General features: G+C 65.9%; 50 protein-coding genes, 1 tRNA gene and 1 pseudogene (1 of these 52 only partly in view). 22 read left to right on the top strand and 30 right to left on the bottom strand.

Features of this window, described 5'->3' with window-relative positions; translation table 11 throughout:
* The 3 genes from AB0J29_RS07340 to AB0J29_RS07350 form a co-directional block, all read right to left on the bottom strand.
* Positions 1-954, bottom strand: partial view of a protein phosphatase 2C domain-containing protein gene (locus AB0J29_RS07340; protein ID WP_364780747.1) — the 5' portion only. The gene continues 537 nt to the left of window position 1, outside the view; the window shows 954 of its 1,491 coding nt (coding positions 1-954); it begins with the start codon at positions 952-954; the stop codon falls past the left edge of the window.
* Positions 951-1,418, bottom strand: coding sequence for an FHA domain-containing protein (locus AB0J29_RS07345; RefSeq protein WP_364780750.1), 468 nt, complete (start codon positions 1,416-1,418; stop codon positions 951-953). Before AB0J29_RS07345 ends, AB0J29_RS07340 begins: the two co-directional genes overlap by 4 nt.
* Positions 1,419-1,620: 202 nt before the next feature.
* Positions 1,621-3,009, bottom strand: a complete 1,389-nt coding sequence (locus tag AB0J29_RS07350; protein WP_364780753.1) for a DUF3662 and FHA domain-containing protein — start codon at positions 3,007-3,009, stop codon at positions 1,621-1,623.
* Positions 3,010-3,234: 225 nt separating this feature from the next.
* Here AB0J29_RS07350 and AB0J29_RS07355 point away from each other — a divergent pair.
* Both AB0J29_RS07355 and AB0J29_RS07360 read left to right on the top strand, forming a co-directional pair.
* Positions 3,235-3,317: transfer RNA gene (locus tag AB0J29_RS07355), tRNA-Leu, on the top strand.
* Between the two features lie 738 nt (positions 3,318-4,055).
* A pseudogene (locus AB0J29_RS07360) lies at positions 4,056-4,649 on the top strand (isochorismatase family cysteine hydrolase).
* 66 nt (positions 4,650-4,715) lie between these two features.
* Here AB0J29_RS07360 and AB0J29_RS07365 read toward each other — a convergent pair.
* Positions 4,716-5,609, bottom strand: coding sequence for an NADP-dependent oxidoreductase (locus tag AB0J29_RS07365; protein ID WP_364780756.1), 894 nt, complete (start codon positions 5,607-5,609; stop codon positions 4,716-4,718).
* Positions 5,610-5,695: 86 nt separating this feature from the next.
* Here AB0J29_RS07365 and AB0J29_RS07370 point away from each other — a divergent pair, with 86 nt between their 5' ends.
* Complete coding sequence (locus AB0J29_RS07370; protein ID WP_364780760.1) at positions 5,696-6,280, top strand: helix-turn-helix domain-containing protein; 585 nt, start codon at positions 5,696-5,698, stop codon at positions 6,278-6,280.
* Positions 6,281-6,482: 202 nt separating this feature from the next.
* The gene (locus AB0J29_RS07375) at positions 6,483-7,370 is read left to right on the top strand and encodes a CPBP family intramembrane glutamic endopeptidase (protein ID WP_364780764.1); all 888 of its coding nucleotides are present in this window, start codon (positions 6,483-6,485) and stop codon (positions 7,368-7,370) included.
* 68 nt (positions 7,371-7,438) lie between these two features.
* On the opposite strand, the gene AB0J29_RS07380 is transcribed toward AB0J29_RS07375, so the two are convergent.
* Positions 7,439-8,311, bottom strand: a complete 873-nt coding sequence (locus AB0J29_RS07380) for a LysR family transcriptional regulator (RefSeq protein WP_364780767.1) — start codon at positions 8,309-8,311, stop codon at positions 7,439-7,441.
* 113 nt (positions 8,312-8,424) lie between these two features.
* On the opposite strand from AB0J29_RS07380, the gene AB0J29_RS07385 reads away from it, so the two are divergent.
* Entirely contained in the window at positions 8,425-9,276 is an 852-nt protein-coding gene (locus AB0J29_RS07385) for an alpha/beta hydrolase (RefSeq protein ID WP_364780770.1), read from the top strand.
* A 186-nt stretch (positions 9,277-9,462) separates the two neighbouring features.
* Here the strand turns inward: AB0J29_RS07385 and AB0J29_RS07390 are convergent, their stop codons facing one another.
* Entirely contained in the window at positions 9,463-10,317 is an 855-nt protein-coding gene (locus tag AB0J29_RS07390) for a polysaccharide deacetylase family protein (RefSeq protein ID WP_364780773.1), read from the bottom strand.
* A 51-nt stretch (positions 10,318-10,368) separates the two neighbouring features.
* On the opposite strand from AB0J29_RS07390, the gene AB0J29_RS07395 reads away from it, so the two are divergent.
* A complete protein-coding gene (locus AB0J29_RS07395) occupies positions 10,369-10,731 on the top strand; it encodes a MerR family transcriptional regulator (RefSeq protein WP_364780776.1) in 363 nt (120 codons plus the stop codon).
* Between the two features lie 114 nt (positions 10,732-10,845).
* A complete protein-coding gene (locus tag AB0J29_RS07400) occupies positions 10,846-11,613 on the top strand; it encodes an SDR family NAD(P)-dependent oxidoreductase (RefSeq protein ID WP_364780779.1) in 768 nt (255 codons plus the stop codon).
* Here AB0J29_RS07400 and AB0J29_RS07405 read toward each other — a convergent pair whose 3' ends face one another.
* Both AB0J29_RS07405 and AB0J29_RS07410 read right to left on the bottom strand, forming a co-directional pair.
* Complete coding sequence (locus AB0J29_RS07405; protein ID WP_364780782.1) at positions 11,614-12,219, bottom strand: class I SAM-dependent methyltransferase; 606 nt, start codon at positions 12,217-12,219, stop codon at positions 11,614-11,616.
* Positions 12,220-12,554: 335 nt separating this feature from the next.
* Positions 12,555-13,184: a TetR/AcrR family transcriptional regulator gene (locus tag AB0J29_RS07410; protein ID WP_364780785.1), complete on the bottom strand. Its 630-nt coding sequence runs from the start codon at positions 13,182-13,184 to the stop codon at positions 12,555-12,557.
* Between the two features lie 89 nt (positions 13,185-13,273).
* Between AB0J29_RS07410 and AB0J29_RS07415 the strand changes: the two genes are divergently transcribed.
* Positions 13,274-15,439, top strand: a complete 2,166-nt coding sequence (locus AB0J29_RS07415; RefSeq protein WP_364780788.1) for an MMPL family transporter — start codon at positions 13,274-13,276, stop codon at positions 15,437-15,439.
* Between the two features lie 722 nt (positions 15,440-16,161).
* Here the strand turns inward: AB0J29_RS07415 and AB0J29_RS07420 are convergent.
* On the bottom strand, positions 16,162-17,196 hold the full coding sequence (locus tag AB0J29_RS07420) for a stage II sporulation protein M (protein ID WP_364780791.1): 1,035 nt from the start codon (positions 17,194-17,196) through the stop codon (positions 16,162-16,164).
* Positions 17,197-17,237: 41 nt separating this feature from the next.
* On the opposite strand from AB0J29_RS07420, the gene AB0J29_RS07425 reads away from it, so the two are divergent.
* The gene (locus AB0J29_RS07425; RefSeq protein ID WP_364780794.1) at positions 17,238-18,044 is read left to right on the top strand and encodes an RDD family protein; all 807 of its coding nucleotides are present in this window, start codon (positions 17,238-17,240) and stop codon (positions 18,042-18,044) included.
* Between the two features lie 54 nt (positions 18,045-18,098).
* Here AB0J29_RS07425 and AB0J29_RS07430 read toward each other — a convergent pair whose 3' ends face one another.
* The 5 genes from AB0J29_RS07430 to AB0J29_RS07450 form a co-directional block, all read right to left on the bottom strand.
* On the bottom strand, positions 18,099-19,394 hold the full coding sequence (locus tag AB0J29_RS07430) for a DUF58 domain-containing protein (protein WP_364780797.1): 1,296 nt from the start codon (positions 19,392-19,394) through the stop codon (positions 18,099-18,101).
* 3 nt (positions 19,395-19,397) lie between these two features.
* The gene (locus AB0J29_RS07435; protein ID WP_364780800.1) at positions 19,398-20,381 is read right to left on the bottom strand and encodes a MoxR family ATPase; all 984 of its coding nucleotides are present in this window, start codon (positions 20,379-20,381) and stop codon (positions 19,398-19,400) included.
* Positions 20,378-21,433, bottom strand: a complete 1,056-nt coding sequence (locus tag AB0J29_RS07440; protein WP_364780803.1) for a DUF4129 domain-containing protein — start codon at positions 21,431-21,433, stop codon at positions 20,378-20,380. The genes AB0J29_RS07435 and AB0J29_RS07440 overlap by 4 nt, the downstream gene beginning before the upstream one ends.
* On the bottom strand, positions 21,430-22,302 hold the full coding sequence (locus AB0J29_RS07445) for a hypothetical protein (protein WP_364780806.1): 873 nt from the start codon (positions 22,300-22,302) through the stop codon (positions 21,430-21,432). The genes AB0J29_RS07440 and AB0J29_RS07445 overlap by 4 nt, the downstream gene beginning before the upstream one ends.
* Before the next feature lie 64 nt (positions 22,303-22,366).
* Positions 22,367-22,912, bottom strand: a complete 546-nt coding sequence (locus AB0J29_RS07450; protein WP_364780809.1) for a TetR/AcrR family transcriptional regulator — start codon at positions 22,910-22,912, stop codon at positions 22,367-22,369.
* Between the two features lie 87 nt (positions 22,913-22,999).
* Here AB0J29_RS07450 and AB0J29_RS07455 point away from each other — a divergent pair, with 87 nt between their 5' ends.
* Positions 23,000-24,529 (top strand): MFS transporter, encoded by a 1,530-nt coding sequence (locus AB0J29_RS07455; protein ID WP_364780812.1) that lies wholly within the window; start codon positions 23,000-23,002, stop codon positions 24,527-24,529.
* Between the two features lie 343 nt (positions 24,530-24,872).
* Here AB0J29_RS07455 and AB0J29_RS07460 read toward each other — a convergent pair whose 3' ends face one another.
* Positions 24,873-26,576 (bottom strand): DUF4407 domain-containing protein, encoded by a 1,704-nt coding sequence (locus AB0J29_RS07460; RefSeq protein ID WP_364780815.1) that lies wholly within the window; start codon positions 26,574-26,576, stop codon positions 24,873-24,875.
* 259 nt (positions 26,577-26,835) lie between these two features.
* Here AB0J29_RS07460 and aroQ point away from each other — a divergent pair, with 259 nt between their 5' ends.
* From aroQ to AB0J29_RS07480, 4 genes are all read left to right on the top strand, one after another.
* Positions 26,836-27,426, top strand: coding sequence for a gamma subclass chorismate mutase AroQ (gene aroQ / locus AB0J29_RS07465; RefSeq protein WP_364780818.1), 591 nt, complete (start codon positions 26,836-26,838; stop codon positions 27,424-27,426).
* 757 nt (positions 27,427-28,183) lie between these two features.
* Positions 28,184-32,836 (top strand): glutamate synthase large subunit, encoded by a 4,653-nt coding sequence (gene gltB / locus AB0J29_RS07470; protein ID WP_364780821.1) that lies wholly within the window; start codon positions 28,184-28,186, stop codon positions 32,834-32,836.
* Positions 32,829-34,298 carry a glutamate synthase subunit beta gene (locus tag AB0J29_RS07475; RefSeq protein ID WP_364780824.1) on the top strand — a complete coding sequence of 490 codons (1,470 nt, stop codon included), beginning with the start codon at positions 32,829-32,831 and terminating at the stop codon, positions 34,296-34,298. The genes gltB and AB0J29_RS07475 overlap by 8 nt, the downstream gene beginning before the upstream one ends.
* A 386-nt stretch (positions 34,299-34,684) precedes the next feature.
* A complete protein-coding gene (locus AB0J29_RS07480) occupies positions 34,685-35,584 on the top strand; it encodes a cutinase family protein (RefSeq protein ID WP_364780827.1) in 900 nt (299 codons plus the stop codon).
* Positions 35,585-36,132: 548 nt separating this feature from the next.
* On the opposite strand, the gene AB0J29_RS07485 is transcribed toward AB0J29_RS07480, so the two are convergent.
* From AB0J29_RS07485 to lysX, 3 genes are all read right to left on the bottom strand, one after another.
* Positions 36,133-36,750 (bottom strand): histidine phosphatase family protein, encoded by a 618-nt coding sequence (locus AB0J29_RS07485; RefSeq protein WP_364780830.1) that lies wholly within the window; start codon positions 36,748-36,750, stop codon positions 36,133-36,135.
* An 80-nt stretch (positions 36,751-36,830) separates the two neighbouring features.
* Positions 36,831-37,067, bottom strand: coding sequence for a hypothetical protein (locus AB0J29_RS07490; protein WP_364497196.1), 237 nt, complete (start codon positions 37,065-37,067; stop codon positions 36,831-36,833).
* A 124-nt stretch (positions 37,068-37,191) separates the two neighbouring features.
* The gene (lysX, locus tag AB0J29_RS07495) at positions 37,192-40,515 is read right to left on the bottom strand and encodes a bifunctional lysylphosphatidylglycerol synthetase/lysine--tRNA ligase LysX (protein WP_364780833.1); all 3,324 of its coding nucleotides are present in this window, start codon (positions 40,513-40,515) and stop codon (positions 37,192-37,194) included.
* A 211-nt stretch (positions 40,516-40,726) separates the two neighbouring features.
* Between lysX and AB0J29_RS07500 the strand changes: the two genes are divergently transcribed.
* Positions 40,727-40,948 carry an RNA-binding S4 domain-containing protein gene (locus AB0J29_RS07500; RefSeq protein ID WP_364780836.1) on the top strand — a complete coding sequence of 74 codons (222 nt, stop codon included), beginning with the start codon at positions 40,727-40,729 and terminating at the stop codon, positions 40,946-40,948.
* 4 nt (positions 40,949-40,952) lie between these two features.
* On the opposite strand, the gene rraA is transcribed toward AB0J29_RS07500, so the two are convergent.
* The 8 genes from rraA to AB0J29_RS07540 all read right to left on the bottom strand — a co-directional run bounded on the left by rraA (position 40,953) and on the right by AB0J29_RS07540 (position 45,965).
* On the bottom strand, positions 40,953-41,441 hold the full coding sequence (gene rraA, locus AB0J29_RS07505; RefSeq protein ID WP_364780839.1) for a ribonuclease E activity regulator RraA: 489 nt from the start codon (positions 41,439-41,441) through the stop codon (positions 40,953-40,955).
* A gap of 78 nt (positions 41,442-41,519) precedes the next feature.
* Positions 41,520-41,885 (bottom strand): DUF5313 family protein, encoded by a 366-nt coding sequence (locus AB0J29_RS07510; protein WP_364497204.1) that lies wholly within the window; start codon positions 41,883-41,885, stop codon positions 41,520-41,522.
* A gap of 157 nt (positions 41,886-42,042) precedes the next feature.
* The gene (locus AB0J29_RS07515; protein ID WP_364780842.1) at positions 42,043-42,501 is read right to left on the bottom strand and encodes an SRPBCC family protein; all 459 of its coding nucleotides are present in this window, start codon (positions 42,499-42,501) and stop codon (positions 42,043-42,045) included.
* A 57-nt stretch (positions 42,502-42,558) separates the two neighbouring features.
* Complete coding sequence (locus AB0J29_RS07520; RefSeq protein WP_364781195.1) at positions 42,559-43,488, bottom strand: CopD family protein; 930 nt, start codon at positions 43,486-43,488, stop codon at positions 42,559-42,561.
* A gap of 22 nt (positions 43,489-43,510) precedes the next feature.
* Complete coding sequence (locus AB0J29_RS07525) at positions 43,511-44,065, bottom strand: copper resistance CopC family protein (RefSeq protein WP_364780845.1); 555 nt, start codon at positions 44,063-44,065, stop codon at positions 43,511-43,513.
* Positions 44,062-44,721, bottom strand: coding sequence for a YcnI family protein (locus AB0J29_RS07530; protein WP_364780848.1), 660 nt, complete (start codon positions 44,719-44,721; stop codon positions 44,062-44,064). Before AB0J29_RS07530 ends, AB0J29_RS07525 begins: the two co-directional genes overlap by 4 nt.
* A gap of 42 nt (positions 44,722-44,763) precedes the next feature.
* Positions 44,764-45,306, bottom strand: a complete 543-nt coding sequence (locus tag AB0J29_RS07535; protein WP_364780851.1) for a hypothetical protein — start codon at positions 45,304-45,306, stop codon at positions 44,764-44,766.
* 8 nt (positions 45,307-45,314) lie between these two features.
* A complete protein-coding gene (locus AB0J29_RS07540; RefSeq protein WP_364780854.1) occupies positions 45,315-45,965 on the bottom strand; it encodes a DUF6474 family protein in 651 nt (216 codons plus the stop codon).
* Positions 45,966-46,503: 538 nt separating this feature from the next.
* On the opposite strand from AB0J29_RS07540, the gene AB0J29_RS07545 reads away from it, so the two are divergent.
* The 4 genes from AB0J29_RS07545 (at position 46,504) to AB0J29_RS07560 (ending at position 51,656) form a co-directional block, all read left to right on the top strand.
* The gene (locus AB0J29_RS07545; RefSeq protein ID WP_364781198.1) at positions 46,504-48,177 is read left to right on the top strand and encodes a TM0106 family RecB-like putative nuclease; all 1,674 of its coding nucleotides are present in this window, start codon (positions 46,504-46,506) and stop codon (positions 48,175-48,177) included.
* 21 nt (positions 48,178-48,198) lie between these two features.
* Positions 48,199-50,154, top strand: a complete 1,956-nt coding sequence (gene htpG / locus AB0J29_RS07550) for a molecular chaperone HtpG (RefSeq protein WP_364780857.1) — start codon at positions 48,199-48,201, stop codon at positions 50,152-50,154.
* Between the two features lie 109 nt (positions 50,155-50,263).
* Complete coding sequence (locus AB0J29_RS07555) at positions 50,264-50,746, top strand: GNAT family N-acetyltransferase (RefSeq protein WP_364780860.1); 483 nt, start codon at positions 50,264-50,266, stop codon at positions 50,744-50,746.
* Positions 50,747-50,837: 91 nt separating this feature from the next.
* A complete protein-coding gene (locus AB0J29_RS07560; RefSeq protein WP_364780863.1) occupies positions 50,838-51,656 on the top strand; it encodes a class I SAM-dependent methyltransferase in 819 nt (272 codons plus the stop codon).
* Positions 51,657-51,811: 155 nt separating this feature from the next.
* Here AB0J29_RS07560 and AB0J29_RS07565 read toward each other — a convergent pair whose 3' ends face one another.
* Positions 51,812-52,579, bottom strand: a complete 768-nt coding sequence (locus AB0J29_RS07565; RefSeq protein ID WP_364497228.1) for an SDR family NAD(P)-dependent oxidoreductase — start codon at positions 52,577-52,579, stop codon at positions 51,812-51,814.
* Between the two features lie 176 nt (positions 52,580-52,755).
* Here AB0J29_RS07565 and AB0J29_RS07570 point away from each other — a divergent pair, with 176 nt between their 5' ends.
* The 3 genes from AB0J29_RS07570 to AB0J29_RS07580 all read left to right on the top strand — a co-directional run bounded on the left by AB0J29_RS07570 (position 52,756) and on the right by AB0J29_RS07580 (position 54,606).
* Positions 52,756-53,634 (top strand): SDR family NAD(P)-dependent oxidoreductase, encoded by an 879-nt coding sequence (locus AB0J29_RS07570; RefSeq protein WP_364780866.1) that lies wholly within the window; start codon positions 52,756-52,758, stop codon positions 53,632-53,634.
* A gap of 34 nt (positions 53,635-53,668) precedes the next feature.
* Entirely contained in the window at positions 53,669-54,343 is a 675-nt protein-coding gene (locus AB0J29_RS07575) for a TetR/AcrR family transcriptional regulator (protein WP_364780869.1), read from the top strand.
* Between the two features lie 140 nt (positions 54,344-54,483).
* Positions 54,484-54,606, top strand: coding sequence for a hypothetical protein (locus AB0J29_RS07580; RefSeq protein ID WP_364780872.1), 123 nt, complete (start codon positions 54,484-54,486; stop codon positions 54,604-54,606).
* Between the two features lie 129 nt (positions 54,607-54,735).
* Here AB0J29_RS07580 and AB0J29_RS07585 read toward each other — a convergent pair whose 3' ends face one another.
* The 3 genes from AB0J29_RS07585 to AB0J29_RS07595 form a co-directional block, all read right to left on the bottom strand.
* Complete coding sequence (locus AB0J29_RS07585; protein ID WP_364780875.1) at positions 54,736-55,458, bottom strand: TMEM165/GDT1 family protein; 723 nt, start codon at positions 55,456-55,458, stop codon at positions 54,736-54,738.
* A 584-nt stretch (positions 55,459-56,042) separates the two neighbouring features.
* Positions 56,043-56,570, bottom strand: a complete 528-nt coding sequence (locus AB0J29_RS07590) for a peptidase (protein ID WP_364497240.1) — start codon at positions 56,568-56,570, stop codon at positions 56,043-56,045.
* A 364-nt stretch (positions 56,571-56,934) separates the two neighbouring features.
* Positions 56,935-57,558, bottom strand: a complete 624-nt coding sequence (locus AB0J29_RS07595) for a superoxide dismutase (protein WP_364780878.1) — start codon at positions 57,556-57,558, stop codon at positions 56,935-56,937.
* Positions 57,559-57,671: the final 113 nt, after the last annotated feature.

Consider the following 57,671-nt stretch of genomic DNA (forward strand, 5'->3'; position numbering starts at 1 on the left):
CTTGTAGCCGACCAGCAATCCGACAGCCGCGGCCAACACCAGGGCGACCGCGAGCAGGATCCAGCGCAACCTATGTGATTTCTGCGGCGGCGGCGTCTCCGGTGCGGCGGCGGCTCGGCGCGGTTCGGCGCGCGGCGGACGCATCGCGGCGGCCCGGCCGGCGGCGGTATTCGGCGGCGGGGTGTCCTCGTCCTGGCCCGAGGCCGCACCGGCCACGATCGGATGGCTCTGTCCGTAGTCCAGATCGATGACATCGGCGACGACCACCGTGACGTTGTCCGGACCGCCGCTGCGCAAGGCGAGTTCGATGAGCCGGTCGGCGCATTCGTCGGTGCTGCCCTCGCGCATGGTGTTGGCGATGGTCTCATCGCTGACCACGTCGGAGAGTCCGTCGGAGCACAGCAGATAGCGATCGCCGGCGCGGGCCTCGCGCATGATCAGCGTCGGCTCGATCTCGTTGCCGGTGAGTGCGCGCATGATCAGCGAACGCTGCGGATGGGTATGCGCCTGCTCGGGAGTGATCCGGCCCTCGTCCACCAGCGACTGGACGAAGGTGTCGTCGCGGGTGATCTGGGCCAGCTCGCCACCGCGCAGCAGATATGCGCGCGAGTCACCGATGTGGACCAGGCCGAGTTTTTTGCCCGCGAACAGGATCGCCGTGAGCGTGGTGCCCATGCCGTCGAGTTCGGGCTCTTCCTCGACGTGATCGGCAATGGCGGCATTGCCCTCGTGGACGGCGGTATTGAGCTTGCCGAGCAGATCGTCACCGGGCTCGTCGTCGTCGAGATGGGCGAGTGCGGCAATCATCAACTGCGATGCCACCTCGCCGGCGGCGTGGCCGCCCATACCGTCAGCTAGTGCGAGCAGCCGTGCGCCCGCATAGACGGAGTCCTCGTTGTTGCCTCGGACAAGACCGCGGTCGCTGCGCGCTGCGTAGCGGAGAACAAGTGTCACGATCGGAGCTCGATCACTGTTTTGCCGACACGGACAGGGGTGCCGAGTGGAACTCGGACTGCGGTGGTGACTTTCGCGCGGTCGAGGTAGGTGCCGTTCGTCGAGCCGAGGTCTTCGACGTACCAGTCGTCACCGCGCGGTGAGAGCCGCGCATGTCTGGTAGAGGCGTAATCATCGGTGAGTACCAGCGTTGAGTCGTCCGCACGTCCGATCAGCACCGGTTGGGTGCCGAGCGAGATGCGAGTGCCGGCGAGTGAACCTTGAGTCACCACAAGAAATTTGGCGCCCTTCTGGCCTCGGCTGAAAGAAGGCAGCACCGCGGAGCCGCGTGTGCCCCTGGGCTGGATCCGGATGCCGGATGCCGCGTAGATGTCGCTGCGCAGGGTGCGCAACACCGCCCACACGAATAACCACAACAGCAGCAGGAACCCCGTACGGGTCAATTGCAGGATGAGTCCCTGCACGGCGCTCCACCTCCTGTTCGACCGTGTACGTCGGTGCCCGTAGGTGCGAGTTCGCCCCCACCGGCTTGCTGGTTTCGCGAGCCCCGGTCCTGGCGACGCGCGTGTATTCGCAGCATCATAGGGCCGTGGGTCGAGTTCGATCACGATACGGCCGCAAAATCCCTGTACGCCATGTCGTGACCTGCATCGCGAGCTTACGGGATCAGACGATACGGATCAGGATCTCGGAGTGCCCGGCGCGGATAACATCGCCGTCGGCCAGCTGCCAGTCCTGAACCGGCGAGCCGTTGACGAGCGTGCCGTTGGTCGAACCCAGATCCGAGAGCATCGCCGTCTGCCCATCCCAGCGGACTTCGATGTGCCTGCGCGAAACTCCGGTATCCGGCAGCCGGAAGTGCGCGTCCTGACCGCGGCCGATGATGTTGCTGCCCTCGCGGAGCTGGTAGGTGCGGCCGCTGCCGTCGTCGAGCTGCAGCGTCGCCGAATAGCTAGAACCGGCTTGTGCGCCACCGCCATACGCGGGGGCCTGGTGGCCGCCCTGGGCGCCGTAGCCGGGCTGTTGCGAGTAGGCCTGCCCATAGCCGCCCTGCTCCTCGGGCGCGGCGTAGCCCTGCTCGCCGTAACCCGGTTCCGCGTAGCCCTGTTCGCCGTAGCCGGACTGTCCGTAGCCTTGCTGACCGTAGCCCGGCTGACCATAACCGCCCTGGTCAGCGTAGCCCTGTTCGCCGTAGCCGGACTGTCCGTAGCCTTGCTGACCGTAGCCCGGCTGGCCGTAGCCGGGCTCCTGGTAAGCCTGCTGTCCGTAGTCCCGGTCGGCGTAGCCACCCTGCTGCTGGCCGTAGCCGCCGCGATCGCCGTAGCCCTGGCCGTAACCCGGATCCTGGTAGGCCTGCTGCCCGTAGCCCTGACCGCCCTGCTGGTAGTCGTAGCCGCTCTGGTAGTCGCCGTAACCCTGCTGCGAGTCCGGCGCCTGGTAGTCGGAGCCACTGCCGTAGGGTGCGCCGCCCCGGCCGTAGTCGTCGCGGTACGCACCGTTCGACGGCCCGGGCCGCCCCGCAGGCGGCGGTGCGTACCCGCGGTTGCGTGGATCGGACTCCGCGGGCTCACGGCTTGGGTCGTAGCCTGAGTTCTGCGTCATGGGGCCAGCTCCTGGTTGCGGGGGTGCAGGTCGTTGTGGCGTGGGTTCGGGGCTGCGAGCCGGGGTGGCTCTGCGGCCGATGTCGGGGTCGACCCGACCGCTCGCTCTGAACTGTCCGGTGTGCAGCGTAGGTGATGCCTCGAATGCCACGTGTACTTCGCCGTAGGTCTGCCAGCCTTGCTCGCGGATGTAGTCCTGAAGGTGTTTGGCGAACGCGCGGGTGGTGAGGTCGTGGTCGGCGGCCAGTTGTTGGTGATCAGAGGTGTTGATGGTGATCACATAACTGTTGGGCGCCAACAGGTGTCCGCCACCCAGATCCTGGATGTTGTCGGCGGCCTCCTGCTTGAGTGCCGCTTCCACCTCCTGGGGAACGACACTGCCCCCGAAGGCTCTGGCGAACACGTCACCGACGGCGCCTTGTAGACGACGCTCGAATCGAGAAACGATGCCCATCTAGGCCTCCCTTCGGCGAGCGTCTGTGTTGATTCATAACAACGAGACACGGATATGGCGTGTCGCGTATCCGACCACGTTCATTGCATGATATCCACGATCGTCCACACCTGTAACTCCCCGAAGCCACCCTTGGTTCCCGTTTCTGTCCAGACCGCCCTCGAGTGCCGCCAACAGGCGATTTCGTGTCTCGCCAAACCGCGTGATACTGTCTCCCAGTCGCTCGGGCGAGTGGCGGAATGGCAGACGCGCTGGCTTCAGGTGCCAGTGTCCTTCGGGACGTGGGGGTTCAAGTCCCCCTTCGCCCACAGAGGTAGTTCGGTAAAGCCGTGGACCAGGGAATATTCCCTGGTCCGCGGCTTTCTTTGTCAACAGGATTTTGTTGACTGGGATCGTCAAATATTGTTGACAATTGTTTTCAATAGAGCGGAATGCTCCCCTTTCGGTTCGAACGCTGTGAAAACGCCCGGTTTTGGTGCTCGGCGCATGTGGATGGCCGAGTTCGCGGGTCGGCCTAGGGACGAAGAGGGTTTGCAAGCACTCCCAACCCTCGTGTCTCGATGGCTTGGAATAAGCCATCGAGGCGTTGACCAGGACGGCATCGATCCCCACCACTAGCATCCACTGATTGAGCCATCGTCGGCATCGACAGCCCTTCTCGACAAACTAGTTACTCTGGCGACGTGTGCGAATCCCGATTTCGGTGATCAGCACTATGACCTCGGTGAGCGAGGTCGAGATCGTTCTGCGTCGGTCAAATGTGCCGTCGCAGACCAGCGTGTCCCACTGGCGGGATGTACCTGCTGAACCCCCTCAGGGCACGATGGGCTGATACTCGAGATGCTCGGGCGCAGGGTCTGCCGAAGATGGTCGGCGGTGGAAGACTGCTCTGTCGTGATTGCCGAGGACGCGTGATTGCCGAGGACGCCGCCCAGGCGGGCAAACTGCACGGTTGGCGGATCGAGGATCGTGAATACGCACGTCAGGAAGCGCGCCGCGGTCGGCGTTTCGCCTTTCCCGATCTCGAGGCTCAGCGCACAGCGCTGGTGGTCATCGATATGGTGCCGTTCCATGTGAGCGACAACCCCTACTGCTGTGGGATCGTGCCGAACATCAACAATATGGCCCAGGCGTTGCGCGCGGCTGACGGGATGGTGGTCTGGGTTCTGCCCGCGGCCGGCGGGCCGACCGCACGACAAGTGGAGTTCTTCGGCCCGCGGATCGCCGAAACCTACAGCAGCTCAGGTGGTTCCGGTCTGCTCCATACTTGTGTGTGGCGCGAGTTGGACGTTCAGAACAATGATTTGTTCGTCGAGAAGTCGGCATACAGTGCCTTCTTCCCCGGCCGGTGTCCACTGCCTGAACTGCTCGAACAGCGAGACATCCAGACGGTCTAGATCACCGGCACCGTCACCAACGTGTGCTGCGAGTCCTCGGCGCGCGACGCGAGCACCCTCGGCTTCCGGGTGATCACGGTCGCCGACGCCAACGCTGCTCGCCGGGACCAAGACCACAACGCCACACTGCACACCATCTACCGGTCATTCGGCGACGTGCGCCCAACCTCGGACGTGCTGGCCATGATCAACGTCTCCACGCTCGAGCCCGCCTCCGTCGCGACAATGGACCAGGAGGAGTAGGCGGTCATAGCAATTGAGGGCCACTCGATGCTGCGCGGCGTGATCAACCGCGCAGCGGCTCTCGGCTCAGACGAGCAGGACCCGGCGCCCGCGGGTGTGTCCGGCCTGGCTGTCCGCGTGCGCGGCCGCGGCCGCGGCCAGCGGGTACGACCGGTCGACCGGGATGCGGAGTTTCTCGCGTGAGATGAGGTCGACAGCCTCGGCGAGTGCCTCGGGCATGCTGCCGCCGACGCCGGCGAATCGGATACCGAGCATCGGCGCCTCGAGGTCGGCGATGGTGATCACCTTCTCCGGATCCCCGGTCAGATCGAGGAGCCCGCGGATGACGCCCGTGCCGTTCAGGTCGAGCGCGGCGTCGACCCGGCCAAGTCGGCGTACCCGCTCGACCCAGCCCGTGCCGTAGATGGTGGCGACGGCGCCGAGACCGCGCACGTAGTCCTGGTTCGCGGGCCCTGCAGTGCCGATCACCTTGATTCCCCGGTCGCGGGCGATCTGTAGTACCGCCGACCCGACCCCGCCGGCCGCGCCGCTGACCAGCAGCGTCTGCCCCGGCTGGATGCCGACCATTCGGATGAGCCGGAGCGCGGTCTCGACCACGGACGGATATCCGGCCGCCTCGGCGAAGGTCAACCCCTCGGGCAGGCGCGCCCAAGAGGAGAGCACGGCGAATTCGGCGTAGGTGTTCGCACCTCGGCCGAACACGGCCTCGCCGACCTCGAGGTCGGTGACGCCGTCACCGACCTCGTCCACCACACCCGACGCGTCCTGTCCGACTCCGGCAGGCAGCTGGATCGGACGGATCCGCTGGAACTGGCCCTCGCGGGACCGCCAATCGTGCGGATTTATCCCCGCCGCCCGCACGGCGATGCGTATTCGACCTGGACCGGCGTGGGGCTCGGCCACCTCTGTCAGTTCTAGGACCTCCGGGCCGCCGTACTCGGCGAAGCGCACTGCTTTCATGCATCGAACATAACGCTATCCGTTAGCGTTTAACAACAGTTAGCATTACGCAACAGATACTGATTTGTATCTGATAGCATCACGGGATGACCGTGCCGACCGGACGCCGGGAACGTAAGAAGGCCGCGACCCGCCAGAAGATCGCCGAGACCGCCCTGCGGCTGTTCCTGGAACGCGGGTACGACGCAGTGGGCATCCGGGACGTGGCCGCCGAGGCCGACGTGGCCGTCACCACGCTCTTCTCCCACTTCGCCTCGAAAGAGGCTCTGGTATTCGAACAGGACCAAAACTTCGAACAGCGCCTCACGCAGGCGGTCACCGACCGGGCACCGGACGAACCGCTCATCCCCGCCCTGCGCCTGGCGATCCGCACCATGGTCCAACACTGCGCGGCCGATGGCGCCGCCCCGATCTGGCGCATGATCGACGAAACACCCGCTCTGCGGCAATACGAGGAGTCGATGCGGCTGCGCCACGCGGAATCGCTGGCCGCGGCCATTGCCGCCGACCTGGACCAGCCACCCAACACGACGGTCTACCGGGCGATCGCGAAGTTCGTGATCGACGCCTTCTCCCTGGCCCGCGAGGCGGACGATCCAGAAGCCGCGGTGGACGACATCTTCCGGATGATCGAGGCGGCCTGGGCGCTCACAGTTGGCACTCCCGCCTAGCCCTGCTCGCAGAACAACCCTGCCGCCGTTCGTTCAGCGCTCGCAGCTGTCGGTGACTCGACGCACCATCGACCGCCTCGCCGACTGACGAGATCCGGCATCTTTGGCGAGTGCGCCGAGCACGGCGGTGTAGGCAGCCGCACCTCGGATTCGGGAGTCAGCACCGCCGCGCACAACCGGTGTCGTCCAGTGGAATCGGGACATGATCGAGGTTCAGGGACAGCGGCGCAGAGCAGTTGCGAATCCGGTTGGGGTGGGGGCGTTTTTGGTGATCGCTTTCGGGGCGACGTGGTTGTGGTACTCAGTTGCGATCGTGGTGCTCGGGCTTTCGATCGTCAATCCGGTGGTGCAGTTGCCGATGGGGGTGGCACCGGCTGTGGCGGCGATGGTCGTGCGCCGCTGGATCACCCGGGAAGGGTTCGGAGATGCTGGTCTGGCGGTGCGGTTTCGTGAGAGTTGGCGGTGGTATCTCGGTGCCTGGCTGGGGCCGGTGGGGCTGGCTGCGGCTGCTGTCGGGCTGGCGCTGATTATCGGGTTGTGGCGGTCGGATGGTGGGTTATCCGTAGTGCGGACAGTCCCGATTCTGCTGGTTATGGTCGTGGTGCTCGTGCCGGTGTACTGGGGCGAGGAATTCGGCTGGACCAGCTATCTCCGGCCTCGCTTGTTTCCAGATCGCCCACGGCGATCGGTTCTGACGACGGGGCTCATCTGGGCGGTGTGGCATTACCCGTTGGCCCTCCTCGGCTATATCAACTTCAGCAATGTAGTGCTGGGACTGGCGATCTGGACCATCTCGTTCATCGCCCAGGAGACCATCCTCGCCTGGCTCTACCTACGCAGCCGCAGCGTCTGGACCGCGAGCCTGGCGCACGCTGGAAACAACATGGTCCTGTCGTTCCTGGCCGGCGAGCTCTTGGCCGCGCAGCTGGGCGACACGGTGCTCACCGCCGTCGTGGCCGTCCCGCTGGGTGTCGTGGCCGCATGGATCATGCTGACCGGTCGACTCGACCGAGCAGCAACCGCCGCGTCGTACGTGCCACGTCCTCGAGTGACACCTTTAAGTCACCAGCCACACCTTCTCGGCCCGTGAGGTCCAGTGGCGGGTGGCTGCAGAGGCCGGCTTCAAGATCGAGCGCACCCGTCCCGTTTCCGCCGGGATTACGGCATTCGCTCGTTGGATGCCAGGTTGTACAACGCTCGGGCCGCGGGCGAACCGGGTTCAGAACCGGCGAAGGCCAAGGCGAGTGTCCGCTTCACCGGCGGACGGAGAGGTCGGGTCACGACTGCCTCACTGTCCTTGCGGCCCAGTGTCGGCACGACACTTATGCCCAGCCCCTGGCCCACCATGGCTTCGATCGCCGAAAGTTCGCCGGCCTCGTAGGCCACCGTCAAGTCGGCGCCGGCCTCGTGTACCGCGTGCAGGATCACCGGTCGGCAGCCTCCGGTGGACAGGATGAACGGCTCATTGGCCAGCGCGGCGATTTCGACCGCCTCCGTGACGGATTCGCGCGCGAGAGGATGGTCGGGTGGCAGTAGTGCCATCATCTCGTCCGACCCGAGTTCGGTGGTTGTGAAACCCGGTGCGGGCAGGGTCACCACGCCGAGTTCGATGGCGCCGCGCTCCAGCCAGGAGCGTACGTCGCGGTCGAAGCCCTCCAGTAGCTGCACCCGTACCTGTGGGTAGCGGTCGGTGAACTCGCGCAGGAGCGGTGCCATGAGCGTGCCGGCTGCGGTGGGCAGACTGGCCAGTCGAAGCTCTCCTGCCACCTCGCCGGTCGTGGCGGCTACTTCGGACTTGACCAGGTCGATGTGGTGTACGGCGGTGCGGGCGTGAACGACCGCGCGACGTCCCGCCTCGGTGAGTACGGCACCGTCACGCTGCCGTGTGATCAGCCGTGCGGCCAGCTCACCCTCCAGCGCGGCGATGGCCCGGCTGACTGCGGGCTGGGAGATCCCCGTGTGGGCGGCGGCCGCGGTGAAACTGCCGTGGTCGGCAACGGCGAGCAGAATTCTCAGCTGTGAGAGCCGCATCACACCTCTCCTCCGCGACGGGATTTCTGATCAGTCAGCATGACCGCGGTGGCATGTCGACATACCGAAAAGGTTATTTGACCACCGGATTCTTTGCACCGAACACTCATGTCATGAGGTCTTCTTCCATTTCTTCCGCTCGCCGTTCCCATGTCGAGGTCGAAGGTTTGTCCGCCAGCTACTTGACGGCGGGAAGCCCGGATGCCCCTGCCGTACTTCTGGTACATGGCACCTACTGGAGCCGCGTCTGGCTGCCGATCCTGGACGGGCTGGCCGCCTCCGGGCTGCGACCGATCGCCGTCGACCTGCCCGGGCTCGGCCGTTCCGCGGGGGAGCTGACCCCGGCAACGGCCGCCGTCCCGGCACTGGCCGGCTGGGTGTCGCGCTTCGTCGAGGCGCTCGGCTTGCCGGAGCCGTTGAACGTCGTGGGGCACGATATCGGGGGCGCCATCGCCCAGTGTCTACTGGTCGGCTCCGACGTCGAGGTCGGACGGCTGGCGCTGGTGAACTCGGTGACCTACGACTCATGGCCGGTGCCCGCTGTGGCCCGGTTCCGCGACCCGGCCGTCCGGGCGGCGGTGACCCAGGACGAACTGCTCGACTCTCGCCGAACGGCGCTCACCAAGGCGCTGGGTCGGCCGGCGGACGAGCAGGAGATCGCCGAATACCTCGATCCGTGGACCGACCCCCGCGTCGGGCGCTCATGGCTGTGCCTGGCGGCGGCGGCCGACAGCCGATACACCATGGAGGCCGTGCCGGCGCTGACCGCCTCATCGGTGCCGAAATTGTTGGTGTGGGGTGAGGCGGACAGCTTCCAGCCGATCGCCTACGCGGAGCGTTTCGTCGCCGAGATGCCGGAATCCCGCCTGGTCGGGATTCCCGACGCTGGACATATACCGATGGAGAACGCTCCCGAGGCAGTGACCGAGACACTGACCGGGTTCTTCACTGACCGAACCCGCTGACAATATTCCGCAGCCCGCGCCCTGCGATGAGATGCTGGTCGTGATCCGTGGCAACTTCGGCTCCGGCAAATCGACCGTTGCCGGCGCGCCATGACGATGCCGACACCGAGCTCGGCCGTGATCTTGTCATCGATTCCCGGATGGCTGACTCGACACGGCATGCGAGCTCCCGTGATCGACATAGCTTCACATGGCGCCGTAATGGTCGGCGATCTCGTCACTGGTGGTGAGCCATATGCCCGGATGGTTCGCCACATAGGCCAACGCCTGCTCCAGATATTTGATGCGGAAGGCCTGGCCGATGACGAAGGGGTGCAGCGCGAGAGCCATGACGCGGCCGCTGTCGGCGGACTCCTCGTAGAGCCGGTCCAGTTGGTCCTTGACGATCTGCACGAAATCCGCACCGCGCAAACCGGTTCCGAGGAACAGGCTGTTGTCGTTGAGTTCGACCGAGTACGGAACGCTCAGCAGTCCTGGCACCGTGAGTCGATACGGCTGATCGTCATTGGTCCAGTCCAGGATGTATCCGAGGCCGAGTTCGGCCAGCAGTTCCGGGGTGTGGAAGGTCTCGGTGAGCGCGGGACCCATCCAGCCGCGCGGACGGCGGCCGGTCGCGCGCTCGATGGTTTCGACGATATCGGTGAGGTAGGCGCGCTCGTCGTCGACAGACATATCGGCCTGGAAGATCGAATTGTTCTTGCCGTGCGCCAACCAGCTCCAGTTCCGCTCCCGCCCGGCGGCGATGATCTGCGGATTATGGTGTGCGACATCGGAGTTGAGCAGGGCGCTGGCGCGGATGCCGAACTTGTCCAGCGCTTGGATGACCCGCCAGATGCCGACTCGGGGGCCGTAATCGCGCCAGCCGTAGTTCAGCGGATCCGGGGTGAGGGCGGCGGTGCCGGGGAAGATGCTGGTCGAGGGCCGGTCTACCTGGTAATGCTCGACATTGAGCCCGACGTAGAACGCGACGCGGGCGCCGTTCGGCCAGTGAATCGGTGCGCGGTCGACGATCGGGCTGTAGTCGAAGAGTGCGTTGTCCATGCCGTCTATGCTCGAACCATCACATACATGTGAAGGTCAAGGTGGAATCCAATGCGAATCGGAGAACTGTCGGAGCGCACCGGCACCTCGCGGCGACTACTGCGCTACTACGAGGAACAGGGCCTCATCGCCGCCGACCGCTGCGCCAACGGCTATCGCAATTACGACGACCGCTTCGTCGACCGAGTCGTGCAGATCCGCGGCCTGCTCGACGCGGGCCTGCCGACCCGCATCATCAAACAGATCCTGCCCTGCCTGGACAAGCCGCGCACCATCTACTTTCCGGACGCGACCCCGGAAATGCTGGCCACCCTGGAACGCGAACGCGACAGCATGTCCGACCGCATCCGCTGCCTGTCCCGTAACCGGGACGCCATCGCCGAATACCTCGAGGCAGTCCGCGCGAACGCATGATCGAATGGCGCCTCGCTCGCCTGCCCGTCCGCACCGGATCCGCGCCACATTTCTGACCAGCGGGTTCTTCGAGAACCTGTTGACTCCCAATGAGAACCTGTTCTAATTTTTGGCATGCGTAGATTTGACGGCCGCCGCGTATTGGTCACCGGAGCAGGATCGGGTATCGGGCAGGGGATTGCCCTGCGGCTGCTCGATGAGGGGGCGACGCTGGTCGCCGCCGATATCGATGCGGACGGTCTGGAGAGCACCGCGGCGAAGGCAGGGGATGCGGCCGAGCGGCTGCGCGCCGTGCAGGTGAATATCGCCGATATCGAGTCGGTGCGCGCTGCGACGGGTGAGGCCGTCGAATTCCTCGGCGGTTTGGATGTGCTGGTGAACGCGGCGGGCATTCTGCGGCCCGCGCGTACCGATGAGATGCCGCTCGAGGTATGGAATCAGGTGATCGGGGTCAATCTCACCGGGACCTTCCTGATGACCCAGAGCGCGCTGCCCGCGCTGTTGGAGACCGGTCACGGTGTTGTGGTGAATCTCTCGTCGACCGCGGCGTTCAGCGCGGCGCCCTATCTGGCGTCGTATGCGGCGTCGAAGGGCGGGGTGAACGCCTTCACGCACGCGATCGCGCTGGAGTATGCCAAGCAAGGGTTGCGCGCGGTGAATATCGTGCCCGCGGGCATCACCAGTGGGATCACCACCAAGTCCATCCTTGATCAGCCGGAGGGATTCGACCCGAAGCTGTTCTCGCGCTTGACCGGCTGGCTCAATGGCGGTGCACTCGGCACTCCGGAGGATATCGCCGGTGTGGTCGCCATGGTTGCCTCCGACGACGGCCGCTATATGACCGGCACCGAGATCCGCGTCGATGGTGGCGCCCTGATGTAGTCAGGCGGGGCGCGCGACGAGTAGGTGATGCGGAATCGGCGGGTTGGGCAGTTGGCGATGGTCGACGACGCAGCCCGCGCCTTCCAACGCGGCAATCACCTCGGCCACCGGCCGCAGCGTGAAACCGTATGCGGTGAACGGCATTTTCGCCATCGCGTCCGGATCGCCGATACCGACGACCAGGCTGCCGCCGGGACGGACGACACGCGCGAGTTCGGCGTAGGCGGCGGCCAGATCCGGCACGAAGTAGACGGTGATCGCGGCATCGAGCGCGGCATCGGTCAGCGGCAGCTCGGTCATCGAGCCCTGCGCGAGTTGCATTCGGCCCGTACCGATTTCCGCGGCGAACTTCGATTTCGCCCTGGCCGACATGTCCGGCGAGATCTCGAAACCATGCACCGTCCCGTTGGTGCCGACCGCTCGAGAAGTATCGAAAGCCCTGCGCCACAGCCAAATCCGATACACGTTCGCACCCTCGGCGACCGCGCTCGCGATGGCGCGCCTATTCCCGCGATTGAGAATGAAGGCGAAGCCCTTGCCCAGCGTTCCGTGTGGTTTGCCGAGCTGACCGGCAATCGTGGACAGCACGCGAGTCCGGATACTCATGCCGCCAAGCTAGCCACCGCCGAATTTGGATCATCCCCGTTTCGAATACTGTTCCGGTCAGCTGGCATCGGATTCGATCGAAGGCAGCTACCGAAAGCTGACCTCTGCTGCGACGTCGACCACAGACGCCTGCGTCTACACCGTGACCGGGTCGGACTCGACATCACGACCCCGCTCGACAGCTAGGCGTTCGCCGTCGTGAATCCCGATATCGGCGCCGTGATTTCGAATCGTCCGCCGGCCGGAATCGTCGTCGACGATCCGCTGCAGATCTCACCGCTGATCACGCATGACCGCAAGATTCGGCAGGGCTCGATCGCCGGAATCCTGCGCCGTCAGCTGAAGTCGGGGGCATTCGGTCCGGTTGCCAAACCCCGCTCGACGACCGCCAGAGCCCGGTGAATCGCCTTATCCCGTGCGGCATCGTCGAGGTCGGCGAGTACACCATCGATGATCAGTGAAGCCATGCCGTGCACGGTCGACCACGCGGCGTACTCGGCATCCGGCCGGTCCGCGGGATCGAGGAAGCCGACGTCGACGAGTTCGTCCAGGACACTGGCCAGCAGGTCGAACGCGGGCGATGGCGCCAAGTCGCCGCAGAAGGCGGTGCGGAACAGGCCGGGTTCGCGCAGCGCGAAGCTGATGTAGCCCCGGCCCACCGCGCCGAGCCGGGTGATCGCATCCGCTTGCGGCAGGCTCGCCATCGCCTCGGCCATCGCGCCGAACAGGGTCTGCTGGGCTTGGCCCTGCGCGGCGTTCAGCAACTCCTCGTGATTGGTGAAGTGCCGATAGGCCGCGGTCGGCGTGACGCCGACATGCCGGGCCGCCGCGCGCACGGTCACCGCCTCCGGCCCACCGCTCTCGGCGAGTTCGGCGGCGGCGCGCACCAGGGCATTGCGCAGGTCGCCGTGGTGGTAGCGGCCGTCGCGAGTGGAGCGCTTCGTTGCTGCTTCCGAATGTGTCATCACTTCGATGTTGACACCCACACACATGGTATGGCAAGTTAACACCCACAAAGTTTACGCATGACAACATGCCCGATCGGAGGTTCCATATGTTCGAAAGACTCGGCAGCTTCGTTGTCCACCGCGCCCGCTGGATCCTGGTCGTCGGCGTGCTCGCCCTCATTGCGGGCGGTGTCGTCGGCGCGACCGCCTTCAGCAAGATGCAGCCGGGTGGCCAGCAGGATCCCAATGCCCAATCCAGTGTCGCGGTATCCCGATTGGCCGATAAGTTCGGCGCCGATACCGACTACGTCTTCCTGATCGAGGCGAAACAGGGGACGGTCGACAGCGCCGCGGTCGCCACCATCGGTCGCGATCTGGCCCGCCGGCTCGCGGCCGACCAGCGCCTGACCGATATCGTCTCGTATTGGGATACCGGATCCCCGGCCATGCGCTCCGGAGACGGGACCGCGGCCGTCGTCCTGGCAGGCAATGTCGACAAGGACGTCACCGATAAGGAGAAGTCCGCCGCCTCGATTGTCGAGACCTACCGCACCGACGGGCCGGTCGCTCAGATCAAGGTGGGCGGCGGCACCGCGATCTTCCACTCGATCATCAAACAGATCGGCAAGGATCTCGGTCTCGCGGAAGCCGTTGCGGTACCGCTGATTCTGGCGCTGCTGGTGCTGGCCTTCGGCAATGTGGTCGCTGCGCTGCTCACCCTGGTGGTGGGTGGGATCGCCATCCTCGGCACCTTCACCGAACTCTCGATCCTCGGTTCCGTGACCGATGTGTCGATCTACGCGGTGAATCTGACCACCGGACTCGGACTCGGGCTCGCGGTGGATTACGGACTGCTGATGGTGAGTCGTTTCCGTGAACGCCGCGCGGCCGGAGCCGAACCCGGCGATGCGGTGATCGCGGCCGTATCGACGGCCGGGCGCACCATCGCATTCAGTGCGGCCACCGTTGTAGCGGCCCTGTCCGCGCTGGTCGTCTTCCCCCAATACTTCCTGCGGTCCTTCGCCTACAGCGGCATCGGCGTCGTCGCCATCGCCGCCGTCGCCGCGGTGGTGGTATTGCCCGCGCTGCTCGCGGTGCTCGGCGTGCGGACCGATGCGTGGCGGGTGCCAGGTGTGCGCGGGATCCGTGGTGACGCAACGCCGTTCTGGGCCGGCGTGGCCGGATTCGCGATGCGTCGGCCGCTGCTTGCGGGTGTCCCGGTGGTGGCGGTGCTGCTGCTCGCCGCCGCACCGCTATTGCATGTGCAGTTCGGCACGCCCGACGATCGGGTGCTGCCGATGAGCACCGAGGTGCGTCAGGTTGGTACGGCGATGCGCGACGATTTCGGCGGCGGCGATGTCAACGCACTGTCGGTGATCACCGAAACCGGCGTTGCCGCAGCGCCGCTCGCGGATTACGCGCGCACGCTTTCCCAGGTCGAGTACGTCACCCAGGTCGAATCGAGTGCGGGCACCTTCGTCCACGGCGAGTTGGCGGCGAGCACACCCGCCGATGCCCGGTTCGCCCGACCGGATGCGCAGCGCCTGACCGTACTCACCGATCTGGACCGCGATTCGTCCGCGGCCCGCGATCTGGTCGATCGAGTGCGTGCGGTACCCGGTCCGGCAGGGGCCCATGCGCTGGTCGGTGGACAGATGGCCGAATTGCGCGACAGCCTCGCATCGATCGGTGCGAAACTCCCGATCGCCATCGGGTGGATCCTGGTCACGACCTTCGTACTGCTGTTCCTGTTCACCGGCAGTATCGTGCAGCCGCTGCGCGCACTGCTGTCGAATGTGTTGAGTCTGGCCGCCACGCTCGGGCTGATGGTGTTCATCTTCCAGCAGGGGCATCTGTCCGGACTGATCGGATTCACCCCTGCGCCGCTGGATGTTTCGATGTTGCTGCTGCTGTTCTGCATCACCTTCGGACTATCGATGGACTACGAGGTCTTCGTGGTCAGTCGGATCAAGGAACTGCACGATCGCGGTGCGTCCACGAAGGAAGCCGTTATCGAGGGGCTGGCCCGCACCGGGCGCTTGGTGACCACCGCGGCGGCACTGATTTCGATCAGTTTCCTGGCCTTCACCAGCAGTGATGTCCGGTTCATCCAGTTCTTCGGACTCGGCGCGGGCCTGGCGATTCTGATCGACGCGACGCTGGTGCGCGGCGTGCTGGTGCCGGTGGCGATGCGACTGCTCGGGCGGGTCGCCTGGTACGCCCCGACACCGTTGCGGTTGGCGCACCGGCGGTTCGGTCTGGCCGAAGCCTGAGACGTCCGATATGCGGCCCGGTACTACCGGTACGGGGCCGCTTTCGGCTGTCGCAGTGTCGTTTTCGTCCGATTCGGCGCGATCGAGCCGGGAAGGTGGCGGAAATCACAGCGCGCATGATGGTTGCGGTTGTGGTGCTGACGGCGATGCGATCCGGTACACCAGCGACCACATTGCCGCAACTGGTTAATCATGATCTTGACCGGATGTAAGTCCACCACGAAGCGTTACGGCTAGGTGTCTATCACGTTTATAACGCTGTAAACCAACCTGAAGTTTCTTTTGCCGCATCCAACTATCAGCAACACCCATGGGCGAGCGATGAATGCCCAGGTCCAAGCGGCATTATTGAACCATTGGGGGCTCTATGTTGGCAATGCAGCTAATCGCTCCAAGAATGTTTGTCGCCGACCCATGGTTTTCCGATTGTGATCGGGGATTGCATGCCGAAGGTCGGTTCCGGGGTCTGGTCTTACCTGCCCGAATCACATGCCAAAGGTTTGCTGGACGATTGAAAAATGATGTGCCCAGAGGGGTTTGCTGGGGCGCTGCCTTATACGCCCGACCCTGGCGGGGAGGGTTGCGTCGGGGTAACGATTGTGTAGAGTTGACGGTAACGCTGGCCGCAGCTGAGCTGGACTCGCTGCGGCCAGCGGAACTCAATCAGGGGGCTTCGGAACACGTTCGTAACGTAGCGTTGCTACCGATTGCCCGGCCCCCTTTCACCTACCGTGTGCTCGGCGTTGTCTGCCAGCGCTGTTCGAGATCCTCTGGGCGCCACCGAATCCCAATGCAGCCGCGGTGCGGGCGTCCTGTTCGAGTGCGGCCCGGCGACCCACCACGAAGACGTAGCCGAGAAACAATGCCTCCGCGACGAATCCGATGCCGACCTTCACCGGCACCGGCAGCGAACTCGGTGTGACGAAGCCCTCGAGCAGCCCGCAGACGAGCAGCACCGCGACCAGACCGAGCGCGACCGTTGCGGCGGCCCGGCCCTCGCGTGCCACCGCATCCAACCGACTCGACCGTCCTGGATCGATCAGCGTCCAGCCCAGCTTCAGTCCCACCCCGCCCGCCACGAAGACCGCGGTCAGCTCGAGCGTACCGTGCGGCAGGATGAATCCGAAGAACGCGTCGAGCCGACCGGCATCGGCCATCAACCCGCCGGTCACCGCCGTATTCAGCGCATTTCCGAACAGCAGGTACACCGCAGGCAGGATCAGCACCCCGGTGAACAGCACCATCGCGGTCACCCAGGCGTTATTGGTCCATACCTGCGCGGCGAACGCGTCGTGCGGATGTTCGGAGTAGTAGGTCTCGAATTTGCCGCCGGGTGCGGTGAGCCAGTCGTTGCGATCGGAGATGCCGAACAGCTCGCGCGCCGAACCGGATCCGGCGATCCAGACGGCCAGACCGGTGGAGACGATGATGAAGACCGCCGCCACCGCGACCCACCACGGCCACGCCCGATACAGCGTCGCGGGGAAGCGGTGCGTGAAGAACCGGCCGACCTGGCGCCACGCATCGCTCCGGGTGCCGAGCACCCGGCCGCGGGCCTTGGCGAGCAGGGCGCTGAGTCCGGCGATGAGTTCCGGATCCGGACTGTGTGATTGCAGCCGCGCCAACTGTTGTGAGGTGCGCCGGTACAGCGCGACCAGTTCGTCGGCCTCCGCGCCGCTGAGCTTGCGCCGTCCGGCCAGATAGGCCAGTCGCTCCCATGCCCCCCGCTGTGCATAGCTGTACGCATCCACGTCCATTGGTTGCCTCCCATACCGCCGGTCGGAAGAATGCTATCGACATGGCTGAATTCACCACCGGCGAAGCGGTCGCACTCGAGCTGGCCATCGCGCGGATTCCGACCAGGGCCACCGCGTTCCTCCTGGACGTGCTGGTGCAATTCATGCTGGGCAGCATGCTGATGCTCGGACTCGGCGTGGTGCTGCGCTACTCCGGCGCGGACGCCGCGTGGTACAGCGCGGCGGCGGTCACCACGATCGTCGGGACGCTCGTCGGCTATCCGGTGGTCTGCGAAACCCTGATGCGCGGACGAACCGTCGGCAAGCTCGCGCTCGGACTGCGGGTGGTGCGCGGCGACGGCGGGCCGATCGATTTCCGCCATGCCCTGACCCGCGGTCTGGCGGGTGCGGTCGTCGACTTCTGGATGTTGGGCGCATTCGGTGCGGTCGGGGTGATCACCTCGATGTGCTCGCCGAATGCGCGCCGGGTCGGCGATGTGCTCGCGGGCACCGTTGTTGTGCACGGTCAGCGCCGCGTGCCCTTCCCACTGCTGGCCGTCGCGCCGCCCTGGCTGGTCGCCTGGTCCGGACAGTTGGACCTGTCCGGCATCACCGAGGATCTCGCACTCGCGGTGCGCCAGTACCTGTCTCGCATCAATACCCTGAGCCCCGCCGCCCAGGCGAGCCTCGGCCACACCCTGCTCATCGCCGTATGCGACCGCCTGCAGATCCCGGTACCCGCCGGCTACCCACCGGTCCAGATCCTCGGCGCGGTCATTGCCGAACGCCAACGCCGCACCCTCGCCCCGATCCTCACTCCGATGGTCACGGCGGGCTCGCGCCCGACGCCGATCGCCCGCGCGAGCTGAATCTCGGTCCGTGCCAGGGCCAAGACATCATGCCCGCCGACCGGGAACACGAACTCACATGGTGCCGGACTGTTTGAGCTCGAGGTATTCGTCGGCCAGCGCCTCGGGGAGGCGGTCCGGGGATGCCGCGACGACGGCAATGCCCATGCGACGCAGGGATTCCTGGACCAGGGCGCGTTCGGCGATCAAGGATTCGGCGGCGGCTGCCGGATAGAGGTCGGCGAGGGTGTCGCGTTTGGTGGCGGCGGCGGCGATATCGGGATCGGTGACCGAGACGATCAGGACGCGGTGGCGTTGGGCCAGCGTCGGCAGGACCGGTAGCAGGTTCTCTTCGACGGCTGCCCCATCCAGACTGGTGAACCAGACCACCAGGCTGCGCCGGCGGGCGCGTTGGATGGCGGCGCGCACCAGTCCCGCACTGTCGGTATCGACCAGTGCGGGAGTGACGCCCGCCATGGCGTGCATGAGTTTCAGTTGCAGGCGGCGGCCACCGACCCCGCGAACCTCGGTGCGGACCTTGCGGTCGTAGGCGAGCAGATCCACCGAATCGCCTGCTGCGGCTGCCAATCCGCCGAGCAGAAGGGCGGCCTCGATACTCGCGTCCAGACGGGTGCCCGTGCCGACGCGGCCCGCGCTGATGCGGCCGGTATCGAGCATCATCAACACGTGCCGGTTGCGTTCCGGACGCCAGGTGCGCACCAGCACATCGGTGGCGCGGGCGGTGGCGCGCCAGTCGATGGCCCGCACATCGTCACCGGCGACATATTCCCGGAATGAATCGAATTCGGTGCCTTGACCGCGCATATTCGCGACATTGCGGCCCTCGAGATGTTGCAGCCGTTTGACTTTCGAGCGCAGCAGCCGTTCGCTGCGGAATTCGGGCAGTGCGCGGACGCGCGCGGGCACGCTGTGGCGACTCTGCCATCCGGCCATACCGAGTATGCCGAACAAGCGCACCGTCACCGGACCGGCGACCCGATCCCCGCGATACGTCGGGGTCAATGTGGTGTGCATACGGATCCGGGTGTTGGACGGCAGATCCAGTCGGTGTGTGCGGGTTTCGGCGCGGGCACTGCCGGGCCAGTCGTCCCACAGCCGCCCACGCACCGTCCTGGTTCCGTTGTTCACCACGCCGAGTTCGACCTCGGCGCTGCGGCCGAGCCGGATCACGGTCAACGAATCCCTGGTCAGGGCCAGGTCGCGCGCTCGCGCCACCGTGCCGAGATCGAAAAGCACGAGGGCGGCGAGCACACTCGTCATGAGGACGACACCGAGCCACGACGGCATGACAAAAGCGACGAACAGCGCGAGCGCCGCCGCCGTCAGGGCAAGCCGACCGGAAACGACCACGAGCTATACCGGAACCGGAACCGAAAGCAGCAGTGACGACATGACTCCCTCGGTCGTCACACCGTCCAACTCCGCCTCGGGCCGCAGCTGCAGCCGATGCCGAAGTACCGCGACCGCAACCGTTTTCACATCGTCCGGGGTCACGAACCCGCGCCCGTTCAGCCAGGCGAAGGCGCGCGAGGCCGCCATCAGGGCGGTCGCGCCGCGGGTGGACGCACCGTGTTGCACCGCGGGGGAGTTGCGCGTGGCCCGGCAGATATCCACCGTGTAGGCGAGCACCTCCGGACTGATGGTGACCTGGGCGATCGCCGCCCGCCCCGCGGCGATATGCGCCGGACCCGCGACCGGACGCAGACCGGCCGCGGTCAGATCGCGCGGATCGAAACCGCCGGCATGCCGCTGCAGAATGCGGAATTCGTCATCGCGGCCGGGCAATTGGATATCGACCTTGAAGAGGAATCGGTCCAACTGCGCCTCCGGCAGCGGATAGGTGCCCTCCTGCTCGATCGGATTCTGGGTAGCGACCACGACGAACGGATCCGGCAGCGGCCGCGGCTTGCCGTCCACGGAAACCTGCCGCTCCTCCATCGATTCCAATAGCGCCGATTGGGTTTTCGGGGGCGTGCGGTTGATCTCGTCGGCGAGCAGCAGATTGGTGAAGACCGGGCCGTGCCGGAAGGTGAATTCGGTGGTATGCGGATCGTAGATCTGCGAACCGGTCACATCGCCGGGCATCAGGTCCGGGGTGAACTGGACCCTGGCGTGCTCGAGGTCGAGGGCGGTCGCGAGCGCGCGGACGAGCAGCGTCTTCGCCACGCCGGGAACGCCTTCCAGCAGTACATGGCCGCGGCAGAGCAGGGCCAGCACCAGGTACATGATCGCGTTGTCGTTGCCGATCACCGCCTTGCCGATCTCGGCACGCAGTGCGGTGAATGCGGCGCCCGCCTGCTCGGCGGTGGGGGTGTGGTTGGTGTCCGTGCTGGTCATCCGACCTCCGCCTCTATCCATTCGAGTTGTGTGGCAACGAGTTGCAGGGTGCTCGCATCGGGCACCGGTCCGTACAGTGCGGCGCCGATCAGGGCCGGATCGGCCCTGGTTCGCGCGGCGATGGTCGCGACAACCCGGTCCGGCGTGACATCGGTGCCGAAGCCGAGCATCGGTCGAATACGCCGCAGGGTGGCGGCGCGCAGCCGGGTCGCGACATGTTCGTGGTCCTTCGACCGCCGATAGAGCGCCGCCTGCCCGTCGAGCAGTTCGTTCGCGGCCACCTCGACCGGTCGCGGTTCACCGACCAGCGCACCGCGCCGACGCGCCCGCCACCACACCAGCACCGCCGCGGCGATGAGGAATTGCAGGCCGCCGAAGGCAACCGGTGCGGGCAGCCTGCCGAAGATGGAGTCCTCGCCGGCGCCGAAGCCGGAGCCGTCGCCGTTGCTATTCGGATGGCGCTCGGGTGGTTTGGTCGGCGGAATATCCGGTGGCATCGGCTTATCCGGCGCGGGCGCTGCGCACGAGTTCAGCACCGCGTACAGCAGTACTACCAGCGCGATAGCGGCGAGCAGCCCAGCCCAGAATTTCGGGTTGCGCAGCAGGTCGGGCAGCGGCGGAAGTTGTCTGCGAGCCTTGGTTTTCTCGGTGATCGTCGCTTCGACCGGTTCCGGTGCCGGCGGTGGGGCGCTGCGCGAGTAGCGGTCGGCATATTCGAGGCGGCGGTATTCATCCTCGGTGGCGCGGCGGCCGCCATAGACGACCTCGTCGAAACTGTGTGCGGCCGGGAGTAATTCGCTCGCATCCTCGAGCGGCAGCGTGGTGGTCGCGTCGTCGGCGGTTTCCCGCGCGGTCCGCGAGCGGCGGACCTCCAGCATGCCGCGCTGTTCCAGGCCGCGCAGTACCGCGCGGAACCGCTCGCGTAGCGCGGTATCGAAATCCCGGTGCAGTGCGGCGCTTTCGGCGGCATCACGGTGCGCGTCCGCGGGGCCGAGTCGGGGCGGTGGCGGGGCCGCGGGCTCGTTCGATGTTGGTTTGCCGAGGTCTGTCATCGTTTATCCGTCCCAGGGACCCGGATATCGAGTCCCTCGCGACGGCAGCGGCGATCCACATACGAGACCACCCGTGTCGCCGACTCGACCACCTCACCGAAGGCGATGATCAACAGCGCGGACGCGGACAGCAGGACGATGACCTGCCAGCGATGGGTGCCGGTGAAATCCGACAGGTACCACGGAATGCCGAGCAGCGGCACGGCAACGAGGACGACCAGCACGCGGCACGCGAACCACAATCCGGCTATCGACGACTGCGCGCCCTCGACGAGCAGTTTCGAGCGCGCGACCGCACCGGCGTGTGTGGTCCGTTCGACGAAGATCACCGGCACCGCGACGAACCGCCCGGCCCGCAGATAGCCGAGCCAGATCAGTGCGAACGGATACGTGATGATCAGCGGGCTGCCTACGACCAGCACACCGATGCCGACCAGCGTGAACAGCACATGGAACGCCAACAGCGGTCCCGCGACGGCGCCCACCCGGCCCAACGCCGTGCGCCAGCCGATCGGCGATCCGGCGACCGTCGCGAGTCCGAGCGCGACCGTCATTCCGCGCAGCAGGTACCGCAGCAGCCAGGCTGCCACCGCCGTCGCGAGGATGACCGCCCATGCGGTGCCCGCGTCGGAGCCGTCGGTCAGAGCGGAGATTCCGCCGGTGACCGCGACGACCAGCAGTTCAGCGAGAACGAGTCCGAGCGTGGTCGTGCCAACCAGCGCGACGACATTCGCCTGGATCAGCGCGAACGGCTCGTCGAGCAGTTCGCGGAAGCTCAGTGGGCGGATCGGCACCGTCGTTCCAGGGGAGGTTGGCACCGGTTCGTTCCCCACCCCGACGGCACCGGCCGGCTCGGCGGCTGATGACACGCGGCCGAGTCTAGCCCGCGGTGACCTGGCATGCGGGGCCGCAACATTCGAATGGTGCGTCGGGTCAGCGCTCGAGGAGCCGGTCCACGACCTTCCGGTAGCGCGCCGGGTCGACCGGCGGGAGGTCGAGCAGCGCGCGCAGGTAGACACCGTCGCCGACCAAGCGGATGATGTCGGCCCACACCGGATCATCGATCTCCTTGTCCAGGCCGTCCGACCAGCCGTCCATCATGTCCGACAGCGCCTGCTTCACCTCATCGGTTTCCGGGCCGGACTTGGCATCGACGGTGCGCATGGCCGCGACCATCGAACGGTAGAGCGCCAATTCGAGCGCGTCGGAGGCATTGTTCGGATTCGGGGTCTGCAGATACCACTCGGCCACGGATGTGCCCTTGGCGACGGCGGCGCTGAGCTGTTGTTCGGCGCGTTCGCTCAGTCGGCGCACCAGACCGGCGAGCAGGGCGTCTTTGGTCTTGAAGTGGTAGAGCAGGCCGCCCTTGGAGATCCCGGCGGTCGCGGCGACATTGTCCAGGGTCACCTGGGACATGCCCTTTTCCAGTAGCAGGGTTTCGAGCGCGTCCAGGATTCGATCGCGGGTGTTTGCGGTCACTGTGACAACTATACCGGCTGGACGGTAAAGGCAATTTACTGTACCGTCTGGACGGTAAGAAAACGGACGATGGAAGTCGACAATGCGATGACCACACAATTCGAGAAGGACACCGAGGCCATGCCGCCGCGTGCGACGGCGCGTGATTGGGCCGGTCTGGCGGTGCTGGCGCTGGCTCTGCTGCTGCTCGCCGTCGACGCGACCGTGCTCGATCTGGCGGTACCCGCGATCAGCGCGGAACTCGCACCGACCACGCCGCAGTTGCTGTGGATCATCGACGTGTACTCATTCGTGCTGGCCGGACTGCTCGTCGTCATGGGCAATCTGGGTGACCGGATCGGACGCCGCAGGTTGCTGCTGATCGGGGCCGTCGGATTCGGTCTCGCCTCGGTGCTCGCCGCCTGGTCGGTCAATCCGGAGATGCTCATCGCCGCGCGCGTGTTACAAGGTGTCGCGGGTGCGACCCTGATGCCGGCGACGCTGGGTCTGATTCGGTCGATGTTCCTGGATCCGCGACAGCGCACCGTCGCCATCTCGGTCTGGTCCGCGATGGCCGGTGGCGGTGCGGCGGCCGGTCCGCTGCTCGGCGGCTGGCTGCTCGAGCATTACTGGTGGGGTTCGGTATTCCTGGTGAATCTGCCGGTGATGCTGGTGCTGCTCGCGGTGGGGCCGATCCTTATTCCGGAATCCCGTGACCCGAAGCCAGGTCGCTTCGATCTCACGAGTGCGGTGCTGTCCATGCTGGCGCTGGTGCCGGTGGTGTATGCGGTGAAGGAGTCCGCGGCACACGGTATGAGCGTGCGGCTCTTGGTGATCGGCGCGATCGGTGTGATCGCGGGTGCGCTGTTCGTGCGCAGACAGCGCGGCCTCGCGCATCCGATGATCGATCTGAAGCTGTTCGCATTGCCCAGATTCCGCACCGCGGTGCTCACCACTCTGCTCGCGGTATTCGCGCTTGCCGGTGTGCTGTTCTCCGGTTCGCAGTATCTGCAGTTGGTGCTGGGGCATTCGCCGTTGCGGGCCGGACTGCTCCTGCTGCCCGGTCTCGCGGCCAGCGTATTCGCCTCGCTGGCGGCGGCGTGGTTGGTTCGGGTACTGCGTCCCGGAGTGGTGCTCGGTGGTGCGCTGGTGCTCGCCGCGGTCGGTTCGGCGCTGTTCCTGCGGCTGAGCCCGGACGCGGCGACCAGTACGTTGCCGTTCATCCTCGGGTTCCTGCTCATCGGTGCCGGTGTCGGTGTGGCACTGACGGTTTCGTCCGATCTGGTGGTGAGTTCGGCTCCGGCCGAGCGGGCCGGTGCGGCCGCGGCGGTTTCGGAGACCGCCTACGAGACCGGTATCGCACTCGGAGTCGCGGTCCTCGGCAGCCTGACCATGGCGGTGTTCCGGGGTGGCCTCGACCTGTCCCAGGTACCGAGCGCACAGACCGGCGCCGCCTCGGAATCTCTCGGCGGCGCCACCGAATTCGCCCGTCAGCTACCGCAATCGATGGCCGATGGATTCCTGACCTCGGTGCACGAGGCCTTCGTCTCGGGCGTTCACGTCGCGGCGATCGGTACGGCCGTGGTGCTACTGATCGCCGCGGTGGTGGCCTTCCGATTGCGGACGGCCCGCGCGTAAACCAGCGCAGCCGATGCGAAGTCATCGGCACCGCCGTCGAAGATCGCCCTAACGCGCGCGCGGCCGATTCCGCCGCGGACCCGAGCAGCCGGGACCTCAGCCACAACTGCCGTATCTGGTGCACAACCTGTCGGCTATGCGTTGCAGACGACGTGCCGCATCGACACCAACGGCAGTGAACGTCCCGAGCGGCGTCGGCAGACAAGGGCACCACCGTTGCGCCTGCCGAACAATGCCCGATACATCAGGTGTGGTGCACCCGCCGATTCGAGGGTGTCGCGCGTCGGACGATGCCGTCCGTTAGGCCCACGTATCGGCCACTGGATTATGCCGTGGCCGGTCGTCAGTTGGCGGGCGGCAGACTGCGGTGGCCGGGGAGTTCGTTGCGGTGCTGGGCCGAGAGCTCGTCGTGCCGCTCGGCCTGGGGCAGGACGTAGCGCTGGGGTGCGGTGGTGGGCGGGAGGGCCGCGTAGCGGGCGTAGCAGTCCGGGTCGACGACGACGGCGGCCGCGACGCGCTGGGCGTGCGAGGGGGTTCCGGGCAATTGGTAGCCGGGAGGTGGGGGTTGGGCGGCGTGCGAGTCCTTGGAGTCGACGGTCACATTGCGGGTGCGGCGCAGGGTGAAGGTGATCTCCTCGACCTCTTCGAATACCTGGCGCGCGGTGCGCAGCGGGTAGGTGGCGGTATCGATCGCATTGGCGACGAATGCGGGCACCAGCGGGCCGATGATGCGGGCCGCGGTATCGGAGAACGGCACGGTGCCGATCAGCGGAAGTTCCAGGCCACCGCCCTTGGGTGCGGCCGAAGCGGTCTGTGGCACCACCGCGCCGGCGCTCACGGTGGCCGGAAGGTTGGGTGTCACGGTGCCATCCTCAGACACGGAGCTGTCCGCTGGGTCGCCAGCCGGTGCGCCTGGAAGTTCGCCATGTCGACCCGGTTCCGAAACACCGATTTCCAACCCGCCGATGGCAACGATGATCCGGGTGCGCTGCCGCTCCCGATCGATGGCGGTATCGGCCTCGACGGCCAGTCGGGCGGCGGTCAATTGTTGTTCGGCGCGCAGATTTTCGGCCTCGGCCCGCACGTCGGCGTGCTTCATCGCGATGGCGGCCTCGGCGCGGTCCTGCACGGTGTGGAAGGCCAGCCGCCGATCGAGTGAGGTCTCGCCGCGCCACCACCGCAGGATCAGCGGCAGCAGCGCGAGCAGGACGAAGGTGATGATTGTCAGCACTCGCAGCAGGAAGGCGCCCGCGGTGTCGGTGGTGTAGTCGTTCATGGCGAGCCAGCGCGCGCCGAGGCCGCGATCGGCTGCGGCGAAGGCGGCGGAACCGGCGGTGTAGACGGCCTTGTGGTCCTCGGTGATCCGCTGATCCAGTACGGCCGCCCGATCCTGCGCGACGGCCAACTGTTTGCGTACGGCGTCGAGCATCTCGTTGGCGGTCTGCGATTCGGGGCCGCGGCCCGGTACGCCGGTGATCCTGGTCTGCGGGCATTCCGGCGTCGGGCGGTATTCGCAGCGCGCGATCACCAACGCGTGGTCGATATCTGCCTGCGCCTTGGTAATCGACTGATCCACTGCGGCGCGATCGGCCTTGGTGCGGTCGAGTTCGGTCCGCGCGACGACCACAGCGGGTGCGGAGTCGACCGCATGCTGGGCCTTCTCATCGAGCAACCGATCGATGGTGCCGCCGTAGAGCACTGTCGAGGCGAGTTCGGCGACCAATACCCCTGCCACAACCGCGACGGCGATGCGCCCGGCGAGGCCGCGGCGATCCGGACCCCCGGCCGGTCGTGCGGTCGCCAAGGCGCGAGCTACCGCGCCGGCCAGCAGCGCGACGACCACCGCGACGAACATGATCGCGAATAGCGGCATACCGTCGGCCGCGGCGAGTGCGAGCGTAGTGACCGTTGTGGCCACCGTCGCGAACAGCAGTACGACGGCGCCGCTTACCGCATAGCTTGCCCGCTCATGCGGGTAGCAGAGTTCTGTCCCCTGCTCGCGCCCGATACCTCCGCCGAGCCAGGTCAACAAGCCGGTGACTGTCATGGGATCCCCCATCCTCACATCCCAAGTCAAAGTGGCGGCCCGCTAGCGACTGCTTGCAGGTCGCTCGAAAAGACCTGTCGAAACTGTCACAGATTCGTTGTCACAGCGTGACAGGCGCGACCGCGACACACCGAGCATGGAGCGGGGGATGTGGTCAGGCTCACAGAATTCGGCCGCGTAGCCGGACTTGTGCCCCAGGTCACCCTTAACCTGGCATGGATGACCGAATCGGTACGAGCCGGCGGACGAGGTGTTGCGAGTGTTTTTCCGAGGCTCGGCAAGGGTGCTGGTGTGTATGGCGGCGGCCCTGTTGATGGCCGCCCCCGATAGCCGCGCGCAAACGCTCGACGACGATCCGGCCTTGGATGGCATCGTCGCGCTGGTGGCCGAACGCCTGGATACCGCCGACGCCGTCGCCGCCGCCAAGTGGGCGACGGCCGCGCAGAACGGCGGCCGGCCCTCGATCGACGATCCGGACCGGGAAGCGCAGGTATACGACGCGATGGCGCGCCTCGGCGCCGACCGCGGGCTGCCGGAAAGCTGGATTCGTCGGGTGTTCTACGGGCAGATCGAGGCCAACAAAATCGTGCAGCGCGGTCTGGTCACCCGCTGGCGCTTCGATCCGACCGCGGCGCCGAGCACGCCGCCAGAGTTGGCGTCCGTGCGTCCGGTGATCGACCGGGTGAATGTGGAAATCGTCGATCAACTCGCCCTGCGCCGCGCCGAGCTCACCGGGCCGAACTGTGCCGTACTCCTGGCGCCGCCGGTTTTCGGGGCACTCGCTTCCGGCCGCGATGCGCTGCATCGGACGGCGCTGGTCCGGGCCGCCGCAGCGCTGTGTGGCCCCTAGTGTTGCGCGCCACAAGTCTTCGGCACCGCAGGGGTGCCACGGGAATGTGTCGTAAATCACTCGAGCGAAATTGCTGGAAATGTGCTGAATTCCACATCGGGCAAAAGAGTCCGGACGGTCGGATCGGATCGTGCGCTTGTCACACCCCTATCGGAAATCTCTCATTCAGCCCGCTGGCCAGTTAGCCACCGGGAATCGGGTTTGCCCCGGTCGAAGCAGGGGAAATCCACTTCGATGCAGGTGAGCGCCGGTTCTCGGCTGCGCGGTGCACCGCGACACGGGTCCTGGGCGCCCGTTCTCGCTGGTTGGCACCCAGTGCCAAGGGGATCGATCGAATCGCGTTCGCTGCTTTACACTGGACGACGCGCACACGTGGAGGACGGATTGAAGAAGCCCAGCTAGACCTAGTTATCAGCACGACCTGACTTGGTTGGGCCCCGGACCTGACTTATCGTTTGCTCTTACGCCGAACACAGAATGTTCGGCAATAGCGCCCGCTCGGACTCGGCGAATCCGGTGCCCAAACCGCAGTGGGCGCACACCCGTGCGGAGGTAAGGAACACGTAAGCGTTCCGGTACCGACGAGCACCCCTACGTCATCGCGGCGGGTGGACAACTGGAGACGTGACTGCACGAAGAGAAGACCATCAGCGCGGCTGGTTTCGGAACGTACGGGCGCAGTCTTGACGGAGGCAATCGACGAAAGGCCCCTCCCATAGGCCGAGTAATCGAGGCCGACTTTCTTGAAGGCAGAGGCATGACGCAACTTCCTGGCCACAGGTCCCCTGGACCCATCGGGCTCTATGACCCGGCGAACGAGCACGACGCCTGCGGTGTCGCATTCGTCGTCGACATGCACGGCCGCCGCAGCCGCGACATCGTCGACAAGGCTATTACGGCTCTGTTGAACCTGGAGCACCGCGGTGCCGCGGGTGCCGAACCCAATAGTGGTGACGGCGCGGGCATCCTGATCCAGGTCCCGGACCGGTTCTTCCGCGCCGTGGTCGATTTCGAGTTGCCGCCGGAGGGTTCCTACGCCACCGGTATCGCCTTCCTCCCGCAGGCCCGCCGCGAGGCGACCAAGGCCGCCTACGGCCTGGAGCGCATCGTCGAATCCGAGGGCCTCGCCGTGCTCGGCTGGCGCGATGTGCCTACCGACGAGTCCACCCTCGGTGCGCTGGCCCGCGACGCCATGCCGACCTTCCGACAGATCTTCATCGGCTCGCCGAAGGGTTCGGCCGAACAGCTGTCGGGTATGGATCTGGAGCGTCGGGCCTACGTCGTGCGCAAGCGCGTCGAGCACGAGCTGGGCAAGGCCGGTGCGGGTGAGGGCGCGGTCGGCAAGGAGTCGGTGTACTTCCCGAGCCTGTCCGGTCAGACCTTCGTCTACAAGGGCATGTTCACCACGCCGCAGCTGCGCGCGTTCTACCTGGACCTGCAGGACGGCCGGATGGAGTCGGCCCTCGGCATCGTGCACTCCCGGTTCTCCACCAACACCTTCCCGTCGTGGCCGCTGGCGCATCCGTTCCGCCGGGTCGCGCACAACGGTGAGATCAACACCGTCACCGGCAACGAGAACTGGATGCGCGCACGCGAGGCGCTGCTGCGCTCGGATGTCTTCGGCATCGACGAGGCGGGCAACAACCGCCTGCAGAAGATCTTCCCCGTCTGTACCCCGGGGGCGAGCGATACCGCGCGCTTCGACGAGGTGCTGGAACTGCTGCACCTCGGTGGCCGCAGCCTGCCCCACGCGGTGCTGATGATGATTCCCGAGGCATGGGAACGCAACGAGAACATGGACCCGCAGCGGCGGGCGTTCTACCACTACCACTCGATGCTGATGGAGCCGTGGGACGGCCCGGCGTCGGTGTGTTTCTCCGACGGCACCGTGGTCGGCGCCGTGCTCGACCGCAACGGCCTGCGCCCCAGCCGCATCTGGGTCACCGATGACGGTCTGGTCGTGATGGCCTCCGAGGTCGGTGTCCTCGATATCGATCCCGCCAAGGTGGTCAAGAAGGTCCGGCTGCAGCCGGGCCGCATGTTCCTGGTCGACACCTCGCAGGGCCGCATCGTCGGTGATGAGGAGCTCAAGAGCCAGCTCGCCGGCGAGCACCCATACCAGGAGTGGCTGGACGCGGGTGTCACCAAGCTGGTCGATCTGCCCGACCGCCCGCATGTGCATATGTCGCACGACCGCGTGCTGATCCGGCAGCAGATCTTCGGATACACCAATGAAGAGTTGAACCTGCTGATCTCGCCGATGGCCAAGACTGGCGGTGAGGCGCTCGGTTCGATGGGCACCGACACCCCGATCGCGGTGCTTTCGGCGCGCCCCCGATTGCTCTTCGACTACTTCTCCCAGCTCTTCGCGCAGGTGACGAACCCGCCGCTGGACGCGATCCGCGAAGAAGTGGTGACCAGCCTGCGCCGGGCCATCGGCCCGGAGGCCGATCTGCTGCATCCGGGACCGGAGTCCTGCCACCAGATCACCATGCCGCAGCCGATTGTGGACAACGACGAGCTGGCCAAGCTCATCCACATCAACGACGACGGCTCGCATCCGGAGCTGCGCTCGGTGGTCGTACACGGTCTGTACCCGGTCAGGAAGGGTGGTGAGGGCCTGCGCAAGGCGCTGGAGGCCATCAACACCCAGGTCTCGGCTGCCATCGAGGGCGGCGCGCGGATCATCGTGCTGTCCGATCGTGAGTCCAATGAGAAGCTGGCGCCGATTCCGTCGCTGCTGCTGACCGCGTCGGTGCATCACCACCTGGTGCGCGAGCGCACCCGCACCATGGTCGGCCTGGTCGTGGAGGCCGGTGACGCCCGCGAGGTGCACCACATGGCCATGCTGGTCGGCTTCGGCGCGGCCGCGATCAACCCGTATATGGCCTTCGAGACCATCGAGGATCTGCTCGAGCGGGGCGGGCTCCAGATGCCGGGCAGCACCGGCGATCTGGCCGCCGACTACCGCAAGGCGGTCGCGAACTACAACAAGGCCGCGAGCAAGGGCGTGCTGAAGGTGATGTCCAAGATGGGCATCTCCACCATCGCCTCCTACACCGGCGCGCAGCTGTTCCAGGTCATCGGCCTGTCGCAGGAACTGGTGGACGAGTACTTCACCGGCCTGCGTTCGCATCTGGACGGCATCGGCCTGGACGAGATCGCCGCCGATGTGGCGGCCCGGCACACCGTCGCGTTCCTGGAGAACCGCAACGAGCGCGCGCACCGCGAACTCGAGGTGGGCGGCGAATACCAGTGGCGCCGCGAGGGTGAGTACCACCTGTTCAACCCGGATACCGTCTTCAAGCTGCAGCACGCCACCCGCAGCGGTCAGTACTCGATTTTCAAGGAGTACACCAAGCTGGTCGACGATCAGTCCGAGCGGCTGGCCTCGCTGCGCGGCCTGTTCAAGTTCAAGACCGGTGAACGCAAGCCGATTTCGATCGACGAGGTCGAACCGGCCAGCGCCATCGTCAAGCGGTTCTCCACCGGTGCGATGAGCTACGGCTCCATCTCCGCCGAGGCGCACGAGACCCTCGCGGTCGCGATGAACCGCCTCGGCGGTCGCTCGAATTCCGGTGAGGGCGGCGAACATCCGGCCCGATTCGAGGTCGAGGAGAACGGTGACTGGCGGCGTTCGGCGATCAAGCAGGTCGCCTCGGGTCGCTTCGGAGTCACCGCGCACTACCTGACCAACTGCACCGATATCCAGATCAAGATGGCGCAGGGCGCCAAGCCCGGTGAGGGCGGTCAGCTGCCCGCGCACAAGGTGTACCCGTGGGTCGCCGAGGTGCGGCACTCGACGCCGGGTGTCGGCCTGATCTCGCCGCCGCCGCACCACGACATCTACTCGATCGAGGATCTGGCGCAGCTGATCCACGACCTGAAGAACGCGAACCCGCAGGCGCGGATTCACGTGAAACTTGTCGCGGAGCCCGGTGTCGGCACGGTCGCGGCCGGTGTGTCGAAGGCGCATGCGGACGTGGTGCTGATCTCCGGCCACGACGGTGGTACCGGTGCCTCGCCGCTGACCTCGCTGAAGCATGCGGGTGGTCCCTGGGAGCTCGGCCTGGCCGAAACCCAGCAGACGTTGCTGCTCAACGGACTTCGCGATCGCATCGTCGTGCAGGTCGACGGCCAGATGAAGACCGGCCGCGACGTAATGATCGCCGCACTGCTCGGCGCCGAGGAATTCGGTTTCGCCACCGCGCCGCTGGTCGTCTCGGGTTGCATCATGATGCGGGTCTGCCACCTCGACACCTGCCCCGTCGGTGTCGCGACGCAGAACCCGGTGTTGCGCGAACGTTTCACCGGCAAGCCGGAATTCGTCGAGAACTTCATGCTGTTCGTCGCCGAAGAGGTCCGGGAACTGTTGGCGGAGTTGGGCTTCCGCACCATGGACGAGGCCATCGGCCGGGTCGATATGCTCGATACCTCCAAGGCCAAGGCACATTGGAAGGCCAGCAAGCTGGACCTGTCGCCGATTCTCGACGATGTCGAGACGGCCTTCATGCGCCAGGACCGGTACTGCACCAAGACCCAGGACCACGGCCTGGACAAGGCACTGGACGTGCAGCTGATCGCGCAGAGCGCCGATGCGCTCGAGCGCGGTCAGGCGGTGAAGTTCGAAACCAAGATCACGAATGTCAACCGCACCGTCGGCACCATGCTCGGCCATGAGGTGACCAAGCTCTACGGTGGCGCGGGCCTGCCCGATGACACCATCGACATCACCTTCGCCGGCTCCGCGGGCAACAGCTTCGGCGCATTCGTGCCCGCTGGTATCACGCTGCGGGTGCACGGTGACGCGAACGATTATGTGGGCAAGGGTCTTTCCGGCGGCCATCTGATCGTGCGCCCGTCGCTGAACGCACCGGCCGAATTCGTCGCGGAGCAGAACATCATCGCGGGCAACGTGATCCTGTTCGGCGCCACCAGCGGTCGGGCACTCATCAACGGGGTGGTCGGCGAGCGGTTCGCCGTGCGCAACTCGGGCGCCACCGCGGTGGTCGAGGGCGTCGGTGACCACGGCTGTGAATACATGACCGGTGGTCGGGTGGTCATCCTTGGTGAGACCGGCCGCAACTTCGGTGCCGGTATGTCCGGCGGTGTCGCATTCGTCTACAACCCGAACGGCACCTTCGAGTCCAAGCTCAACCCGGAACAGGCCGGTGCGGTCGAGCAGCTGGCCGGTGACGACTTCACCTGGCTGCACGACATCATCACCCAGCACCGCGATCAGACGGGTTCGGCCCTCGCCGAACGCATTCTGAGCGATTGGTCCCAGCAGGTGAACCACTTCGTGAAGGTTATGCCGCGCGAATACAAGAAGGTTTTGCTCGCGATCTCCGAGGCCGAGAAGAACGGCACGGATGTCGACGAGGCGATTATGGAGGCTGCACGTGGCTGACCCGCAAGGATTTCTGAAGCACACCAAACGGGAACTGCCGACGCGTCGTCCGGTTCCGCTGCGCCTGCTGGACTGGAAAGAGGTCTACGAGGGGGATTTCTCCCACCAGACCCTGCAGACCCAGGCCAGCCGGTGCATGGACTGCGGTATTCCGTTCTGTCACAACGGCTGTCCGCTGGGCAACCTCATCCCGGAGTGGAACGACCTGGTCCACAAGGGCCAGTGGCGTGAGGGCATCGACCGGCTACACGCGACCAATAACTTCCCGGAGTTCACCGGGCGGCTGTGCCCGGCGCCGTGCGAGGCGTCCTGTGTCCTCGGCATCAACCAGGATCCGGTGACGATCAAGCAGGTCGAGGTCGAGCTCATCGAGAACGCCTTCGACGAGGGCTGGGTGACTCCGGTCTACCCGACCCGCCTCACCGGCAAGAAGGTCGCCGTGGTCGGTTCCGGCCCGGCCGGTCTGGCCGCCGCGCAGCAGCTGACAAGGGCCGGTCACACCGTGACCGTCTTCGAGCGCGCCGACCGCATCGGTGGTCTGCTGCGCTACGGCATCCCGGAATTCAAGATGGAGAAGCGCTTCATCGATCGCCGTATCGCACAGATGGAGGCCGAGGGCACCATCTTCAAGACCGGGGTGAACGTCGGTGTCGACATCACCGCCGACGAACTGCGCGAGCGTTTCGACGCGGTCGTGCTGGCCGGTGGCGCCACCCTGGCGCGTGACCTGCCGATCCCGGGCCGGGATCTGGACGGTATCCACCAGGCGATGGAATTCCTGCCGTGGGCCAACCGGGTGCAGCTCGGCGACGAAGTCACCGACGAGCGCGGCCTGCCGCCGATCCACGCGAAGGACAAGAAGGTCGTCATCATCGGTGGCGGTGACACCGGCGCGGACTGCCTGGGCACCTCGCACCGCCAGGGCGCGGCCAGTGTGCACCAGTTCGAGATCATGCCGCGACCGCCGGAGGAGCGTGCCTCCTCCACCCCGTGGCCGACCTACCCGCTCATGTACCGGGTCTCCTCGGCGCATGAGGAGGGCGGCGAACGCGTGTTCTCGGTGAACACCGAGCGGTTCGTCGGCGAGGACGGCAGGGTCACCGCGCTCGAGGCGCACGAGGTCAAGATGGTCAACGGCCGCTTCGAGAAGGTCGAAGGCACCGACTTCACCCTCGAGGCCGATCTGGTGCTGCTCGCCATGGGCTTCACCGGACCCGAGAAGCCAGGGCTGCTCGAAGGTCTCGGCGTCGGCTACGACCAGCGCGGCAATGTCCAGCGCGATAGGAACTGGTCGACCAATATCCCCGGGGTCTTCGTCGCCGGTGATATGGGCCGCGGCCAGTCGCTGATCGTCTGGGCCATCGCCGAGGGCCGCGCCGCCGCGTCCGCGGTCGACAAGTTCCTCGAGGGCGAGACCGCGCTGCCCGCACCGATCCTGCCGACGGCTGTCGCGCAGCGTTAGAACCTCTCTTACCGGAGCGGGAAGGGCGCCTGTGGATTTCGGTCCACAGGCGCCCTTTATTCGTGCATCGACACTGCCGGGCATTTGCCCTGCGTACGTATTCGATCCCGTCCAGGCGCGCGCAACATTGCCGAGCGGAGCCGACTTCGGCAAATCCGGTGACGGGAATCGGACACCGCCGCGAGTTCGAATGGCGTCGGCCGTTGTGTTGCCTTATTGTGATCTGCGGCGTGGTACGTGATCTTGGGATGTGGGTTGCGACCTGCATGTCGTGCCAGTGGGTCAGTCCTGGTGATTCGATGTGCGCTGGATCGACATCCGCCGAGGTCAGCACGGTAAGCGAACAACCGGCTCTCGCAAGGGGCGATGTTTTGAACTGGAGCAATATGCAGTTGAAGAAGGTTGCCGCCGCCATCGGTGCGTGCGCGGCTGTTGCATCCGGCGTAGTGCTGGGTAGCGGTTCGGTATCGGCCGATCCGGGCTGCCCGAGTCTCTATGTGGTGGCGGTGCCCGGCACCTGGGAGACCGGCAAGGATAAGACGCCGCAGCCCGGCATGCTGTCCGGTGTCACCAATAACCTGCCCCGGTCGGTGGACGTCGATTACGTGACATATGCCGCGACCGCATTCCCGTGGGAAGGCGATGTCTACGGCGCGTCCAGGAAGGAAGCGACCGACCGCGCCCGCGGCCTGGCCACCGATATGGTGCAGCGTTGCGGTGGCACCAAGATCGCGCTCGTCGGCTACAGCCAGGGTGCGGATGCGGCGGGCGACCTCGCCGCCGAGATCGGCACCGGCATGAGCCCGATTCCGGCGGACCGGATCGCGGGTGTCGGCCTGATCTCCGATCCGCGCCGCTCGCCCACCGACATCCAGGTCGGACCGCCCGCGCCGGGTGCCGGCGCTGGTGGCGCTCGGGTCGGCGGCTTCGGCTGGCTCAGCGATCGCACCCGCACCATCTGCGCGCTCGATGATCTCTACTGCGCCACCGCCACCGACGATTTCGTGACCCGGTTCGCCGGTTTCCTCGCGCAGACCTCGGAGGCGAATCCGGCCAACCTGTGGCGCTACCAGCTCGAGGCGGGCGCCATCATGAACGACCTGACGAACTTCGGCGGTATCCCGACGCTGCAGTCGCAGCTCACCGAGTCCGCCAATCAGCAGCGGGCGAAGGATCTGCAGCGGTTCTACAACTCGCACACGCATACGCTCTACGGCAGCTACCCGGTGGGCGACGGGCAGACCGCTATCTCCTGGATGCACAACTGGATCGCGGGCATGGCCTGATTCCAGGTCCCGGACACCGAGCGAAGGCCACCTCTCCCGACGGAGAGGTGGCCTTTCGCTTTCTACGACCCGTGCTCAGCCCGCGGAGCCGGTCGGCGGCCGGAACTGCTGGAAGGGCCGCGGTCCGGGGCCCCGGAAGCCATTATCCGGCCCCGGGAACCATGTACCTTGATCGTCACCTCCATCGCCGAGGCGGTGATGATGGTAGTGATGACGGTCGATCTCGGTGCCTTGCGATGGAATCGGACCAGATACGGACTGGGCGGAGGAATCGGGTTCGGCCGCGGAGGCCGTGACGGCGAGTGCGCCGAGTGGCACGACGATCAATGCGCCGGCGACCGCGATTCGGGCTACGTTGCGCCTTGTCTTGGAGAGCAAAACGGGGTTCCTTTCTCTCGGATCGTGAGTCGCTGGCGCGGCGGCTCGCCGCTGGCGACTCACGTGCAGGTCGCTCGAAATGACCTGCTCCCATCGAAGGCTCCGTCACTGGGATTGTGGTGCGATCATTCTGGCAGTCGACTGTGAATGGTCGAGTCTGCGAATAACTGTCAAGGTTGCTGTGAAATATTGCGCGGCAACAGATCCCACACATGGCCGTTTTCGTTGATGGTTGCGGCGGTCCGGCGGCCGCTGCGGGAGAACAGGACCCGGCTGATCGAGCAGTAGTCGATCGGGAAGGTCAGCGGCCGGACCAGGCCGAGCACGTCCTGCAGGAGCACATTGATCACCCCGCCGTGCGCGAAAATGACCACCGTATCCGCGGGATCGGTGTGTGCGGCGATCAAGGTGATGGCATCACGCACCCGGGTGATGAAGGCGGGCGCGTCGATCTGTTCGGGCAGATGGCCGGACTTGATCCGCTCGTAAACGGCCGCGAATTCGACCTTGGCATCCTCGATCGGAATGTAGGAGGGCAGGTCGCGATCGTATTCGGCTAGATCGTCGATCACATCCACCGGCAGCCCCAGCTTCGCCGCGGTCGGCGCGGCCGTCTCCCGGGCCCGTCGCTGCGGACTGCTCACGATCCGACTGATCCGATGATGCCCCAACGCCGCAGGCACTCGTTCGGCCTGCTCGACACCGACCGGCGCCAACTCGGGATCGGCTGGTCCGCTGGAGGTCGGCACCCGCACCGGCTGAGCATGACGAACGAGTATCAACTGCACTCCGCCCACTCTGCCGTACGGTGGGCGTTCATTCGCACTAGGGCGGTTCGTGCGGTGTGAGCCGGGCCGTTTCCGCGAGCTTACTGCTGCTTCTTGCGCCGGGTCAGCAGGTAGATGCCGCCGACGATCAGAGCGACGATGACCAGGCAGCAGATGCCGCCGATGAGCAGCCCGCTGCTGCTCTTCTTTTTCTTAGCCGCGAACTCCACCGCCGAGGCGACGGTGTCGGAGTTGGTCCAGGTGTCCGCGCTCGCCCATACCTGTGGATCCAGTAGAGCGGTGTTGGTCAGCAGATCAAGGTACATATGCATCCCCATGATTGATCGTATCGGCCTCCTCCCGGGGCCCGAATTACCAAGACTAGCGGGCGAATACGGCACCTGGAGCTTTTCCTGGAGCTTTTCGCGCCGACGATCTTTCATGATCCCTGGCGGGAGATTCTCAGCGCGGCTTCACCAGGGGGAACGGCAGCGTCTCGCGGATGCTGCGACCGGTGATCAACATGACGATGCGATCGACCCCCATCCCCAATCCGCCGGTCGGCGGCATCGCATGCTCGAGCGCCTGGAGGAAGTCCTCGTCGAGCTCCATGGCCTCCGAATCGCCGTTGGCCGCCAGCATCGATTGTTCGGTGAGCCTGCGGCGCTGTTCGATCGGATCGGTGAGTTCGCTGTAGGCCGTACCCAATTCGACACCCCAGGCGACCAGGTCCCAGCGCTCGGTCACACCGGGAATGCTGCGGTGCGCGCGGGTCAGCGGGGATACCGAAGTCGGGAAGTCGATGTAGAAAGTCGGCTTCTCCGTAAGGGATTCGACCAGGTGCTCATACATTTCCTGCACGACCTGTCCGGCATCCCAACCGTGCTGATAGGGCACGTGCGCCTTATCGCAGAGTTCGCGCAGCTCCGGGAGGGTGGTCTGCGGGGTGATCGTGGTGCCGAGTGCCTCCGATACCGCGCCGTGCACGGTCTTCACCGCCCACTCCCCGGAGATGTCCACCTCCTCGAAGGAGCCGTCCGAGTTGGGGCGCAGCGCCACCATCGATCCATTGGCGGCCTGGGCGGCATTCTGGATGAGCTGGCGGGCCAGCCGCATCATGCGCTCGTAATCGGCATGCGCCTCATAGGCTTCCAGGCTGGTGAACTCCGGATTATGGCTGAAGTCCACCCCCTCGTTGCGGAAGTTGCGGCCGATTTCGAAGACCTTCTCCATGCCGCCGACGCACAGCCGCTTGAGATACAGCTCGGGCGCGATCCGCAGATACAGATCCAGATCGTAGGCATTGATATGGGTGTGGAACGGTGTCGCGTTGGCCCCGCCGTGCACCTTCTGCAGGATCGGGGTCTCCACCTCGAGATATCCCCAGGCGTTCAACGAATCCCGCAGCGAGCGCACCACCGCGGTGCGCTTGCTCAGTACCTCGCGGACCTCCGGATTGATCGCCATATCGACGTAGCGCTGGCGGACCCTGGCCTCGGGATCGGACAGGCCCTTCCACTTGTCCGGCAGCGGATGCAGGCATTTGCCGATCATCCGCCAGTCCGCGGCCAGCAGTGAAAGTTCGCCCCGGCGGCTGTGCCCGATCCGGCCGCTGACCTCGATGAGGTCACCGAGGTCGAAGAAATCGCCGAATTCGGCGCTGCGTTCGGCACCGACCCGATCACGGTCGATGACCAGTTGGATATCGTCGGTCCAGTCCCGGACCACCGCGAAGATCACACCGCCGTAATCGCGGATGCGCAACAGTCGGCCGCAGACCCGCACCGTGGTGCCGCGCGGTGAACGGCGCGCCGCCGCAACGGTATGCGTCGGGGGATAGGCGACCGGATAGGCATCGATACCGGCGGCCGCGAGCCGATCGAGCTTGTCCATGCGCACCCGCACCTGCTCCGGGCGGCGCGGAAGCTGTTCCACCCCAACGCTATCCGGCAAATCCGGGGGACTGCCGTCGGCGTGCAGTCCGGTGATGCCCGCGGGTACCGCACTGTGCAGACCGGTATGGGTGATGGTTTCGGGTTCCTTGCCGAAGCGCGGCAGGAAGCCCTCGGCGAGCGCACTGGCGATGGCGACTCGAGGTAGTTGCCTGCGTTCCTCGAACAGGAAGAATCGGGGCACCCAGTGCGGCTGATACTTCACATTCGACCGGTACAGCGCCTCCAACTGCCACCAGCGTGAAAAGAACAGCAGCACACCGCGCCACAGCCGCAGCACGGGTCCGGCGCCGATGCGTCCGCCCTCTTCGAATACCGAGCGGAACACCGCGAAGTTCAGCGAAACCTTGGTAATGCCATGCTGTTCGGAATTCAGCGCGAGCTGGGAGATCATCAGCTCCATCACACCGTTGGGGCCCTGTGGATCTCGGCGCATCAGCTCGAGTGACGCGCCGGTTCGTCCCCACGGCACCAGCGACAGCATGCCGAGTACCCGCCCCTGCGGATTCACCGCCTCCACCAGCAGGCAGTCGCCGTCCAGTGGATCGCCCAGGCGTCCGAGCGCCATGGAAAAGCCGCGCTCGGTTTCGGTATCGCGCCAGGCATCCGCACGCGCGATCACCTGCCGGAATTCCTCGGCCGGGATATCGCGGTGGCGGCGAATGCCTACCGTGATCCCGTGCTTGCGCAACCGGTTCGCGGCCTGGCGGACCTGCTTCATCTCCGGCCCCGCGAGCGAGAAGGACCTGGTGTCGAGAATTGCCTCGTCGCCGAGGCGCAGCGCCGAAAGTCCGGCCCGCCGATACGCCGTCGCACCGAGTTCGCTGGCGCCCATGACCGCCGGAGCCCAACCGAATTGGTCGGCGAGCCGCAGCCAGGCATCGATGGCCTGCGGCCAGGCCTCGCGAATGCCGATCGGATCACCACTGGCGAGGCAGACGCCCGATTCGACGCGATAGGTGAGCGCCGCCTTGCCGCTCGGCGCGAACACCACCGCCTTATCGCGTCGGGTCGCGAAGTAGCCCAGCGAATCCTCGATATCGGAGCGTTCCAGCAGGCCGCGGATCGCGGATTCGTCGGTGCCGGTCATCGCATTGCCCGCGCGTTGTGAACGCAGCAGGATGACCACCGCAGCCAGCAGGGCGATGGCGCCGAAGAGGCCGAGCAGGAAGTTGATGAACGGGCGCGGATGGCCGTCGAAATGTTCGTTGTCCACCAGCACCGCGGCCGTCACCCGGTAGACCGACCACAGCGGCCGCTGCACGCCGCGCGGCAGCGACCCGGGAAACAGCTCCACCAGACCCCAGCCGAGCAGACAGCCGATAGCGAGGCCGCCGACCAGTACGCCCAGCGCCTTCCAGCCGGCGCCCCGGCGCACCTTGGTGTAGAACTCCCGCCAGGACGCGAGCAGTATGCCGATCGCGGCGAACTGCAGCACCGCTGCCACCAGCGCGTGCATATTGCCCTCGTCGGCAAATTCGAGCACATTCGCCAGGGCGTAGAGCGCGATATAGCCGACCAGCAACCACCAGGCGATCCGCTTGCGGCTGGCCGTGGCTCCCGCGAGGAGACCGACCACCAATGCCCACACGAGGCTGGTGTCCGGTGCGTCGAAGTAATACAGGTCGATGTAGCGACGCGGCACATGCGTCAGATATCGCAGTCCGGGCGAGAGGCTCCACAGGAAGCAGAGCACGGCGAACACACCCAGGAGCAGGCCCGCGATATGCGGGACTTCGCGCAGCCGTCCGTGGCCGCGGTGCGGGACCGGTGGTGCCGGTCTTTCCGAGAGTGGTTCGGTGGCGATGTGTTGCCGGGCGTGCGTGGTTGTCACAGCACCAGTGTGTACGGTGCCGCGGTACTGGTGCTCGAAGACCACCCGGGCATGTCGGTTCTCGGCAAATCATTCATGCGTGTCGACCATCTGTATCTGATTTGTGGTGCTCACGGGTCCCTGGCGTGGTTACGCCGCGCTACCGTCGCCGGGACACCGCGGGCGGGGGTTGGATTTCTGGTTCGAGGGCAACGGAGTAAGGATGTATCCCATGTCCGATGCAGTCGATGTGCCGATCGATGACGACGTCATTCGACTCGGTCAGTTCCTCAAGCTGGCCAATCTGATCGATTCCGGATCGGAGGCCAAGACCGTGATCGCCGCGGGTCTGGTACGAGTGAACGAGGAGGTGGAACTGCGTCGCGGACGGCAACTGCATGTCGGCGACATCGTTGCCCTCGCCGGTCACAAGGTCAGGGTGGCGACGGCTTAGTCGCTCAGCCTTCGGCACGGACGACTATGCCGTCGTGGTCGCTGTAGAGCATGTCGCCGGGTACGAAGGTGATGCCGCCGAATTCGACCGGAATATCGCGGTCGCCGGCGCCGGTCTGGGTGCTCTTGCGCGGGTTGGTGCCCAGCGCCTTGATGCCGATATCGAGCGTGCGCAGAATGGCCGAGTCGCGCACCGCACCGTTGACGATGACGCCGGACCAGCCATTGGCCACACCGCGTCCAGCGATGATGTCGCCGACCAGTGCGGTGTGCACACTGGCGCCGCCGTCGACGACCAGCACGCCGCCGTTGCCCGGCTCGCTCAGCGTTTGCTTGACCAGCAGGTTGTCCTGGAAGCAATGGATCGTGGTGATGCGTCCGGAGAATGCCGCGCGCCCGCCGAACTGGATGAACTGCGTATCGCAGCTACGGATTTCGGGGCCGATCTCGTCGGCGAGGTCCGCGGTGGCAAAGGTGTTGTGCGATTCGGTCACGGGTGCCAGCTTAGATTTCGGGCCACAGCCGACTCCGAACGGACCATCCGGTCTGTCCGTTTCATTGGTGTGACACCGCTAGCGGTGCCCGTAATGCATCTCGTATTTGATCCGCTCGGTTTCGCGCATCTTGTTGTGGTTGATCCACTGCTGATCGATGCCGTGCTGGGCCAGCCGGAACCGGCGCCAGACGTAACTGAGCGACACCGTGAACAGGATCAGCGGCACGATCATCATGACGATCATGCCGATCTTCAACCCCATCGGGCCGGGGAACAGCAACCACAGCGCGAAGAACGGGATGAACGGTACGAGGAAGCGGACGAGATAGCGTTCCATGGCCCCGTGCCCGACGAGGTCGTGGATGACCCACTCGTGCAGCTCCTCGGGGAGCTCGCGGCCCAGATCATAAGCGATCCGTTGGCCTATCGTGGGGCGTTTCATATGTTCAGGCTATGCCCGTGAGATCCATCACGGCCAGGTTCGGCGAATATTCGGTAGGCGAATTCCGCACCGGGGCTGGTGAGATGCATCGGCGGCGTGCGGTCAGCCGTAGTGCACAGGACCCTCCGGCCGGACGGACAAGTTCGCCGATCGGTGGCTAGCTCTGCCTGCTGATGTGGAACTCGGCGATCTGGGTGGTCAGGTTGTGCGTGGAGTGTTTGACCGCGATCTTCACGAACGGCTCGATGGTCTTGCCGAGCACCTTGCCCGCGATGCCACCGGGCATGCGATAGTCGACGATCGCGTCGACCGTGCAGTTCTCGGCTCCCTTGGCGTGGAACAGGAAGGTGGATTCGATCTCGAACCCCTTGATCGACTTCACCGCGATCGCGAAGTTCTGCTCCCACCGCACGACCCGCAGCCGCGAATGTAGCGCGGCGGGACCGAGTTTGATGGTGCCGTCGAAGGTCGCGCCGACGCCCTCGACCTGGTCGGTGATCGGCGTGAAGTCCTGGACCTCGGTGATGAAACGCGACAGATTCCGGTAGTCGTTGACATACGCGAAGGCTGTTTCGGCCGATGCCACACAGTCTTCGACGATCTTTACCTCGGTCATCGCACGACTGTAACGGGCTGCTTTCGGCCCAGCAGGGGATGCTTGCATGTGCAAGCGTCAGCCGGTGACCGCCAGGGTCGCCGCCATCCCGAAGGCCACGGCCATCACCGCCACCTCGATAACCGCCCGCCGCAGCGAGGATTCGGCAGGCATTCGATGCCCGGTCGCCTGCGGTACCCAGGTCCGTCGCCACCACCAGCCCAGTGCCAGCAACGCGACCAGCACAAGGGTTTTCGCGAGCAGAATGCGGCCGTAGCCGGTCGTCACGAACGGGGCGATCCCGCCCACCCGCACCAACCCGTTGACGAGGCCGGTGACCGCGACGACGCCGACCAGCGGCAGTGCCACCGCCGAATACCGCGGCAGTGTCACCGCCCACTCACCTCGGGTGCGCACTACCAGCGCCAGCGCGACCAACAGGCCGAACCAGGCCGCCGCAGCCAGCGCGTGCAGTGCCGCGAGCACCGAGCCCAACGGCTGCTGCGACATATGTCCGGTGATCGGCCGCAGCGCGAGCGCCACCGCGGCGAAGACCAGCACCAGATCAGCCGATGCGGTCTCGGGTCGCCGGAACGCCAGCGTCGAATAGCACGCGACCGCACCGCTGCCGATCAGCACCGCGATGCCGACCTGACCACCGCTGATCTCGACCAGGAAATTACCGAACTGCCTACCGCTGAGCTTGCCGATCGGCACCCCGACGACGGCGGCAGCCTCGAAGGCCAGCACCGTGAATTCGGTGACACACCAGATCCCGGCCAGTACCGCCAGTGCCCGCCACGGCGGCCGCTGCCGTTCGTGTAGGCGGGGCAGCGCGGCCAGCCCGAGCACGGTCGCTCCGGTGCCGTCGGCCAGCACCCGAACGACGCTCTCGGTCTGTGCGGGGGCTGGGATGGCCAGGATCAGTGCAAGCGCCACCCCGAGCAGCCCGGCCGGGATGACCAGCAGCAATGCTTGCGCATTTCCGCCGCTGGTCGTCGGCTGCACCTTGTTCACCTGTGTGCTCTTCTCACCGCTGCGCTTTGCGGCTCCTGCCGCCGAACAGAGCGAAGGCCAGACCGCCGCCGAACAGTACGACAGCGCCGAGGATGAAGACCCACAGCGGAATGCCACCGGAATCGTCGCCACCGCCGGAGTTGTTCTGGCTGTTGACCTTCGGGCCCGGGGTGCCGTTGCCTGCCTTGGTCAGGGTGAAACTCAGTTCGCCCTTGACCGGATGACCGTCGGCGGAGGTGACCCGGTACCCGATCTTGTAGATACCGGTCGGGCCGAGTTCGCCGACCGCGACGCTGACCGTCGGGCCGTCGACCTTCGGATCGCCCTTGGACCACAGGTTCCCGTCCGGCCCCACTACGGTGAGCGCCGGAAAGCTTTCCTGCAGTGGCTCGTTGAAGGTGATGCTCACCCGATCCGGACCGGTTTCGATGCTCGCGCCGTCGGCGGGCACGCTGCTGACCGGCGCCGAATGCGCTGCCGCCGTTCCGGCCGCGAGCGCGCTCATGCTCACCAAGAGCAGGCCCGCGATCAGCCCGGCGACCATGCGTCGTATGGCGGTGCCGCTCATGCCCGGCGTCCCCGGATCACATTGCCGAGGCCGAGTGCGACGCCGAGCAGGCCGAGTGCGAGCCCGATGCCGCCGAGCCAGCGGGCGGTGTTGTCGGTGTCCTTCGACTTCTCTTCGGCGGCGGCCGAACTGCCGACGTGGTGGCCGTCATGGCCGTCGCCGGTGGCCGCGGCGAGGGTGAGCGTCGGTGTCGGATGCTCGGGTTCGGAACCGTCGGTGCCCAACGGCTGATCCCATTTGACGACCTTACCGTCGCTGTAGGTCTGGGTGGTCGCGAAGCTGACCTCGTTCTGGGTCGGCAGCGGGCCGACCGAGACGACGAAGCGCTGGAACTGGCCGGGACGCACGCCGGGCGTGCCGGGATCGGCGGTCCAGGTGACCGAAGTGGCCTCGGCCTTGTCATTGCGGTCGACCTTGGAGTTCCAGCCCGGAATGGGTTCGGTGCGGGCGCTCTTGAGGTTGGGCAGGGCGACGGTGAGCGCCGTGGTGTTCGCGGTCTCCGATTCGGTTGGGACCTTGAAGGTGATCACCGAATAACCGCCCTGCGTCGCGCCGGGTGCGTCGGCGGTGACGTGTGCGGCGGCGGTACCGCTCGCGAGGAGAACAAAGCCTGCGGCGGCGACCGCCGTGCAGGTGCGCGTGATCTGCGTGCGCATGGATGAAGTGCTTTCTGTCCGAAGGGGTTTGGGTGCGGCGGGTCAGGCCGACACCGGTGGCGCGCGCGGCCCGATCGCGCCGTTCGGATGAAAGCGGTAGTGCCGGAGAATGGGGTCGCACCAGCGGACCGGGCGGGTGAGCGCGAACGGCGATCCGGTGACGGAAATCGCGCGAAGGACGCTGGACGCCGTCGCGTAGAGCCGCTCGGCCAACAGGATCAGTGCGACGCAGCCGAGTGTTGCGATCAAATGCGCCGCCAACATCCAGCCGGTGGCCAGATAGGGGTCGAGTCGCGGTGCGCCGACGGCGGTATGGGTGTGGGCGTGGTCGATCAGTCCCGATAAGACGACGTGTCCGGCGAACTGGCCGAGCATGAGCGGACCGAGCACGGCCGAACGGCCGCTGCCGAGACGCAGCCGTCCCGCGGCCCAACCCGTCAACGCCGAAACAAGCAGCAGCAGTGCGGATTCGGCGGAATCCGGAAATCCACCGCCCGCCGCACCGTGTGCGGCGATGGCGAGCGTACCGACCATGCCGCCGACCAGACAGCCACGGGGGCTGGCGGAGAGCTGGCCGGGAGACATCGGATCGATCAGCTGACGCCGAGGCGCGCCAGTACGTCCGCCTCGATACCGGACAGCTCGCTGGAGATCGATGTGTGCACGGCGCGCCGACGCGGTGCCGGCATCTGCTCCGCGGTCCGAATCGCGGCGGTCAGATTGCCGAGTCGATCCTGGATGGCGGCGACGAATTCCTGGGTCTCACCCTTGTTCACCTTGTCGCCGGACTGCGCGCCGATCTTGTCGAGGGCGGCTTCGGTATTGCTGATCCGCGCCCGCAGCCGGCCGCCGTGGCCGCTGAAATCACCGAGCTGTTCGATGCCGATGCCGAGCTGATGCGCCCGACGAGTATCGATCCGGCCGCGGATGTAGGTCGCGGCGCGATAGGCCAACGGTGCGAGGACGGGCACCAGCACCCGGGCGACCCCCAGGTACTTGCGGACCTGACTCGCCGTGAACGGATCTCGCTCGGCCTTTGCGGCCACCTTGAGTGCGGCCTTCTCCTCAGCCTGCAATGTGGTGATCTGCGCCTTGGCGACCTTGCGCTGGGTGCGGGCCTCCGCACGGCGGGCCTTGCGGTCGTTCCTTGCGCCGAGTTTCGCCTCCATGGCGGCCTTGTGCTTGAGGGCCTTCGCCTCGGCCCTGCGGCTCGGTCGCCGCTTGCGCTTCGTGAACAACCCCATCGAGGCCCTCCTGTGTCCAATTTGCCGCGCCTAGGGCGCGACGTGTTCGCGGCCCCCGGTGACTCGGCTGAGTCGATGGCCGCGCCTTCGCGCGGACGCGAGACGGGCCGCGAACATCGCTCGTAAGACTCGCTCCGAACGGGCTGCTTTGCTATTGAATCATCTCGCTGCTCGTCTACCAGGCACAGGTCTACCACGCCGCTCACGGCTCCGCCTCGCTAACGCTCGGCTCCGCCGTGCGCGGGACGCACTGTGTCTTCGGTTCGCTCGCTGACGCTCGCTCACTGGTGCTCCGCCTCGCTAACGCTCGGCTCCGCCGTACGCGGGACGCGCTGTGTCCTCGGTTCGACTCGCTCACTGGTGTGCCACGCGATTCAATGGTTACTTGTGCCTTGTGCGCGGACTGTGTCATGCGGTTCACAGAGTTGTCAGGGGTCTGGACCATACTGCGTATGTGTATTCGGGCAGCGGTGACCGCGACGGTCGCAATGACGAAGGCGTAGCCGACGAGCGACAGGTCGAGGACAGTTCTGCGCCGATGCCCGCCGAGCCGACCGCATTCGTCGATGCCAGGGCATTGATCGGGTGTCGGCACCGATTGCATTTGAATGCGGCCCATCCGGAACAGCTGACGGGTGTGATCGAGGATGCCGGGGTCCGTCAGCGCCGGGAGGCCGCGACCGCCCATCGCACCCGGGTGCGCGAGGCGCTGATCGCCGCGGATCCGGACAACTGGGTGGTGATCGATCCGACGCTGCGCGCGGGGGAGCGGGCCGCGGCCACGATGCGCGCGTGTGCCGAAGGCGCCCAACACATTTGGGGCGGACTGCTGCCGCAGGAACCGGATACCGGTCGGCGTGGCGGTTCGGAGATCCTGCTGCGCGATCGCGATCGCGGCGGCTATATCCCGGTGATCGTGGTCAACCACAAGGTCACCGATCTGCGCCAGCCCGAACCGGCCGATTTCCACCCGACCACCTCGGATCCGTATCACTGGGATCCGCAACCGGATCCGCATCGCAAACTGCGCCAGCAGCCCCGCGACCAACAGCGGCTCGCCCATCTGTACCGGATGCTGCAGCGACACGGCCTGGCAAGTCCGGCGCTGGTCGGCGGCGTGATCGGCTATAACTTCGACCGCATTCTGGTGCACGATCTCGGCCCGCTGCTCGCCGATTACGACCGTCGCTATGCCGATCGAATCGCGGTGGTGCGTGGGGAATTGCCAACGGTGCCATCGAAGGTGCCCGAATGCCGCCAGTGCCCGTGGTGGACCCGCGAAGCGCCCGCCGATCAGGCACGGGTCGCCGGTCAGAGCTGCGAGGGCTGGTTGACCGAACATCGGGACGTGAGCCTGGTCGCGCCCGGTTCCCGCGCGGAGGTGCTGCGCGGATACGGTGTCGAGACCATCGATGATCTGGCCGCCTGGGTCGGCGATGATCCGGAGGACTGGCAACACGGCCCGTTCGACGAGGCCGTGGTGACCGCCCGCGCCTGGCTCGCGGGTGCGCCGCTGGTGCGCCGGGTCGAGCGAGTCCGGGTGCGTCGGGCCGATGTCGAGGTGGATGTCGATCTGGAGAGCTTCCAGGAGTACGGCGCATATCTATGGGGCACGTTGCTCGACGGTGTGTACCGCCCGTTCGTCACCTGGGATCCGCTGCCCACCGAGGATGAGGGCCGCTCCTTCGGCGAATTCTGGACCTGGCTGATGACGGTGCGCGCCGAGGCCATCGCGGCCGGGAAGACCTTTGCCGCCTACTGCTATTCGCGGACCGCCGAGGACAAGTGGCTCTACGAATCGGCGCGCCGGTTCGCGGGGCGTCCAGGGGTGCCGACGGTCGAGCAGGTGCGCGCCTTCGTCGACGGACCGCAGTGGGTGGATATGTTCCAGGCCGTCTCCGACCAGTTCATCTGCCCGAATGGCAAGGGGCTCAAGAAGATCGCGCCGGTGGCGGGCTTCGCCTGGCGCGATCCCGAGGCGGGCGGCGAGGCGTCGATGAGCTGGTATCGGCTGGCCGTCGGCTACGAGGGCGACCCCGATCCGAGTCAGCGCACCCGGCTGCTGGAGTACAACGAGGACGATGTGCGGGCCACCATGGTGCTGCGCGAATGGATGCAGCCACGACCCGCACGGGCCGATGATCCCCACCGTGCCGACGTCGAGGTGCCCGGCTTGGCCGACTTCGGGCAGATGTCCGCGGATGTCGGATAGGTGCAGCGGTACCATCGCGACGTGACAGAGCATGTCGAACAACTCGAGTTCCAGGCAGAAACCCATCAGCTGCTCGAGCTGATGATCCATTCGGTCTACTCCAACAAGGACACGTTCCTGCGGGAGCTGATCTCGAACGCTTCCGATGCACTGGACAAGCTGCGGCTGGAGTCCTTCCGCGATAAGGATCTGCACGTCGACACCGCCGATCTGCATATCGAGCTGGAGGTCGACAAGGACAACCGGATCCTGACGGTCAGGGATAACGGCATCGGCATGTCCCGCGCCGAGGTGGTCGATCTGATCGGCACCCTCGCCAAATCCGGTACCGCGGAGCTGCGCAAGAAGCTGAACGAGGTCAAATCCGAGGCAGCCGCCGAGGAACTGATCGGTCAGTTCGGCATCGGCTTCTATTCGACCTTCATGGTCGCCGACAAGGTCACGGTGACCACCCGCAAGGCGGGGGAGACCGAGGGCACCCGCTGGGAGTCGGCCGCGGGCAGCTCGACCTACACCATCGAAACCCTCGACCAGGTCCCGCAGGGCTTCGCTGTCTCGCTGCAGCTCAAGACCCCGGACGAGGACGATCACCTCTTCGACTACACCCTGGAGTGGAAGCTCCGCGAGATCGTCAAGAAGTACTCGGACTTCATCGCCTGGCCGATCCGCATGCAGGTCGAGCGGACCGTCACCGAGGGGGAGGGCGAGGAGAAGACCGAGAAGACGATTGTCGAGGAGCAGACCCTCAACTCCATGAAGGCGTTGTGGACCCGCCCGAAGAGCGAGGTCAGCGACGAGGAGTACAAGGAGTTCTACAAGCACGTCAGCCACGGCTGGGACGATCCGCTGGAGATCATCCCGATGAAGGCCGAGGGTACCTTCGAATATCAAGCGCTGCTGTTCATTCCGTCGCAGGCGCCGTTCGACCTGTTCACCCGCGAGCACAAGCGTGGCGTGCAGCTCTACGTCAAGCGGGTGTTCATCATGGACAACTGCGAAGAGCTGATGCCGGAATACCTGCGCTTCGTCAAGGGTGTGGTGGACGCCCAGGACCTGTCGCTCAATGTCTCCCGCGAGATCTTGCAGCAGGACCGGCAGATCCAGATGATCCGCAAGCGACTGGTGAAGAAGGTGCTCTCGACGGTCAAGGACCTGCAGGGCGCCGAGGATCAGCAGAAGTACCAGACGTTCTGGAAGGAGTTCGGCCGCGTCCTCAAGGAGGGCCTGCTCTCGGACTTCGACAACCGCGAGACGCTGCTGCAGGTTTCCTCGTTCGCCTCGACCAACTCCGAGGAAGAGCTGACTTCCCTCGCCGCGTACGTCGAGCGGATGAAGGACGGCCAGGACGCCATCTACTACATGACCGGCGAAACCCGTCAGCAGGTCGAAAGCTCCCCGCATATGGAGGCCTTCAAGGCCAAGGGCCGCGAGGTGCTGATCCTGACCGATCCGGTCGACGAAATGTGGGTCGGTTCGGTCACCGAATTCGACGGTAAGCGGTTGCAGTCCATCGCCAAGGGCGAGGTCGATCTGGAGACCGAGGAGGAGAAGAAGGCCACCGAATCGCTGCGCGAACAGCAGGACAAGGACTTCGCCGAATTGCTCGGTTGGCTCGGCAAGACCCTGGACAATGTCAAGGAGGTGCGCCTGACCAACCGGCTCACCACCTCGCCCGCCTGCCTCGTCGGTGATGTCTTCGACTTCACCCCGATGCTGGAGCGGATGTACCGCGCCTCCGGTCAGCTGGTGCCCGAGTCCAAGCGGATCCTCGAGCTCAACCCGACCCACCCGCTGGTCACCGGTCTGCGCGATGCCTACGACACCCGCAGGGACGACGCTGAGGCGGGCAAGGTTCCCGAACTCACCGAAACCGCCGAATTGCTCTATGGCACCGCGGTTCTCGCCGAGGGCGGCGAACTCTCGGATCCGGCCCGCTTCGCCCAGATCCTCACCGAGCGCCTGACCCGCACGCTCTGACGAAGGTTCCCGCATAACCAGTGGCTATCTCGCACGGCCACTGGTTATGCGCTCCGAGCGTGATCAGGACAACTACCCGCAATGCGGTGCGCGCAGGACAATGGATAACGTGCCGAATGCGAACGGTCCGATCATCCGGGCTGCACGTGCCGATGACTACGACGCCATTACCACCGTTATCGATAACTGGTGGGGGCGCTCGGTGTTAACGCACCTGCCCAGGTTGTTCCTCGATCATTTCTACCGGACCAGCCTGATCGCCGAGGTGCCCGGCGCCGGACGGCGGGAACCGACCGACTGGCTGGCCGGATTCCTGATCGGCTTCCTCTCGCCGTCGGAATCCGACGAGGCCTATATCCACTTCGTCGGCGTCGACCCGCAGTCCCGCAAGAGCGGCCTCGCCCGCGAGCTCTACGAGCGATTCTTTGCGATCGCCAGGGCGAATGATCGGCATATCGTGAAGGCGATCACCTCGCCGGGCAATGACGCGTCCATCGGCTTCCACCGGCATCTCGGTTTCACGGTCGCCGGACCGGTGCGCGACTACAACGGACCGGGCCATCACCTGATCACCTTCGAACGCAAGATCTGATCTGCTTCGCGCACAGTGAGATTGGTCTGAGTTGGTAGGTCCCGGGGGGATCGCCCGGTTAGCCTTTGACGGTCGAAAGGATCGTCAGCTGATGTCTGGTAGCCCGCTTGCCACGGCCGAACCGTGGGATCTCGTCGCCGACGGATATGCCGAATTCGGACCCGCGATCATGGCCCCCTTCTCCGCGCACGCACTCGAGCTGGCCGGTCTTTCGGCCGAATCACACGTTGTCGATGTCGCTGCGGGGCCGGGCACGCTGAGTCTGCCCGCCGCCGAACGGGTGGCGCGGGTATCGGCCATCGACTTGTCGGAGCCGATGATCGAGCGACTCGCCGAGGACGCCCGCACCGCCGGGCTGACCAATATCGAAACGCAGGTGGGGGACGGGCAGGCACTGCCATTCGACGACGAGAGCTTCGATGCCGGTTTCTCGATGTTCGGGCTGATGTTCTTCCCGGATCGGGCCAAGGGTTTCGCCGAATTGTTCCGCGTGCTGCGTCCCGGTGCCACCGCCGTGGTGTCGAGTTGGGCGCCGGTGGCCGAATCGCCACTCATGCGGATGATGTTCGGCGCCTTCATGGCCGCCGATCCGTCCATTTCCGAACCCCAACCCAACTTGCTCAACCTGGAAAATCCGGAGGTCTTCGCGACGGAGATGCGCACCGCGGGCTTCGCCGGGGTGAGCATCCAACGCCACACCAGCACACTCGGTTTCGCCGACTCCGACGAGATGTTCGAGACCATGGTGCGTAGCAGCGCCCCACTGGTGCTGACGCGCCGCACCGTTGGCGAGCAGGTGTGGGCCGAACGTGTCGCGCTCATGCGCGCCTACCTTGCCGCCAACTACCGCCCGCACCAACCCCTCTCGACCACGGCGTTTCTCGGGATCGGCCACAAACCGACGCCCTGAGCCCAGCGCGACAACCGATTTCGTCAGTGCACCGGTGCCGCAACGGGTACGCCCAGAAGCAGAAGGGGTGCCCGACCGCCGGCCCTACGGCCAACGATCGTGGCACCCAACTGCTATGGCTTGAATATCCGGGGAGGCGGACGAACGCAGGCTCTTTAGCGAGGGGCCATGCGCAGCGCGCCGTCCATGCGGATGGTCTCGCCGTTGAGGTAGTCGTGTTCGACGATGTACTGCGACAGCTGCGCGTACTCGTCCGGGCGGCCCAGGCGCGACGGGAACGGCACACCGGCCTCGAGGCCCTTGCGGTACTCCTCGGTGACACCGGCGAGCATCGGGGTGTCGATGATGCCGGGGGCGATGGTGTTCACGCGGATGCCGAACTGGGCCAGGTCACGCGCGGCCGGAACGGTCATGCCGTGCACGCCGCCCTTGGAGGCCGAGTACGCGATCTGGCCGATCTGGCCCTCGAATGCGGCGACCGAGGCGGTGTTGATGATGACACCGCGCTGGCCGTATTCGTCGACGGCGTCGGTCTTGGCGATGGCGTCGGCGGCCAGGCGCATGACATTGAAGGTGCCGAGCAGGTTGACGGTGATCACAGTGCGGAACAGCTCGAGATCGTGCGGGCCGTTCTTGGACAGGATGCGTCCGGCCCAGCCGACACCGGCGCAGTTGACCACGATGCGCAGCGGCGCACCCGATTCGACGACCTGCGCGACCGCGGCGGAAACCTCGTCGTTGCTGGTGACGTCGGCGGGGATCAAGGTGACGCCGTCGGGCACATTATCCCCGGCGCGCTCGATGGATTGGGGTACGTCGAGTCCGAAGACGGTTGCGCCCAGATCGGCGAAACGCTTGGCAGTGGCGGCGCCGAGGCCGGATGCGCCTCCGGTGATGATGGCGGCGGAACCCGAAATCTCCACGATGGTCCTCTCGTTCGTGACAGCCGGTTGGCCCTTCGTCAATTGCACCCTAACCGGTCCGCTGGGCGAGGCCCATCATGGCTCCCTCGCGCTCGGCGCCCGCACGTCATAGCACCTATCGATAAGCGAGATATTGTTTGCGAACATATATGTTCATAGCTGGTATCGTCGCTGGTATGAACCTGTTTTCCGGTGCGTCCGTGGCCGGGCGTCGGATTCTGATCACCGGCGCGGCGCGCGGCATCGGCGCCGCGTTAGCGCGGCAGTTGCACGCGAAAGGGGCGAAGGTAGCGCTGCTCGGGCTGGAGGCGGATCTGCTCGCGGAGGTGGCGCGCGAATGCGGGGACGCACCGTGGCGCTACTGCGATATCGCCGATCACCGGCAGGTGGAGCGGGTGGTGAACACGCTGGTCACCGAACTCGGCGGGTTGGACGTGGTGGTGGCAAATGCCGGGGTGGCCAAACAGCTGGCGCTGCTCGGCGGGGATCCGGCGGCCATGGAGGAGACGCTGGCGGTCAATGTGCTCGGCGTTTACTACACCCTGCGCGCCGCCGGACCGCACATCTGCCATCCGAACGGCTACGCGCTGGTCTTCTCGTCATTGGCGGCCGCGGTAAATCTGCCGTTGGTCGGGGCCTACAGCACGTCGAAGGCCGGGGTTGAGGCGCTCGGCAATACGTTGCGGCACGAGGTCAGGCATACCGGTGCGCGGGTCGGGGTCGCGTATTTCGCCGAGCTCGATACCGATATGACCGCGCGTGGCTTCGGTACCGCCGCTGCGCGGGCCATCCTCGGCCGGTCAACGGTCTCGGGCGTCGCACCGCTCGGTCCCGCGATCGATGCGGTCGAACGCGCCATCGCCCGGCGCAAACGTCAGGTGGTATCGCCGTGGTGGGTGGCGGTGGTGTTGCCGTTCCGGCCGATCGCCCAGCGGGTCATCGATATCGCGCTGCGGCGCGGGGTGGCGCGGGCATTGGAAATCGCGCGTACCGAAGAGGCACCCTTCACCACCGATCAACCGGCCAGACCCCGCAAAATGGAGCGACCGGCGTAGCCGGGATCGCCCGCCCGACCCTCGGAGCCACTGAATGACCGAATCCGTAAGCAGCGCACGCCAACTCCCGCGGGGGCGACACGGCCTGCCGAGGGAGGAGGTGATCGCCTCGCAGCGCGAGCGGATCCTGAGCGCGATGGCCGAGGCCATGGTCGAGAACGGATATGTCGGGACCTCGGTCGCGGCCATCCTGAAGCGGGCCGGGGTGTCACGGGAGACCTTCTACGAGCAATTCCGTTCCAAGGAGGATTGTTTCGAGGCCGCCTATGAGCGGGCCGTCGAGCTGCTGATCGCGAATATCGTGGATGCGATCAACGGCGATGCGCGGGATCCGGCCGGCCCAACCGAATCCGATCGGATGGGCCGCATCCTCGAGGCGTACTTCGACGGGCTGATCGCCGAACCCGCATACGCCCGCCTCTACCTCGTCGAGGTCTACGCGGTGGGTTCGAAAGCGATCGCCCGCCGCGCCCAGCTGCAGGAAGCATTCGTCGATATGATCGCCGACGTCCTCGACGCCCGCACCGACGAACAGCGCTTCGCCTGCCAAACCCTCGCCGCCGCCGTCAGCGCCATGGTCACCGCCCGCATAGCCGTAGACGACCTCGCCAGCCTCAAAGCCCTCCACGAACCCCTACTAGACCTGGTGCGCCGCAGCGGTGACCTCTACGGCGCAGCGATGCCGCGTCAGTCCGAGGTAGGGGCCTGAGCGAGCGGACCGGCGCGCAATCCGTTCGTCTGGATGTCGAAATCTCGGAGCGATCCGGGTCCGGGATTTTCGGTGTGATTGCTGTTGGCGCTGGATGGCGGCTGTGTAGCGGGGGCCGGTACTTGACCTGGTGCGCCGCAATGGTGATCGGCAGCGACGCGATGTTGCGTCAGTCCGAGGTACAGGGCTTGGGCAGCAGCGAGCAGACCAGCTTGCGGACCGTCGACCTGGATGTCGGCGCGAGCCAGGGTTGGGACTACTGACAGTCTGCGGCCCGCCCACCGCCACCAGGCATCGACCGCCAACCCGTTGAGCACAGGTCTGGGCCTTCGCCTTGACGGTTGGGGTAATGGCTGGTGGCCGAATAGCGTCAGGCGGGCCGGTGCGACCGGTCAGCGCACCCTGTCGACTTCGGGTGCCGGGTCGTTCGGGACGCGTTCCGAATTGCGCCGCACGCGCCGTGAGCGGATCAACAGGGCGATGCCCGCGGCGGCGGGCGCGAGGATGGCGAGTGCGCCGCCGGTGAGGACGCCGAGGTCGGGGCGGGCCGCGGCGAGCAGGCTTGCGGTGCCGAAGTAGAGGAACAGCAGGCCGGAGCCGATGCCGATGATGTGTTCCGGGAGATGTTTGCCGACCATGATGCCTGCCGCGATGGCGAGTGCGTCGGCGGCGACCATGCCGATGGTTGAACCGATCCAGACGCCGACCCAGCTGTTGTCGGTGGCCAGAGCTGCGGTGGCGAACATGGTTCGGTCGCCTAGTTCGGCGAGCAGAAAGGCCGAAAGGACCACGAAGAACGGCGCGGTTGTCGAACGCGGCGGCTTGGGTTCGTCCGCCTCGTCATCGCCGCCGAAATGTTCGCGCAAGGTCCACAGGCCGACGGCCAGGAAGGTGAGTGCGGCGATTAGCGCGATGGCCCGGGTGGGCAGGGCGGCACCGAGGAAATAGCCGATGCCGACCGAGATCAGATGCACCGCCGCGCTGGCTGTCGCAATGCCGCCGAGCACCACCCACCAGCGGTAGCGCAGCGCGAACGTCAACGCCATCAGCTGGGACTTATCACCCAACTCGGCGAGAAAGACGATTCCGACGCTGAGCAATATCGTCGTGATCATGTGGTCTGCACTCCCGGGCTCCGGCCTGCCGGCCGGGAGATCGGGTCACTTCTCCGGCCGACAACGTAAGGGTTGTCTCGGCCGAAGGTCTCGCCCACCGGATCCACACCGGTTCACGCGGCCGGGTCCGCGTCCTCGTGAGACGGCGAACCAGTATGTCGACAGCGCAATTGCGGGCTACTCCCCTTCGCTGCCATCGACTGTACCCTGCGTTCATTCTCGAGCCAAGTCGCCATCATCGAAATAGCAATGCGCACAATAAGTTTGGCGATCCAACCACCGATCTTCGGTTCCCCTCACAGATCCACCAGCAAACACTGATCCAGAAGTGAGCTAGCCCTTGGCAACCCGCATGGTGTCATCGCATACCGATTGACTGCCTCGCACAAGGTGCAGGGGCTGTCGCCGAACTGACGCGGTTGTTGGACGTGACGCAAGTCACGTGTCTATGTGGACGGCCGTGGGCGCAATCATGCTCGCCGCTGGGTGATTTGGTCCGCCGCTGTGATGGCTCGATCGCCCGTTCGGCGTATTCGGCAACAGCCTCTGAGCTTGTGCGAGGCAGCCACTGGCTATGCGACGGTTCAGGCAGCCAGGAGCATGGCCAGGACGGCGGTGTCGGGGTCGCTGATCGGGTCGAGGCCGACCCGGCTGACCAACGAGGTGACGGTGCCGTCGGATTCGGCTTCGGCCCAGGCTGCTCGGTGTTCCAGCCCCAGATGTGGGACGCCGGGCAGGAGTACGCAACCCGATGCGACGCCGACGCATTCCGGTAGCGAGGGCCGGGTCTCGGAAGGCGGATGCAGCATCAACAGTGCCGGTGGCACGTGGTCGGCGAATCGACCGGGTTCGAGCGCCTGGTCACCGAGCACCGGTCCCTCGGCGAGGACCAGCCCGACGGTGCCGGGTTCCGGATCATCCGGTAGCTCCTCGCGCACACCGAAGACGGTCGAGGTGGTCAGCAAGCCCGGAAACGAGGCCACCCGCACGGCAAGCACCAATACCTGCGCCCATTCCTTGGTGGTGTCGGGCCAACGTCCGGAGATGATGAACCCGCGCAGCGATCCGCGGGCATGGAACGGCGTGATGCCGATGGGGCCATTCGTAGGCATGATTGCCTCCCGTCGTGGAACCGGGGGCGGTGTTGCCCGTCCTCGAACTGTGGATTCGGAGAGAATGCGCCACAACTCACTTGGCACACAAGTACCAAAGAGTGCTAAGTGGACAAAACGAAACAAGCCCGTGGGCAGCGGTAATGCCCACGAGCTTGTGGATGCGCGATGGTGAGCGCAGCCAGGGGTCGTTCGATACCTCTGCACGCGACCGCATCGGCGTCACACCGTGTTTCGAGCGAAGCGCGGCCCAGCTCGGGTCCGAGTCCTCGAAGCAGATGCGCCACAGGCGCGAGTCTCGACGGCTCGGTCCCAAGTCACAAGGGGCCGCGAACACACAGCGCCGGAGGCGCTGCTATCGAACTCAGCCGAAGATGAGGCCCTTGGCCTGGCCGACGGCGCGGGCGAAGCGCTCCTGCACGTCCTCCCAGTTGACGACGTTCCAGAACGCGGTCACGTAGTCCGCCTTGACGTTCTTGTACTGCAGGTAGAAGGCGTGCTCCCACATGTCGACCTGCAGCAGCGGGATGATGCCCAGCGGCACATTGGCCTGCTGGTCGTAGAGCTGGAAGGTCAGCAGCTTCTGGCCGAGGGTGTCGTAGCCGAGCACCGCCCAGCCCGAGCCCTGCAGACCGTTCGCCGCAGCGGTGAACTGCGCGCGGAACTTGTCGAACGAACCGAACTGGTCGTCGATCGCGGCGGCCAGCTCGCCGACCGGCTTGTCACCGCCATTGGGGGAAAGGTTCTTCCACCAGATCGAGTGGTTGACGTGGCCACCCAGGTGGAAGGCCAGGTTCTTCTCGTTCAGGAAGATCGCGCCGTGGTCGCCCGCCTCGCGTGCGGCCTCGAGCTTCTCCAGTGCGGAGTTGGCGCCAGCGACATAGGCAGCGTGGTGCTTGGAATGATGAATCTCGTTGATCTGCCCGGAGATGTGGGGCTCCAAGGCGCTGTAGTCGTAATCCAGATCTGGCAACGTGTACTGAGCCACGATGTCCCTTTCCTGATGTCGGGCCGTCTGTGCCCGCCGTCTCGAGCACATTCAACCATCATTCGTACACCCGCTCGTTTGCAACCGTGCCTCTTGCCCCTGCATTCCGCCGC

The sequence above is a fragment of the Nocardia sp. NPDC049707 genome (assembly GCF_040674855.1).
In the GTDB taxonomy this organism is placed as follows: Bacteria; Actinomycetota; Actinomycetes; order Mycobacteriales; family Mycobacteriaceae; genus Nocardia.

What these genes read in the sequence shown, in the direction of transcription:
- AB0J29_RS07350 (WP_364780753.1), bottom strand. Translation starts at nt 3,009, where the DNA reads ATGGGCATCGTTTCTCGATTCGAGCGTCGTCTACAAGGCGCCGTCGGT.
- AB0J29_RS07365 (WP_364780756.1), bottom strand. Translation starts at nt 5,609, where the DNA reads ATGAAAGCAGTGCGCTTCGCCGAGTACGGCGGCCCGGAGGTCCTAGAA.
- AB0J29_RS07370 (WP_364780760.1), top strand. Translation starts at nt 5,696, where the DNA reads ATGACCGTGCCGACCGGACGCCGGGAACGTAAGAAGGCCGCGACCCGC.
- AB0J29_RS07375 (WP_364780764.1), top strand. Translation starts at nt 6,483, where the DNA reads ATGATCGAGGTTCAGGGACAGCGGCGCAGAGCAGTTGCGAATCCGGTT.
- AB0J29_RS07380 (WP_364780767.1), bottom strand. Translation starts at nt 8,311, where the DNA reads ATGCGGCTCTCACAGCTGAGAATTCTGCTCGCCGTTGCCGACCACGGC.
- AB0J29_RS07385 (WP_364780770.1), top strand. Translation starts at nt 8,425, where the DNA reads ATGAGGTCTTCTTCCATTTCTTCCGCTCGCCGTTCCCATGTCGAGGTC.
- AB0J29_RS07390 (WP_364780773.1), bottom strand. Translation starts at nt 10,317, where the DNA reads ATGGACAACGCACTCTTCGACTACAGCCCGATCGTCGACCGCGCACCG.
- AB0J29_RS07395 (WP_364780776.1), top strand. Translation starts at nt 10,369, where the DNA reads ATGCGAATCGGAGAACTGTCGGAGCGCACCGGCACCTCGCGGCGACTA.
- AB0J29_RS07400 (WP_364780779.1), top strand. Translation starts at nt 10,846, where the DNA reads ATGCGTAGATTTGACGGCCGCCGCGTATTGGTCACCGGAGCAGGATCG.
- AB0J29_RS07405 (WP_364780782.1), bottom strand. Translation starts at nt 12,219, where the DNA reads ATGAGTATCCGGACTCGCGTGCTGTCCACGATTGCCGGTCAGCTCGGC.
- AB0J29_RS07410 (WP_364780785.1), bottom strand. Translation starts at nt 13,184, where the DNA reads ATGACACATTCGGAAGCAGCAACGAAGCGCTCCACTCGCGACGGCCGC.
- AB0J29_RS07415 (WP_364780788.1), top strand. Translation starts at nt 13,274, where the DNA reads ATGTTCGAAAGACTCGGCAGCTTCGTTGTCCACCGCGCCCGCTGGATC.
- AB0J29_RS07420 (WP_364780791.1), bottom strand. Translation starts at nt 17,196, where the DNA reads ATGGACGTGGATGCGTACAGCTATGCACAGCGGGGGGCATGGGAGCGA.
- AB0J29_RS07425 (WP_364780794.1), top strand. Translation starts at nt 17,238, where the DNA reads ATGGCTGAATTCACCACCGGCGAAGCGGTCGCACTCGAGCTGGCCATC.
- AB0J29_RS07435 (WP_364780800.1), bottom strand. Translation starts at nt 20,381, where the DNA reads ATGACCAGCACGGACACCAACCACACCCCCACCGCCGAGCAGGCGGGC.
- AB0J29_RS07440 (WP_364780803.1), bottom strand. Translation starts at nt 21,433, where the DNA reads ATGACAGACCTCGGCAAACCAACATCGAACGAGCCCGCGGCCCCGCCA.
- AB0J29_RS07455 (WP_364780812.1), top strand. Translation starts at nt 23,000, where the DNA reads ATGACCACACAATTCGAGAAGGACACCGAGGCCATGCCGCCGCGTGCG.
- AB0J29_RS07460 (WP_364780815.1), bottom strand. Translation starts at nt 26,576, where the DNA reads ATGACAGTCACCGGCTTGTTGACCTGGCTCGGCGGAGGTATCGGGCGC.
- gltB (WP_364780821.1), top strand. Translation starts at nt 28,184, where the DNA reads ATGACGCAACTTCCTGGCCACAGGTCCCCTGGACCCATCGGGCTCTAT.
- AB0J29_RS07480 (WP_364780827.1), top strand. Translation starts at nt 34,685, where the DNA reads ATGCAGTTGAAGAAGGTTGCCGCCGCCATCGGTGCGTGCGCGGCTGTT.
- AB0J29_RS07490 (WP_364497196.1), bottom strand. Translation starts at nt 37,067, where the DNA reads ATGGGGATGCATATGTACCTTGATCTGCTGACCAACACCGCTCTACTG.
- AB0J29_RS07500 (WP_364780836.1), top strand. Translation starts at nt 40,727, where the DNA reads ATGTCCGATGCAGTCGATGTGCCGATCGATGACGACGTCATTCGACTC.
- AB0J29_RS07510 (WP_364497204.1), bottom strand. Translation starts at nt 41,885, where the DNA reads ATGAAACGCCCCACGATAGGCCAACGGATCGCTTATGATCTGGGCCGC.
- AB0J29_RS07515 (WP_364780842.1), bottom strand. Translation starts at nt 42,501, where the DNA reads ATGACCGAGGTAAAGATCGTCGAAGACTGTGTGGCATCGGCCGAAACA.
- AB0J29_RS07525 (WP_364780845.1), bottom strand. Translation starts at nt 44,065, where the DNA reads ATGAGCGGCACCGCCATACGACGCATGGTCGCCGGGCTGATCGCGGGC.
- AB0J29_RS07530 (WP_364780848.1), bottom strand. Translation starts at nt 44,721, where the DNA reads ATGCGCACGCAGATCACGCGCACCTGCACGGCGGTCGCCGCCGCAGGC.
- AB0J29_RS07535 (WP_364780851.1), bottom strand. Translation starts at nt 45,306, where the DNA reads ATGTCTCCCGGCCAGCTCTCCGCCAGCCCCCGTGGCTGTCTGGTCGGC.
- AB0J29_RS07540 (WP_364780854.1), bottom strand. Translation starts at nt 45,965, where the DNA reads ATGGGGTTGTTCACGAAGCGCAAGCGGCGACCGAGCCGCAGGGCCGAG.
- AB0J29_RS07545 (WP_364781198.1), top strand. Translation starts at nt 46,504, where the DNA reads ATGCCCGCCGAGCCGACCGCATTCGTCGATGCCAGGGCATTGATCGGG.
- AB0J29_RS07560 (WP_364780863.1), top strand. Translation starts at nt 50,838, where the DNA reads ATGTCTGGTAGCCCGCTTGCCACGGCCGAACCGTGGGATCTCGTCGCC.
- AB0J29_RS07570 (WP_364780866.1), top strand. Translation starts at nt 52,756, where the DNA reads ATGAACCTGTTTTCCGGTGCGTCCGTGGCCGGGCGTCGGATTCTGATC.
- AB0J29_RS07575 (WP_364780869.1), top strand. Translation starts at nt 53,669, where the DNA reads ATGACCGAATCCGTAAGCAGCGCACGCCAACTCCCGCGGGGGCGACAC.
- AB0J29_RS07580 (WP_364780872.1), top strand. Translation starts at nt 54,484, where the DNA reads ATGGTGATCGGCAGCGACGCGATGTTGCGTCAGTCCGAGGTACAGGGC.
- AB0J29_RS07585 (WP_364780875.1), bottom strand. Translation starts at nt 55,458, where the DNA reads ATGATCACGACGATATTGCTCAGCGTCGGAATCGTCTTTCTCGCCGAG.
- AB0J29_RS07590 (WP_364497240.1), bottom strand. Translation starts at nt 56,570, where the DNA reads ATGCCTACGAATGGCCCCATCGGCATCACGCCGTTCCATGCCCGCGGA.